This window comes from Sphingobacterium deserti, assembly GCF_000757725.1.
In the GTDB taxonomy this organism is placed as follows: Bacteria; Bacteroidota; Bacteroidia; order Sphingobacteriales; family Sphingobacteriaceae; genus Sphingobacterium; species Sphingobacterium deserti.
Map to the genome: position 1 here is coordinate 57,672 of NZ_JJMU01000026.1, position 41,328 is coordinate 98,999.

Consider the following 41,328-nt stretch of genomic DNA (forward strand, 5'->3'; position numbering starts at 1 on the left):
GTTGGCCACGGTACAGATATCGCCGTCCTACTCGGACTTAGTGGCGATGATCCTGTAACCTTCGATGTGTCGCAAGTGACACCCAAAGTGCAGGAGATAAAAACTTCTGGGAAGATAAATTTGGGTGCTGAACAGGAAGTTACATTTTCCTACACCTCCGATCTTATGTTCTTGTATACGGAGAGTTTGCCTTACCACCCGAATGCCGTAACTTTTCAGGCTTTCCTTCACGATGGAAAAGCGGTTTCTGAAACCTATTATTCTATTGGCGGAGGATTTGTCGTACAGGAAGGCGATGCCGAAAGCGTATTAAGCGAAGTGGAGTTGCCGTTCCCGGTGGATACGGCACAGGAACTCATGGTTTGGTGTATGCGTACTGGTTTAAAGATTTCAGAGCTGGTGATGGAGAATGAACTATCTTGGCGAAGCGAGGAGCAAACGAAGGAAGGTATCTTACATATTTTTCGCACGCTAAGAGATTGCATCTATAAAGGTTGTCACACGGCGGGCGTGCTTCCGGGAGGATTGCACGTGGAACGTCGAGCAGCCAAGATGAATAAACGTCTTTTAAGTGGACGCGCTTACGAAGATTATGACAGCTGGTTAAGCGCTATTCGTGGAGGGGGCAAAGATTTCGGTTATATCCTTGATTGGGTAAGTTGTTTTGCCCTAGCAGTGAACGAAGAGAATGCCTCATTCGGTCGTGTGGTTACAGCGCCTACGAATGGTGCATCAGGCGTTATTCCTGCGGTGCTGCAATACTATATTACCTTTCATGATGGTTATTGGGAAGAAAAGATCATGCAGTTTATTGCTACAGCTTCCGAAATAGGCTCCATATTTAAAAAGGGAGCAACGATCTCTGCGGCGATGGGCGGATGCCAAGCGGAAATAGGTGTCTCATCGGCTATGGCTGCTGCTGCGCTGACGGAATGCTTAGGTGGATCGCAAAGACAGGTGCTGATGGCTGCCGAAATAGCGATGGAGCATCACCTGGGTCTGACCTGCGATCCTATCGGCGGGCTAGTACAAATCCCCTGTATCGAGCGAAATACCATGGGCGCTGTAAAAGCGATAACAGCAGCACAGTTAGCGTTAAACTCAAATCCTGATAAAGCGAAGGTGAGTCTTGATGCGGTGGTAAGTACCATGTGGGATACCGCGCAAGATATGAACGCAAAATATAAGGAGACGGCCGATGGTGGCTTGGCAATTAAAGTACCGTTAAGCTTGCCGGAATGTTGATGTCAGTTGCAGGTCATGCATTGCTGTATGATTTGGAAGACAATAATAAAAGATATAAATTGGCCGCTGCTGCTCGCGCAACAGATATAGGAGATGGATGGGAACACGAAATGTGGATGTTTCTTAAAATACAAACACGCGGATGAAATATAGTGCTTTAGCTTCAGGAAGTAATGGGAATTGCTATTATCTAGCAAGTGGTGACGGGGATGCGATTCTTATCGATGCAGGGATCAATACGAAGCATATCGAGCTGCGTATGGCTAAACTAGGGATAGATCCAAGCAGTATTTCAGCCATATTTATAACGCATGAGCATAGTGATCATATCCGTGGTCTCTCCGTATTCTGCAAACGGTACCAGGTGCCGGTATATATTACAGCGGGCTCTTATAAAGGTTCTCGATTAAATCTTCCTCCCGAACTTGTTCATATTATTTTGCCAAATGAGAAAGTAGAGATTGGGACGTTATCCATATATGGGATTCCGAAGTACCACGATGCAAAAGAGCCTTGCAGCTTTCTGGTTAGTGACGGGAAAATCAATGTAGGTGTGCTCACAGACCTTGGAAGGGCGTGCGAAAATGTGAAGCACGTTATTAAACATGTCGATGTTTTGCTATTGGAAGCCAACTACGATGAGGAGATGCTTGAAAAAGGCCGATACTCTTTTTATTTGAAGAATAGGATAAGAAGCGGTTGGGGGCATATTTCAAACAAATTATCCCTGGAAGTATTTTTGGAGAATCGTACGCCACGACTGAGACATTTAATCTTGTCTCATCTTTCCGGCCAGAACAACACCGTGGAAATCGTAGAACAAACATTTGCCCCACACTGCACGGGGATAAAACTTTCCGTAGCCACCCGTTATGAAGAGACGGAGCTGTTCGATGTGTATAAACTCGAAAATACCAATGTGGTCACGATTTCGAGCCAACAGCCTATCTATATACAGCAAACCTTATTTCAGACGGCGAACGAAGCCTAATTGTCGCACCACACGTTTACAGACATTCCCTTTGTAAAACATAAAATAGCCTTAGGAAATCAGCGACGAGGCATCAAGGGTGGTTAGGTATCACCTATCTAGACAATCTCCATGGCAAAAAGCGTTGCGATATGCTTTTTCAAAATTTCCTTTACCTCAACTAAATCCAGTTCACGCCCCAGCTCACGCTGTAAGGATGTTACATCTTTATCATCTATTCCACAAGGGATGATATTCTTAAAGTAGTCGAGGTCAGCGTTCACGTTGAAAGCAAATCCGTGCATGGTCACCCAGCGCGACGCTCTAACGCCCATAGCGCATATTTTCCGGGCCTTCGCATTGTCAGCATCTATCCACACGCCAGTGAATCCTTCATATCTTCCCGCCATTATTCCATAATCTGCACAGGTAAGGATAACCGCTTCCTCCAGCGTGCGGAGGTATAAATGGATATCAGTAAAAAAATTGTCGAGATCCAAAATAGGGTAGCCTACAATCTGTCCGGGACCGTGATAGGTTATATCGCCACCCCGGTTTATCTTGTAGAAGGTCGCATTTTTTGCTTTTAACCCATCTTCGTCCAAAAGAAGGTACTCAGGATGGCCACTTTTCCCCAACGTGTATACATGAGAATGCTCTGTAAAAATCAGATGATTCGGCGTGGGAAGCTGCAGATTTTCATTACGGTTTGCGTTCTTTATAGCCAGTGTATTTGCAAAAACCTCTTCCTGCCGATTCCACGCATCCTGATAGTCTGTTAAACCCCAATCAACGAAATGTACTTTTTTGTTTTGCATGTGAACTATCTATAAACTCTATTATTCATTAAGAGAATGAATGCCGAGCACAAATTTACGGATTTACAACCGAAAATTGTTTTGTGGATTATAGGCGCGATGTCAAGAATGGATAAAAACAGCTATCTTTGTATCCCTATTATAAATCGAATATGAAATTAGGGGCACGAATTTTGAAAATTCAAAAGTTTTTAATTTTATAGCTATTAGCTCATATCATACATGGCAAGAACAAAAATTTACGATACAGCGATAAAGCCAGAAACGGCGGTTTTGGTTTCGGTAATTACACCGGATACTACCGAAGCGAAGGCGCACGAATATTTGGAGGAGCTCGCATTTTTGGTGGAAACTGCAGGCGGTGTCAACAAAGGCATCTTTACGCAAAAATTGGCCTATCCAGATCGTGCAACCTTCGTGGGCAGTGGGAAATTGGAAGAGATAAAAGCGGATATCATTGCGGAAGAGGTGGACATGGTTGTTTTTGATGACGAGTTATCGCCTTCGCAGTTACGAAACATAGAAAAGGAATTCCAGATCAAAGTATTGGATCGCTCCAATTTAATTTTGGACATTTTTGCTCGCCACGCTCAGACGGCGCAAGCGAAAACACAGGTAGAATTGGCGCAGCTACAATATGTGCTTCCGCGATTGACGCGTATGTGGACTCACTTGGAAAGGCAACGTGGGGGGATCGGGATGCGTGGTCCCGGTGAGAGTCAGATCGAATCCGATAGACGGATGATCTTAAACAAGATCTCGCTGTTAAAAGAGCGTCTAAAGCAGATTGACAAACAAAATGAAACGCAACGGAAAAATCGGGGCGAATTGATTCGGGCAGCGCTGGTGGGATACACAAATGTTGGTAAATCGACCATTATGAATATGGTTTCAAAATCTGATGTATTGATCGAAAATAAGCTTTTCGCAACGCTGGATACCACGGTACGTAAAGTCGTCATTGATAACTTGCCCTTTTTGTTATCCGATACCGTTGGTTTTATCCGCAAGCTGCCCCATCATTTGGTAGAATGTTTCAAATCGACCTTGGACGAAGTTCGCGAAGCGGATATCCTCATTCACGTCGTGGATATCTCCCACCCAAACTTTGAAGATCACATTCAGGCGGTAAATGAAACGCTGAAAGAGCTTGGCGCATTAGATAAACCTGTTGTTACGGTGTTCAATAAAATTGATGCGTACAAAGCGCCAGTTTCGGAGACCGAAGAGGGCGAGGAAGTAAAAGTTACGCTTGATGATTTTCGAAACTCGTGGATGGCAAGAAATTCTGATCCAGCTATATTTATATCAGCAACCGATAAAACCAATGTGGAGGAATTTAAAGAGCGCCTTTACAGTATCGTTGTTGACCTGCATAACCAGCGTTATCCCTACAACAATTTATTGTATTAATACTATACTTTCGCTGCAAAGTCGGTTTGTAGGATTTTGCAGCGTCTGCTCCCTTCGATTACGAAATTTTATCCCAAGATATGTTTGGTCCGCGTTGCGCAAGATAGGAAACGAGTAGGTTGTTTTCCGCCTGGCTGAGGGTTGGATCGGTTTGAAAAATTTCGATCACGCTGGCGCGAGCTTCCGTGAGTATCGCTTTGTCAGAAGCCAAGTTTGCAATTTTCATTTCTATGATACCCGACTGTTGGGTTCCCGAAATGTCACCCGGACCGCGTAATTGAAGATCAACTTCTGCTATTTCAAATCCATCCGATGTACGCACCATCGTTTCCAATCGCTTTCTACCTTCTTTACTCAGTTTATTGCCCGACATTAAAATGCAGTATGATTGTTCCGCACCGCGGCCCACGCGTCCGCGAAGCTGATGCAGCTGTGACAAGCCAAACCGTTCTGAATTTTCAATAATCATAACCGATGCATTTGGGACATTCACCCCCACTTCGATCACTGTGGTGGCAACCATAATTTGCGTTTCGCCTTTTACAAAACGCTGCATCTCGAAATCCTTGTCTCTCACGGGCATCTTGCCATGAACGATACTGATTTTGTAGGTAGGCAGAGGAAACTCGCGCTGCAGATTTTCTAAACCAGCTTCGAGAAAAATCAAATCCAGTTTTTCACTCTCTTTAATTAACGGATATACGACATACACCTGTCTTCCTTTTGCTATTTCATCACGCATAAACCCAAATACACGCAACCGTTGGTTTTCAAAAAAATGAACGGTTTTTATCGGTTTTCTACCGGCAGGGAGCTCATCAATAACGGAGATATCCAAATCGCCATACATGGTCATCGCTAAGGTTCGTGGTATCGGTGTAGCGGTCATCACGAGCATATGCGGCGGAATGCTGTTTTTACGCCAAAGCTTTGCCCGTTGCTCTACACCAAAACGATGCTGCTCATCAATCACGACGAAGCCTATATTTTTAAATTTAACTTTGTCTTCAATCAAAGCGTGTGTGCCTATCAGGATATCCAAGCTACCGTCTTCCAGGTCTTGATGAATGCGCCTGCGTTCTTTAGCTGGCGTTGATCCGGTTAGTAGTTTAATACTGCATAGGTCGTCACCTAACAAGCTACTTAGACCCGCGTAATGCTGCTGTGCTAAAATCTCCGTCGGAGCCATCATGCAGGCTTGGTAGCCGTTGTCGATTGCTAGCAGCATAGCCATCAAAGCAACCACAGTTTTTCCGGAGCCAACATCGCCCTGCACGAGTCGATTCATTTGTGCGCCCGTGTTGGTATCTAGACGGATCTCTTTCACCACACGTTTCTGCGCATTGGTGAGCGGAAAGGGCAGGCGTTCATTAAAAAATGTGTTAAACTTCTCGCCAACTTGATCAAATCGATGTCCACGATATTTCTGCGTATTTAGTTGCTTGTTGCGCAGGAGCCGCAGTTGTATAAAAAATAGCTCTTCAAACTTGAGGCGACGTATGGCAGCATTAAGGTCATCGACCTGCTGCGGGAAGTGAATGGCCAATAATGCCTGCGGATAGCTCATTAGTCGATGCTTCTCTAGCAGATAACCCGGCATAGTTTCCTGTAAACCCCGAAACACAATTTCCAGCGCAGCTTGTTGCAGTTTTTGAATGCCTTTGCTATCCAGGTTGAACTTTTTTAGCTTTTCCGTGGAGGAGTAAACGGGCTGCATAGTTAAGTTCCCAATTTTTTTCTCCTGCGCCGTGTACAGCTCCATTTCGGGATGCGTAATGGATACTTGTCCGTTAAATTCCGTTGGCTTACCATAACAAATGTATGCCGCGCCCACCTTCAAACTTTTCTGTAGCCATGTGATACTTTGAAACCAAACGAGCTCTATACTTCCCGTGTCATCACGAAATTGACCAACAAGTCGCCGGGCTCGCTTTTCACCTACCTCTTGCAAAGCAGTGAGGCGGCCAAGAATTTGCGCCCCAACCATATCCGGATGGATCTCCCGAAGTTTATGAAACTTGGTGCGATCTACGTAGCGGAAAGGATAATGTTCCAGTAAATTGCCAATGGTAAAAATTTGCAGCTCTTTTTTGAGCACATCAGCTTTTTGAGGACCCACACCCTTCAGGTATTCTATCGGAGTTATTACAGATAAATCAGCCATTTTAGAACCGACTAATTTACTAAAATAATTTTAGTGCTCGATAGATTTCACGCATAAGAGTCCGGCGCTTTGCCAAAACAGACTACAGCGGAGATGTATTAACTTAAGAATCGATGGTTTAATACGTCAGTATGGGTTTTTCATCTCTGCAGGCTATCCCTTTAGGTTTTTGGTAGGCCATGCAGTTGATACGTGGCGCGATAAGCGGTGCGTAGATAGCGACAATTGCATTGTAGTCTCTTACCATAACGCGGAGTTTTGACTCATCCGTATCTCGGTTATAAATAAGGTGGTAGCGGCCGCAAACGGTCTGAATATCCATCATTTTCCATTGTTTAGCATCCGTGCACGGTACATTTTGAGCAAGCGCGATGATTGCGCCATATTTTTCGTTTGCCAGTTTTTCCAGCTCAGGTTCGGGGAGGTCTGCATAAGGATTGGGTTGTTGCTCCGCCTTGCTACAGGAAGAAAATGCGACGGAAAGGCAGCAAAGCAGTAATAAAGTTAGTTTGCTGATGATGTTCATTGTTAAAAATGCTTTCATATCTCTTTAAGGTATTTGGTTTGATATATATTATACGCAAATGATTGAAATATCGCGACAGGGAGGGTATAATTTAGCTATGTTGATAAAAGCGGTTGTTTTGTCCTGATGGGGACATATGGAATGTTACAGAATGGCACTACATGATATCCGCTAAATCCAACACCGTTTTTTATAAAAAGCTTTTCCGATCGATCGATAATATTCAGGACAGAGTGTTACCTTTAAACCAATATGGAAAATTCAAAAGATCCGTTACACGGGAAGCGGCTGGATGCGATTTTAGAAGAGTTATTGGAATACTTCGGGAGTTTCGATAAGCTCGGTGAACAAATCAAAATAAAATGCTTTACAGACAACCCAAGCATAAACTCATCACTAAAATTTTTACGAAAAACACCTTGGGCTAGGACAAAGGTCGAGAGTTTGTATCTGTATGTTTTACGGCAAAAAAAGAAGAATGGTTTATAAGATATTCATCGTTTTAATAGTTTCCGCAACGTTGACGAATTAAACAGCACGATCGCAACGATTAGAATGCCATAAGCAATGTATTTATGTGGGTCAATCTCTTCTTTAAAGTAAAATATAGCGAGTAGGAATGCAATAATGGGGTTGACGTAGAGCAACACGCCCGTGGTGCTTGAAGAAATTTTCGAAAGCGCGTACATGCTTAGAAACAAGGGAATGATTGTGAAAACAACTGCAATCAGAATGATAGACGTCCAAAAAGTGGTTCCTTGGGGCAGTGCATGTCCTTGAATAAATAGTATCGGAATGATAAACAATGAGCAGATCGCGAGCTGGACGGCAAGTACATTCAGTTTATCGAATCCCTGTAATACACGTTGACTGATCAAGTAGAAGGCGTATAACGACGCGATACCTAAAGACCACAGACCATCAATCAATGAGCCGGTTGCCAGCAAACAGACACTCAGCAGCGCTAGCGCTAAAGCGATCCATTTGATGACGGACAACTGTTCCTTTAATAGGATAAACGCCGCAAAAGTCGTGATCAACGGACAAATCATATAACCAAAAGCGGCGGATTGTACGCTGATATTGTTAATGGCGTAAATGTAGGTATACCAATTCCCAAATATGCATATGGATGCAAATATTGTCAATCCGATGGCATTTCGTTTACCCTGGATGGCTAAGGCTCGAAAATGTCGAATATCTTTGCTAAGTGCTGTACGTCTGAATAAGACGATATAACTCCACAAGATCAGCAGGCCTGTTAAAATGCGGTAATTAAGAATATCATCCGCAGGCCAGCCTTTCACCCATCGGACGGGAATAGACATAAACCCCCAGATAAAAGGTGCTAAAAAAGCCGCAAGAAAATATGTCCTGCGGCTTTCGGTATTCTCAATGCTCTTAGCCACGATTAATCTTTCCAAGCGATAACGGAAATTTCCACGTTAACATTTTTTGGTAATGTTTTCACGGCAACACACTCGCGAGCCGGCTGATTATCTGAGAAGTATTGCGCATAGACTTCATTGATAGTAGCAAAATCTCCCATATCACTTATGAAGATACTGGCCTTAACCACGTCGTTAAAACCATAGCCTGCATTTTTCAAAATTGCATCTACATTTTTTAAGACCTGATGCGTCTCGTCAGCGACACCAGAAGTGATAAGTTCCATACTTTCCGGTATCAATGGAATTTGCCCAGAAACATACAATGTTTTGCCAGCTTTCACCGCTTGATTGTATGGGCCAATAGCTGCTGGAGCCTTCTCTGTATTTAAGATTTGTTTTTCTGCCATATTCAAATAATTTTCATTGTAAAAAAGAAGTTGTCAAAACAGGTTTCATCCGCTACGGTTCAAGCGTCTCGGTTACGCTCAGCAAATTTCAGATATTGAACTTATTTGTCAAAAAATACCTTATAAATAATCGCTAAAATAAAAACCGATATGGCGATGATATTCATCGTCCGCATCGCCTTCATGTTAAATCGGGAAGATTCAGAAAGTTCGGGTTGATGTTGCTTCGACTTCATCAGGCTAATTTACAATCCATATTCTGAAATAGCAATGGTGAATTTGATAAATCGAAAGACTCTTATTTTCCCGTTCGTGCAAAATTCATTAATTTGTCGGTATCGATAGGAAGAGGCGATTATACCTTGTACTTAAAAACAGAACCCTCTATTATGCAAAATCAAAAAACGGCGCTCGTGAACGGGCAAATCTTCAATGGCGATGATATCTTTTTGGGACATGCCTTACTTATGGAGGGTAGAGAGATTCGCGGGATATTTCCTAAACATGCCATTCCCGAAGATTATTTACAAGTGGATGTCGATGGGGCTAATATCTGTGCAGGTCTCATCGACTTGCAGATTTATGGCACAGGAGAAGATCTTTTCTCGGCACAGTTGAGTGCCGAATCTTTATACAGAATAGAACAGAATTTGTTAGCGCAAGGCTGTACTTCCTTCATGCTGACCTTAGCCACTAATACTGTCGCTGCCTTCAAGGAAGCCATCCAAATTTTCCAACAAGCGCGACCGGAAGTTGCTTTGGGTTTGCACTTGGAGGGGCCATTTCTAAATGTAAAGAAAAGAGGTGCACATCCAGCAGAACATATTTTGCCAGCAACACAAGGAAGTATAGATGAGCTTTTGAAGGAAGATCAGGGGGCAGTGAAAATGATGACTGTGGCCCCTGAGCTTATTGATGAACAATGTGTGCGTTCGCTACTGCAACGCGGTATTCTATTAAGTGCCGGCCACAGCGCAGCCACTTTTGCAGAAGCTACTGCGGGTTTTGAATCTGGCATCATTACCACGACACACTTGTGGAACGCCATGTCTCCCTTTCATCATCGTGAGTCAGGGCTTCCTGGCGCTACTTTCCAGCATCATACAGCAATGGCTTCCATCATTGTGGATGGCATACATGTTGACTATGAAGCAGTAAAAATTAGTAAACGGCTCATGCACGATCGTTTGTTTCTTATCACCGATGCGGTTGGAGCGAGTAAAACCGGAATATACCAACATATACTGAAGAATGATCACTTCACCTTGCCAGACGGTACACTGAGCGGTTCGGCCTTAACCATGCTGGGAGCTATTAGAAATTGTGTGGAGCACGTTGGTATTCCGCTGGAGGAAGCGATCCGTATGGCAACCACCTATCCCGCGAAATTGATAAATAGACACGATCTAGGAAATTTAAATAGGGATTCAGTAGCCAATGTTTTGGTCTTTGATGCTGATTTTAACGTACAATCTGTTTTTTTTGAAGGCGTTAAGCAGGTGTGATTGATTGCTTTCCGGAGATGATTATTCCCCATCTTTCGTTAGGTAGTCTTAAAAAGTGTAGTTTTGCAATCTATGAATTTAAAACCGATAAAAAGTGCGGTCGCAATGGCGCTCGTGATGTCTGTTGTATTCTTTTCTTGCGCATCTCGTAAGAATAAAAAAGCCGCTAAAGAGTTAAAGTCTCCTGCGGTAGAGGTGGTAAAGACCGACAGTGTGAAAGTTGATACATCCTTACCGGTGGCTGTCCATACACCCACGGTGAAAAAGCCGGAAAAGGAAGCCGTAGAGGCACCATTACGGGTGACGCTACCCGTTCTCAATAGGGAATTTCGCGGTGCTTGGGTTGCAACCGTGGCAAATATCAATTGGCCCACAAGAGGAAACTATAATACGGAATCGCAGAAACGCGAAGCCATCCAACTGCTAGATCTTTTAAAGGAAAATAATTTCAATGCTGTCATATTCCAAGTAAGGCCATCCGGTGATGCGTTGTATGATAGTCCCTATGAACCTTGGTCCTCATTCCTGACGGGTACCACAGGCAAACAACCAACACCGTACTATGATCCGCTGAGCTTTTGGGTAGAAGAGGCACATAAGCGCGGGTTAGAACTGCATGTTTGGATTAATCCATATCGTGCTCACCACGCCAGCGGAGGGACGGTCACGAGTGAGTCGATCGTAAAGAAATCGCCCGAATTGGTGTTGCGCTTACGCAATGGTATGTACTGGTTTGATCCGGCAAATCCTAAAACACAAGATCACGCAGCTAAAGTCGTGTTGGATATCGTGAAACGGTATGATATCGATGCGGTTCATTTTGATGATTATTTTTATCCCTATGCAGAATACAATGGTGGGGCAGATTTTCCAGACGATGTGTCATGGAATGCCTATCGCAAATCTGGTGGATCTCTGTCGCGCGCAGATTGGCGCCGCGACAATGTGAACAAATTTATCGAACGTATTTACAAAGGTATCAAGGCAGAAAAAAACTATGTCAAATTTGGGATCAGCCCTTTCGGGATATGGAAACCAGGATATCCTTCAGGAGTTACCGGATCTTCACAATATGATGAGTTGTATGCAGATGCGAAGTTGTGGCTTAATAAAGGTTGGATAGATTATTTTACTCCCCAGCTTTATTGGCCGATCCAGCCTGCGCGACAGAGTTTTACGGCACTTTTAAGCTGGTGGGAGTCTGAAAACACGCAGAAACGCCACCTATGGCCAGGTCTAAACACGGTTGAGGTTCGCTCCTCAAATAGACCAGAGGAAATTGTTAAGCAGATTGAAGCTACGCGACAAATTGTGCCAAATAGCGCAGGCGTAGCTCACTGGAGCATTGCTGGGTTAACCAAAAGCCCTTCTATGTTGCAGGCGATTAAAAATGGACCTTATCAACAAAAAGCGCTTATTCCGAAAACGCCTTGGCTCCATGCAAATCCGTTGTTGGCACCATCTTTATTGTTGACTAAAGAGACAAGCAGTGTATTTGCAAAATGGCTACACAAACAGCCTGACCAGGTATTTCAGTGGGTGGCCTACGCACAGTATGGGGATACATGGGAATATGAAATTTTGGACGGGCAGCAGAGCGAGAAAAGTTTTCCAAAGGTTAAAAATGGAAAAAATTTGAAAGCAATAGCGGTAAAAGCTATAGATCGGCTGAGTAATGAAAGTGACTATATTGCTAAAAAAGCGATATAAAATGTATAACTGATAATTTACAGAACTGCCTGATTTTTTTGGGTAGTTTTGTTTTTAGGGGAATGAGGAAATTCGGATTGTTTGTGTTTTTTTTGCTTTGTAATGCTTCCCTAAGTGTCTTTGCACAGGAGCGGCCATATATCGTTCAAAAGCCGATAATTTGGGATGCCGAGCGGGAATTATTGTCATTAGAGTACATCAAAAACAGGCATGGTATTGAAAACCCATCCGTTGAAATTGTCCCCAAAATGGTGGTGGTGCATTGGACAGATTTATTGTCTGTGAATAAGACTATTCGCACGTTCAATCCCGTTTATCTTCCTGGCCGGCCAGCGCTTCGCAAGGCTAGTTCCCTCAATGTATCCGCACATTTTGTTATAGGAAGGGATGGAACGATATTTCAGTTGCTTCCCGAAACGACATTTGCTAGGCATACCATCGGCTTAAACTACTGTGCGATAGGTATTGAAAATATAGGTTCTGCCCGGTATCCACTTACAGATGCACAGCTTAAAGCGAACACCGATTTGGTAAAGTATTTGATGGCAAAGTATGATATCCAATATGTCATCGGGCATCATGAATACCAAATATTTAAGAACACCGAATGGTGGAAAGAGACAGATCCGGACTATATCACGAAGAAATCCGATCCCGGCGACGAATTTATGGGGCAACTGCGTATAAATTTAGGATTGCAAGGGGATGTATTTGTTGGGCAATAACATAATCCTCGAATTGTACTAGCAATCCATTATTAAGTGAAATCAATGACAGGCCAACTTATGCGGTTTTGTCTTCGTTATTTTGTTTTTAATCTTCATAATTGAGCCTAATTTCACGATTGGTATTTTTTTTTGTGTCGTTTTGTTAAAAACACGGCGTAATGTTGCAACTTTAGTTAAAAAGACTTACTATTGTTGAACACAAAATCCGGTACGCCTTTTACCAGATCTAAACTAACTCAATCAATATGAATAAAGCTCTTCTACTGACAGTAGCTTTAGGATGTGCAGGCCATGGTTCGTATGCGAGTACTGCCGCCGCAATTTCGAAACCAACACTTGGTGTATTTCCTAAAACCAGCATTGTCAATCAAAATCAGATTTCCGGAACGGTAAGTGATGCTTCCGGTCCATTAGCCGGGGTCACTGTTGCAGTGGTTGGAACGACTATCACTGGCCAGACCGATGCAGATGGGAGGTTTACTGTCAACGCAACGGCTGGGAGTACGCTGCGTTTTTCTGCTATCGGTTTTAAAACTAAGGATGTTTTAGCGTCACAGAATCAACTAACAGTTGTTCTGGAAAACGATGATACCTCATTGGACGAAGTCATCGTGACAGCATTAGGGATTAAACGTGAAAAAAGAGCCTTGGGATATGCAGCGCAGGATATCAAAGCCGACGAATTGATGAAAAATAAAAACCCCAATGTCATAAATTCCTTAAATGGTAAAATTGCGGGCGTTAATGTGACCAATTCTGGTGGTGCGCCCGGTGCATCCGCAAACATCATTATCCGGGGCGGTACATCGTTAGAACGTGATAATCAACCGCTGTTTGTCATTGATGGTGTGCCGATGGACAATTCTACCGGGCAGGGCGATAACTCCGCTTTCGATGGTAGTACCAACGCATCCACCACCAATAGCAATCGCGCAATGGATATTAACCCGGAAGACATCGAATCCATCTCTGTTTTAAAAGGGCCTTCGGCCGCAGCCTTGTATGGTTTGCGTGCAGCTGCCGGCGCCGTTATTATCACAACGAAAAAAGGAAAAGATGGAGCCACGCAAGCGAGCATAAGTTCTCGCTTTGGCATGAATTGGGTCAATAAGCTGCCCGAACAGCAATCGATGTTTAAGCAAGGCTCGTACTATAACGGCGCCTTAGTAACGCAGACATTTGAGTCCTGGGGAGATCCTTTTGGCGCGAACGAACAACGGTATGATAACATGCACGATTTCTATGAGCTGGCCAGTTCCTATGACAATTCCTTTAATATCTCCGGAGGGTCTCCAAATGGGAACTTTTACCTGTCAGGATCGAATATCTATCAAACAGGCGTCGTGCCAACAACAGATTTTAACCGCTCAACGGTTCGCTTTAATGGCGAACAAAAGCTGGGAAGGGTGACCATGGGCGCCAATGTGTCTTACTCAATGAGTGATACGCGGAAAACCTTAACGGGCTCTGGGTTATGGGGCGCGGGCGGCAGTGGCTATATGGAGGGCGTATTGGTTTGGCCAGGGAATGATAATATGAAGGATTACCTAAATCCGGACGGTTCAAACAAATTATTACTGCCTGAAATTGCACTGGAGGATAATATGGACAACCCGTATTGGCTCATCCATAAAAACCCGCAAAACGACAAAACCGATCGTATTATCGGAAATGTGTATACCCATATTGACGTGGCTGATTGGTTTGATATCACCTATAGATTGGGGATTGACAATTACACGACGCAGTTTAGCTCGTTAACTTCTGCGGGGTCGAGCGTTAAATTACAATGGCAGGAGGGGATGATGTCCAATACGGACAGAAAATACCAGTACCTGAATAGCAATCTAATGCTAAACTTCAAGAAGCAGATCAATGATTGGGATTTGGGCTTATTGCTCGGAACGACAGCCGAAGATACCAAAGTAAAATCAACTTCTGTACGCGGGGAGAGATTCGAGATCAAAGGTTTTGAAAGTATAGAGAATTTTGCCCAAGCTAATAAGTATTATACCCAAATACATAACGACAATAGACTTGTAGGGGTATATGGAGATTTGCGCGTTGGCTATAAAAATTTAGCATTTGTGAATTTTACGGGACGTAACGATTGGTCATCCACGTTACCCTTAGCGAATCGTTCCTTTTTCTACCCATCCGTTTCGACCTCGTTGATTTTTACCGAACTCTTTGAGAAAAATTCCATCTTGTCTTATGGTAAACTCCGTGCCTCTTGGGCTTCCGTAGGTAAAGATACCCGCCCATACGTCACCAATACCTATTTATTCGGACCAGAACAGACTATCGGCGGTGGTTTTCGAAATCATTGGACCCGCGGTAACGACATCCTTTTGCCTGAAAAAACAAATGCTTTTGAGGTAGGAACCGACTTACGCTTTTTAAACGACCGCATAGGGCTAGAGTTTACCTATTATCAGACCAATTCGATCAACCAGATTTTGCAGCCACGCGTCTCCAATGCGACCGGTTATATTTTAACATATTACAATATCGGCGAGTTGAACAATAAAGGCGTAGAGTTCACACTTAATGCTACCCCGATAAAACGTGAAAATTTCACATGGAACACTATGCTCAATATCTCTCACAATACGGGACGTGTAGCCGAACTGATCGGGGGCTTGGATATTTTATATGTTACCGATGTACAAGTTGGGAACGGAAAGGCAGCTTCCTACAACAATGGTGATTTTATGGCCATCAGCGGTTCGGTATGGCAAACGGATGATGCCGGAAATTTATTGCTAGACTACAATACAGGCAGGCCTTTGGTAAAGACGACGACTACGGATTATGTAGGGAATAGAGAGCCTGATTTTATTGGCGGATGGAACAACTCCTTCACCTATAAAAATTGGGATCTATCTTTTCTATTTGACTTCAGAAAAGGGGGAGATATCTATAACGCCTCTGATTATCTGATGACGGTTTACGGCACGAGCCAAAGGACGGCTTCCCGGGGTGAGACAATAAGTTTTACTGGCAGTGCACTAAATCCTGCCACAAACGCTTATGAAATGATTACGCGTGATGTAGTGGCTGATGAAGCCTTTTACAAAGATGTCTATAGCCGGCACACACCAAACTTTATTGAAAACGTAAACTGGTGGAGACTCCGTGCTGTTTCCTTAAGCTATTCGCTGCCTCGAGATTTGTTCGCTCGGACGAAATTTATTAAAGGCGCAACCTTCAATGCTACTGGAAATAATTTGTGGCTGTTAACGAATTATTCGGGCGTCGATCCGGAGACAAGTGCGGCTGGAGCCGGTGTTGTTGGGTCAGGGTCATCTGGTATTGATTACGCTGGCGTGCCGGCAACAGCGGGCTTCACGGTGGGTGTTAATTTAAGATTTTAAAAACCATGAGAAAGATACTTTATATCGTAGCTGCTTCTGCAACACTTATGTTGGGAGCATGTAATAAATGGCTGGATATCAACGATAATCCTAATAGCGCCAATTCTTCTGTCCCGTTGCCAGAACAACGCCTACCGCCCATATTAGCACAATTTGCCGATGGTTATGAAAGTGCAGGCACGCGTGCCGTTCATGTAACGCATCAGCTGGCCAATGTATACAGTGCCACCGCGCGCAATTACCTATTGACGCGCTGGTATTCCGATGCTGCGGCAGCAAACTGGCCTTGGCAGGCCTGGTATGTAAATACTGCCGTTAATATACAACCCATGATCGATAAAGCGGAAGAATTAGGTGCCTACCACTACATTGGCGTAGGCAAGATTATGAAGGCTTGGGGCTTCGGTTACCTAGCGGACTTCTATGGCCTTTTGCCCTATCAGGAATTTGATAACCCCGATATTATTACCCCTGCCTTTGATGACGCCGAATATATTTACGGGCAGATTATACCCTTATTAGATGAGGCAATTGTTGATCTGCAAAAGAACCAAGAGCCGGCAGCTCCTGCTCTTGCTCTGGGCGATACCTACAATGCTGGAAAGGTCGAAAACTGGATCAAGCTTGCTTACGGACTGAAAGCACGTTTTCTATCCCATCTAAATAAGAAATCCATTTACAACGAAGACGCCATTTTGGCTGCACTGGCCAACGCTCCGCAAACTGTGGAAGAGTCTACTATATTTCAATATGTGGACCAAACTGAAACAACGGCGTCCACCGTGCAATCTGCATTGCAATATGTGAATACCTCTGCATCAACGCGCGTGTCCAAATTGTACATCGATTACATTTTAAATCGCTATACCGGTGCTCCTACAGGTTCTCAAAATATGCAAGATCCACGATTTACATTGCTTGTGCCCCATTCGCAAGAGCCCGACGGCAGCATGCGTCCGTCTATTGGGGTAGATTTTTCGTCAGACGTGGTGCTTAATGGGCCGCGGGCATATAGTTACTCCGCGGCGACCAATTCATTTATCAATGGAGATACGGCGTATGTGCAACTTCGTGAGGCCGTAGCAAACAACGGAAGGATCCTTTCTACAGGCACATGGTATAACCACAAAGATTCCAAAGGCCTTTTGCTTACTGCTGCTGAGATGAAATTTATAGAGGCGGAGATCCGGTTGCGTAAAGGAGAATCAGGTCTAGCCTTAGCTGCATATAAAGGTGGAATTCGTGTGCACATGCAGATCATGGAAATTGCCCCAGCTGCCATCGAAAACTTTCTAAATAGTACATCCGTCGTACAAATAGCCAGTGCGCTTACACTGAGTCATGTTATGATTCAGAAATATATCGCTTTGTCCTATTCGCCGGAACAATGGGTAGATATGCGGCGATTAGACTATTGTTTGGATGCATCGGGGAATTACAATGAGGCAACGGGCGTTTACAAAGGTTATCAAAGACCACGACATGTCTATGCGGACTCGTATCCATCTGCAACAAGTTGGCCGCGCCGTTTTGCGATGGCCAGCTACGAAGTCAACTTTAATAGCGGACAGCTACGCCTAGCGGCACCAACGTATGATTTGCCGACCTACATAAGCGAACCTATTTGGTGGGATATCGCCAATTAAATAGCCATTCAAAATCCCGAAAGCTAACTTTCGGGATTTCTTTTGTTCGATAGTTGCTGTCAATTTAAAAACAACAGAAATTTACGGGTTCCTATTCCATCGGAATCCGCTAACATATACTATGTTTATATTCTTCTTAATGCTGTTTAATCAACCTATATGTGACGAGGGGCAGAAAGCGTAGCAATACTAAATATGGAAAGATAATGCGCTGTATGGGTTATTGTATGCATCTAATTCGTATTTGTGCGGTTTGATGAACACTTGTGTCGAGGTCGACGGTGATCTCTCCCTCATCATTTTCCAACTCCAATAGCTCATTCTCGCATAGGTTTTATCGGAGAGCAGCGCGAGCTGCCAATATGGGCTGTGTTTTTTTCGTTGGGTCAAATAGTCCAAATTCCGTCCTCAATTTTGCATATTCAAGAATAAACCTTCTTAAACAAAGATTTTCATAACAAAAAAACGGTTTAGCTACAATAATTTTGCGTGTTTATTTCGGTTGATATAAAATATCGTTAAAAAAATGCATAATTATTTTTTATTCCGTCTTTCTTAACTACCTTAGTGCAGGTTTTAGCGTGTAATGTCTTCTTGTAATGTATAAAGACGCAAGTGTTTAGCCTACTACTTTCTAATTAATGAACTATTGACCGATGAGAAAATCAATCTTATTTTGTGCGGCTATGGGTTTAGTTGTTTCCACGGATGTTTTGGCTGATGTGGAGTACAATGTTAGCAATCCAAAGGCTACGACGAGCTTTCTGCGTGCTCGAACGGTTCAGCAAACCGTGACCGGCAAGGTAACCGGAATCGATGGTGCGATCGAGGGTGCAACAATTGCCGTGGTCGGCTCAACCACCTCAGCAACGACAGATGCTAATGGAAATTACGCTATTGTCGCTCCATCTGGTGCGGTGTTGCGTTTTACCTATGTCGGCTATCAGCCTCAGGATATTGCTGTTTCGAGCAATACCATCAATGTGACGCTAAAAGCAGACAACAACTCGCTTGATGAAGTTGTCGTTGTAGGTTATGGTACCCAGCGTAAAGGAAATTTAACAGGAGCTGTCTCTTCAATCAACGTCAAGGAAAATCTAGAAGGTCGTCCTATTGCTGACGTTGGGCGCGCCATTCAAGGGACTACGCCAGGCTTATCCGTTACGATTCCAAGTGGAGAAGTTGGGTCAGACCCGGTCATGAAAATTCGTGGTGCCATCGCATCTGTCCAAGGTAATGGAAACCCACTAATCCTTTTAGACAACGTGGAAATTCCGAGTATTCAGTATGTAAACCCCGACGATGTCGAGTCAATTACCGTACTTAAAGACGCGGCATCTTCTTCTATTTATGGTGCGAAAGCAGCGTTTGGTGTTATCCTCATCACCACGAAAACCGGGGGTACTTCGGAAAAAATCAATGTGAATTATTCGAATAACCTATCCTTCCAGAATCCATCCAAAAAATTTGAAATGGGCCGCGTCAATGCATTAAAGTATACGGTAGACGCGATGGAACGCGTGGGCTTAGACGAAATTGGCGCTTTCTATCGTGTAACGCGAGAGAGTTATGAAAGATCCGTGGAGTGGGAGAATACGTATGGCGGTACCATCGGATCAAATGACCCTACTGTTTACGGACGGGACTGGTACGTCAATCCGGCTTTTCCTACCCGTAAATATGGTGTGCGAACCTATGACCCTTACGACTATATGATTCGGGAATGGGCGCCTTCCCAAAACCACAATATTTCCTTAAATGGCAATATGGGTAAAACAAGGTTTACGACATCATTTGGCTTGGTTGACCAAAGTGGGATGTTAAAACCCGGTAATTCGGATAATTTCCGTCGGTACAATGGTGCGGTTCGCGTAACGAGCGACCTTAGTAAAGTCATTACCTTGCGGGGTGGAGCAATGTTCTCCCAACGCAACAAAACATATCCATACAGCACAAACTCCACCACCGCAGATCCTTGGCTCTATATGTATCGATGGAGCTCTCTATACCCCATGGGATACAATGAGGATGGAAATCCGATAAGAAGCCCATGGAGTGAAAATGAGTTTGCAAATGACGCGATTATGCGTCGGAACTACATCAATTTGAATGCCGGAGCGACCATTAACATCAAATCGAACTGGAAGGTGGACGTGGATTACAACTTCACAAACGAGGATTATAACTGGCGACGTAACGGTACCCGTTTTACGGCAGCCAATTCTTGGGTCGCTGCAAAGCAACGCTTTGACGCAGAAGGAAACCCAGTGTATGTAAATACAAACGGCGATGTGGTAGGTTCTAACGAGCCTGGCGCTATCTTAGCCTATGATTTATCAAACGATCCATATACAGCGAATGGTGCAAACCCAGATCATATCTATATGCGTTCTGCCAATGAAAATAAGAGTACCTTAAATGCCTTTACAACCTATAATTTAAATCTAGACGAGGCACATGATTTCAAGTTTATTTTAGGGACCAATATCATTGCCGACCATAGTGACTATCACTGGTCACAAAAGACCAATTTGTTGGATATCACTAACCCACAATTTGATTTAGCCACGGGTACGCAAACGTCCAGTGGTGGCGAATTCTGGGGTGCCCAATTGGGATACTTTGGTAGGGTGAACTATGCATACAAAAACAAATATTTGTTTGAGGGGAACCTCCGCTATGATGGCTCGTCAGTCTTCGGTAAGGATCTCCGCTGGCGCTGGTTCCCATCGGTATCAGCAGGTTGGGTGGCTTCAGAAGAAAGCTTTATGGAATGGACCAAGCCGGTATTGAGCCATTTGAAGTTTAGGGGATCTTGGGGGTATATCGGAAACCAAGCTGTTGATAATGGACTTTATCGCAGCTATATGGGGGTAACGGAACAAACCTGGATTGCCAATGGAGTTAAATTGTTCGGTGTAGGAAGTCCGGCTCTAAGTGTGCCTGATGTAACCTGGGAAGATCTGGAAACATTAGACGTTGGTATAGATGCTCGTTTTTTCAATAATAAGCTTGGTGTGGTATTCGATTGGTACCAGCGAAATACCAACAACTTATTTAGCCCATTAGAAGGTACAACGTATACGCTCGGTGGAACAGCGCCTTTAGGTAATTATGGTACATTGAAAACCAAAGGCTTTGAGATCGCCGTTGATTTTAACCATCGGTTTGCCAATGGTTTAGGAATTAATTTGCGGGCCAATCTCGACGATGCTAAATCAAGGTTTTATAACTACACCTCTTCCAGGCTGACGGGTTCAAACTATGACGGGAAGACATTTGGCGAAATATGGGGCTATGAAACCGATCGTCTTTACCAGTATAGTGATTTTGTGCTGGACGGAAATGGTGCACCGCAGTTGGTCAACTTAACGCCAGAGATGACCAAGTATAATACCAATGGTGGTGGAAAGGCCTATCTACTACAAGGGGAAGATGCGGTGTACCAACCGCGCTTTCAAAACTCTTCCAATTTCTTTTTTGGTCCAGGTGATGTGAAATTTAAAGATCTCAACGGCGATGGTGAAATAGATAACGGTAATGGTACCATTGACAACCCAGGGGATATGCGAATAATTGGTAATTCTACACCACGCTACTCCTACGGTTTCCGTGTGGGCGCAGATTACAAGGGTTTTGACTTCTCTGTATTCTTCCAAGGTGTGGGACAGCGGGAAGTTTGGGGTGCAGGCTTTTTGGCTATTCCCGGATTTAACGTAGCTGATGGCGCCATGCCTGCAGCCTTTGTCGATGACTATTGGACGGTAGAAAATCAAGATGCATTTTACCCAGCAGCTTTCAACAATGCCGGTACGGCAAACGTAAATAATATGCAGGTTCAATCGCGTTACTTGTTAGATATGTCTTACCTGCGTATGAAAAATATTACGCTGGGTTACTCCTTGCCTCAATCTATCCTGAATCCAATCAAGATAAACAGCCTACGTGTATATGTGGCGTTGGAAAACTTTGTGACCTGGGATAAATTGAATGGCTTGCCTATAGATCCCGAAGCCGTTGCTGGGTTCTCAATCTTTGATGAGACGAATTATAACGGTGGACGTATTGGTGTAGGTACGCCGACCTTCAAAAGTGCTTCTTTTGGCCTACAGTTAAATTTTTAATAAGAAAAGGATGAAAAATATAGCATATATGTTTCTGGGTACAGCGCTCTTATTTACAGGCTGCAGTGATCTGCTGGATCGACCAGAACTCAATAGAATTGAAGATTCAGAATCTTCGTACTGGAGAAATGAAAATGATTTGCGCCTTTTTGCTAATGATTTTTATTCAAATTATTTCGTTGGCTACAATACGGGGTTTGGTACAGCTTATGCGCCGCTTGTTGGATTTAATTTCTCCGATGACCTCACTTCGCAAGGCGCGCAAGTCAACTTACTTGGCTCCGTGCCTACAGGGGTGGGCGGGAGTACTGCAGTAGCAACCAGCACATTGCGTTTAGAACATCCAGGTCCTAACTGGAACTTCTATTGGGTTCGTAAATCCAATATAATGATTGATCGCTTGGAAAATGTCGCGAAGCCTCAGCTGTCTGAAAGCGAGTTTAATCATTGGATGGCGGTAGGACGCTTCTTTCGAGGTTTTGAATACAGTAGGTTAGTAAGCAATTTCGGTGATGTGCCTTATTTTGATAAAGAGGTTGTGGCTACCGATTTTGATCAGATGTATAGGGCACGTGATAATCGCGGCGAAGTGATGGATCGGGTGTATGCCGACTTTCAGTTTGTTTTGGCTAACATGCGTGAAAATGATGGCGTAGGTTTCGTGAATCGTTATGCAGCCGCGGCCTTGATTTCTAACATGATGCTCTTTGAAGGATCGTGGCAGCATTATCATGGGTTGGATCAGGATCGCGCGAAGAAGTACCTCGAGATGGCGCGTGATGCAGCGCAGTATGTGATGGATAGTGGGCGATGGTCATTTACATCCGACTTTAAAAGCCTATTTGCCTCGGACAACCTTGCGGGTAATCCGGAAGTTATCTTCTATCGCACGTATGACGATGCACTCGCTGTTCGGCATTCTGTTGCATCTTACAGTAACGGAACGGAAGGACAGGGGCGTTCAGCCAATTTAAATCTTCTGAAGGCCTTTATATGTAACGATGGGAATGTGTGGCAAAACTCTTCCGTGGCAGATGCCAGCAACTTCCGCTTGCAAAGTTTAGCAAAAACAAGAGATCCACGCTTTGAAGCCACCTTTATGGATACCATTAATACGCCAGCTACGGGGACATTTGTCTATGCCCATAAATTTGCAGGGCGCGATGCATTAGATTTTATTGGAAGAACTTATCCCGCAAAATGGGCCAGCAATACCAATATCAACGATGCGCCGGTTGCGCGTTTAGCAGAAGTTGCGTTAAACTGGATCGAAGCGAAGCAAATCCTTGCGGAGGCATTCGGTGCGGCTGCGGTCTCACAAACAGATTTGGATAGGTCTATCAACGCCATCCGCAATAGACCGTTAGATGCTGTAGCTACAGCGAAAGGCGTGAAGAAGACGGCACCGCTACTGCTATCTGCCATTCCGAACGACCCGGACAAGGACGCCAATGTTTCTTCTTTAATGTGGGAAATCCGCAGGGAGCGGAGAATGGAGTTTGTTTTCGAATATGCACGCATTCAGGATATCCGCCGCTGGAAAAAGCTGAATTACTTAAACTACGATAAAAATGAGTACCGTCTTGGATCGTGGGTAAACGGACCTGTTGATTTTCGGGATAGAAACAACCCTGGGAAGATTGTCTCGACATTCCGGAACGTACTGCAAGTCATGAAGCCGAATGGATCGATTGTAACATACAACGGCTCGAATGATGCTGAAATGGTTGGTTACTACGTGGTGCGTAATTTCTCAAATCGATTGGTGGTGCAGGAACGAAATTATTTAGCTCCGGTAAGTATTGCGCTTATTCAAGAATACCAAGATCGCGGCTATACATTAACGCAAACCCCAGGTTGGGAATAAGATAAACACACAGAAAAATATCCGATTTGCTTGTTGATAGTCAATCGGATATTTTATATGCGATTCAAAATTTATATGAGTAAAATTCTTCTAATTTTTGCGATTTGTCTTGTACATGCTGTTTACGCCCAGCAACCGTTCAAGTTTGCGCAAGTGACTGATACGCATGTAGGCGGAGCGACAGGCGCTGATGATTTGCGACGTACCGTAAAAGATCTGAATAAGCAGACAGACATTGACTTCGTCATACTTTCCGGCGACGTCACAGAATTCGGTTCAGACGAGGAATTGCGCCTAGCTAAACAAATTTTGGATAGTCTTCACCTACCGCTGTATGTTATTCCGGGCAACCATGATAGTAACTGGTCTGAAAGTGGGGCTAATTCGTTCCGTAAGATCTTTGGGAGCGAAACATTCTTCTTTCGGCACAAGGGCTATATGTTTATGGGCACCACATCGGGCCCCAACATGCGTATGGGGCCAGGGCAGATTCCACGTGAAAATCTCGTTTGGATGGACTCTGTCTTTGCTGCCAATCCAGATGTGGAGACGCCGCTCATTTATATAAACCACTATCCGCAAGACTCATCGCTAAACAACTGGTATGAGGCAATCGATCGATTGAAGTCAAGAAATACACAGCTCATGATGTGTGGGCACGGACATATCAATAAGGTTTACGATTGGGAAGGAATTCCAGGAGTCATGGGACGATCCAATTTACGTGCAAAAGATACGGTTGGCGGATACAACGTCATCCAAATAGCAAATGGAAGAGCGCGTTATGAGGTTCGCAAACCGTCAGCACTAGAAGGGAAGGTTTGGGCAACAATACATTTAAAAAATCATGCTTTTGCCAAGCAGACCCAGCAATATAAACGACCTAGCTACACGGTAAATACGTCCTACGCGAATCAAGTAGAGGAGGTTTGGCGATATCAGGATGATGCTGATTTAGGAGCTGGTTTTGCAAGTTACAAGAGGCTAGTGATTACAGGTAATACGGCGGGAGCAGTTTTTGCTTTGCATGCTGATAACGGAAAAAAAGTGTGGTCTTTTCAAACTGCTGGTAAGATTTACTCCACAGCAGCTGTATGGAAAAACATAGTTGTTGTTGGCTCCTCAGACGGGCAGGTGTATGGTCTTGATGCGGGGAGTGGTCAAGAAAAGTGGCGGCTTAAAACAGAAAAAGCAGTGCTTGGAAGTCCGATTATCGCAAATGGCGTTGCATTTATTGGCGCTTCAGATGGGGTGTTTCGCGCCGTCGACGTTGCGTCTGGGCGCGTGAAATGGACGTTTGACAAAGTTAGTGGATATGTATCTGCTCGTCCAACGTTGTATAAAGGTTTTGTAATCTTTGGATCTTGGGAAAATGGCTTTTATGCATTAAACCAAAAATCAGGAGCGCTGGAATGGAGCTGGAATAACGGACATAGCAACCGCATGTTTTCTGCGGCGGCGTGCTATCCAGTGGCTGTTCATGATCGCATATTTGTGGTGGCGCCTGATCGCTACATGACTTGCCTCAATGCAAAAGATGGTCAGGTAATCTGGCGGGAAAAACGCGATAGCATTCGCGTTCGAGAATCTATGGGGCTGTCGCGAGATGCGCGTATGATCTACGTGAAGACAATGGATGGAAATTTGCTTGGGGTGGATTCAAAAAGTCCGGAAATGCGTGTTTGTTGGCGATCCACTTTGCAGCTTCCTTATGAACTAAATCCATCGGCGATAGCCAGCATGGGCAATCAAGTCCTAGTACCGAGCCACTCGGGGCTTATTTCAGGAGTTAGCAGTCGTACAGGAGATGTTTTATGGCAATACAAGCTATCTAATGCGTTGCTAAACCCCATATTGATTACTGGAAAGGAAGATGTGATAGTATCCGCGATGGATGGTGTGATTGTGAAATTAAAGATCCACTAAACCTGATTGACCTTTCTCAGTGACCCTTAACCTATGGAGTTAAGCCAAAGTGTTTTACGGAACGGTTAGCCTTTGATGAAAAAAAATAGTAACAGGAAAATTACTTTTTTTACAACCCTGATCTTTTATACATATAAAATATCTAAGTTTGACGTTTAGTAAATGCATGGTTAACGATATGAAGGGAAATTAAGGCGTCTCTGCTATTTTTTTCGTCGAATACGAAACAATAAGAAAAGAGGAAGCTAAAAAAGATGCGTTTTTATGCATGTTTCTGATTGAAATTTGCATATTTGTATAATCGAATAATTGTAGATTTTTGCTGTAACATATGATACGAATTACGGAAAAGGAGTCGAATCACCAAGACTTAGATAAAATGTCTGTTCATGATCTTTTAACAAATATGAACGACGAAGATAAAACAGTTCCACATGCGGTGGAGCAAGCTATTCCGCAATTGGAAGCATTAGTCACTGCTACAGTAGAAAACATGAAGCAGGGAGGACGTTTGTTTTACATCGGGGCAGGTACGAGCGGCCGGCTGGGAATCTTAGATGCTTCGGAATGTCCGCCCACATTCGGTGTGCCATTTGATTGGGTTATCGGATTGATCGCAGGCGGCGACAAGGCCATTCGTAAAGCTGTCGAATTTGCTGAAGATGATACCGAGCAGGCATGGAAAGATATGCAGGAATATGGTATGAGCAAGCATGATGTTGTAATTGGCATTGCGGCATCCGGCACGACTCCGTATGTGGTGGGTGGCTTGAAACGGGCAAATGAAGAGGGCTTGGTAACAGGTTGTATCGTTTGCAATAGTGGCTCGCCAATAGCAGAGGTAGCGCAATATCCTGTCGAAGTGGTTGTGGGCCCTGAGTTTGTAACGGGTTCCACACGCATGAAATCAGGCACAGCACAAAAGCTAATCCTAAACATGCTAAGCACCTCGGTTATGATCCAGATGGGGCGCGTGAAAGGGAACAAAATGGTTGATATGCAGTTGTCTAACATAAAGCTCGTGGCTCGTGGTGTACGTATGGTTATGGATGAAACAGGTGCTGATGAGGAAACTGCAACGGCCTTATTAGAGCGCTACGGAAACGTCCGCGAAGCGATAGAAAATAGTAAAGCATTCAAAGAGTAGTGGACAGCTACTACTCGCTAACCCCTTCTTATTTTTCAATTATTAACGATGTCACCACTTATACTCCTAGCCTTTTTATTTGTTTATTTTGGATTGCTGTTAAGTGTTTCTTATTTCACATCCAGAAACACATCTGATAATTCTACATTCTTCGTCGCAAACAGAAATTCCAAATGGTACATGGTCGCCTTTGGGATGATCGGAACCGCGCTATCTGGCGTTACTTTTATTTCCGTTCCGGGAGCCGTTGGGACTTCGAATTTTAGTTATTTTCAGTTTGTATTAGGTAATGCTCTTGGTTTTCTCGTTATAGCTTACGTCTTGTTGCCCTTGTATTATCGCATGAATCTAACCTCTATTTATACCTATTTAGAGGAACGTTTAGGGCATAAAAGTTACAAAACGGGAGCGATGATTTTTCTTGTGTCACGTACCATTGGATCTGCATTTCGACTTTATCTTGTTGCCATCATTCTCCAAAAATTTATTTTCGACGCCTGGAATGTACCGTTCGGCATTACCGTAGCAGGATGTTTGGGCCTCATTTGGCTGTACACCAATAAAGGCGGGCTAAAAACGATAATCATTACGGACACCTTGCAAACATTTTGTTTGCTATTAGCCGTGTTGTTGTCCATCTACTTCATGGCTGACGGACTAGGGATAAATGTTTTGGAAGCATTCGAGCGTGTGAAGGATAGTTCTTACGCACAGATCTTTGTCTGGGAAGATTTTCTGGGAAATAAAAGCCACTTTTGGAAACATGTGATAGGCGGCGCTTTCGTTACGATAGCCATGACAGGTTTGGATCAAGACCTGATGCAAAAGAATCTCAGCATGCGTACCATCGGCGAGGCGCAGAAAAATATGTTGACGTTTACGTCTGTATTTGTGGTCATCAATCTTTTTTTCCTAGCTGTCGGCGCTCTGCTTTACATTTATGTAGGCGAGAAAGGCATCGATATCACTATGTTGCGCACGCCTGATTATCTCTACCCCGAAATTGCATTGAATAATCTTTCGATTGCTGCAGGTATAGTATTTATGATGGGCCTTACGGCAGCAACCTTTGCAACGACAGACTCTGCATTGACCGCGTTGACCACCTCGTATTGTGTAGACTTTTTGAATTTCAACAAAAAAGAAAATCCAAATGATCCGGCTTTAGTGCGCCAACGGAATGTCGTGCATCTTGTCTTCAGTGTGGTGATGCTTATTGTGATCCTTCTTTTCCGGTTGATCAATGATGATTCGGTAGTTACGGCTATTTTCACCGCGGCAAGCTATACATATGGACCGCTATTAGGGTTGTTTGCTTTTGGTATCCTGACAAAGTACGCCGTGAATGATAAGCTAGTGCCATACTTTTGCTTGATTTCTCCAGCAATTTGGTTTGTGTTGAATACGTACTATATTATTCCGCATACGAGCTATCGTATAGGCTTTGAGCTTATTGTGTACAATGCATTCACCATTATCCTTATGCTTTTTGCCACGTCTCCAGGTAAGCTGGCGAAAGACGCACGTAAATTTTAAAATTATTTAATAAAGAATTTCGTCTAGACTGTTCAAAAAATTATCTTTGTGCATCTTAAAGAGATTCAAGCCGGGAAATTAGCTCAGCTGGTTTAGAGCACTACCTCGACAAGGTAGGGGTCACTGGTTCGAACCCAGTATTTCCCACTTCACAAAAGTCCGATCCGTTATAGGTCGGATTTTTTTATACCAAATCAATGGCCATTGACAGCTCTTCACGGCTCATGCCGAATTTATCAAGGGCATAATTCTATACTATAATTTCCTTACTTTATCAGGATGAATTCGTATCGCTCAACGTAATGAGGGAATGTGAAGCCGCCGATCTTATTAACGACTTCGATAAACTACCTAAAGCATTTTGCTTATTGGGATATTTTAAAGACTTAGGGATCTGTGAATTTATAAAAGTCCACCCGTCTCACAAACTTGTATAATATCGCAGGGTTTCATAAATTTACATAACATGATTGTTGTATAGCTATTCTAAGATACTCGATATACATATCAGTGAATAAACTAAGAATATGGATGCAAATAAATACTAATGTTGATATGAAAACACTTACAATTGAACTACCTGAGGAAGAAACTAAACTGTTTAAGCAACTTCTAAAAAAGTTAAATGGCCGCATTATCTCCCAGAATGATACTCCTAATAAAGAGACTGTTAATGCTATGGAAGAGTTGAAACAAGGTAAAGGCGTCAAATTTTCAAGTGTATCAGAACTTTTTAAAAGTGTGTAAATTATGTTTCAAATTGTAGCGTCAACAAAGTTTCTGAAAGATTTAAAACTTTTGAAAAAGCGTAGTAGGGCTGATTTTGATTTGTTAGAGGCATTTATTACGAAGTTATCAATTTCTGGACATGAGGGAGTTGATAAAAAGCATAGACCACACAAATTAAAAGGTGAATATAGCGGTTATTGGGAATGCCATGTTAAGCCAGATCTATTACTCATTTGGAATGAAAACTCAGAAATATTGCTCTTAGAACTTGTTAGAACGGGAACTCATTCTGATCTATTTTAGTATAGACCCTAATAAACAATGCTATCGAAATTGAACGTCGAAGGGTTGGTCTGGAGCTTTCCAAAAATGCCCAATAGGATCGACGGAACGATATTGAATAATCAAAAAAAATTACCTCCTAAACCCAGAATTTTCCGCATAGAGGAGTTTTATATCATCTATCAAAAGATATAAAGATAATTCGCGGGCAAGTAAGCTCCGAAAATATTCCTGTTAAACGTGAAATTCCATATGAAGTCTTACCCTTTTTTAATGTTTTATCCGGCACTACCTCTAGCTTGTAGGACAGAAAAAAATAAGTTATGTTTGAATAAACAGATTAACATCCCATGTATCACTTAATTATAGAAGCGGTTACCGCAATTCGCCGGAAAATTGGCGACTTCAACCCTGAGTTTGGCATTATACTGGGCACCGGCTTGGGTAAGTTAGTCGACGAAATCGATGTGGACTATCAGCTCATGTATTCCAATGTCCCCAACTTTCCAATTTCTACAGTGGAGTTTCACACCGGAAAGCTCATTTTCGGGAAGCTGAATGGGAGGAATGTCGTCGCCATGCAGGGTCGCTTACACTATTATGAAGGCTATAATATGCAAGAGATTACATTTCCGGTACGCGTAATGAAAGCTTTGGGAATACAAAAACTGTTCGTATCAAATGCGTCTGGATCGCTCAACCCAAGTATTCTGAAAGGCGATATAGGCATTATAGACGATCATATTAATTTGCTGCCGGATAATCCGTTGCGCGGACCAAATGATGAAGACTTTGGTCCGCGCTTTCCCGATATGAGCCAACCATATAATCAGGAAATGATTCATCATGCCCTCGACATAGCAGATAAATTAAAAATTAGAGCACATAAAGTCGTTTATGTTTCTGCGCCAGGACCAAATCTGGAAACGCGAGCAGAATACCGCTACATGCGCATTATTGGGGGAGATATCGTGGGGATGAGTACAGTGCCGGAAGTTATTGTAGCTAATCATATGGGAATTCCTGTATTTGCGATATCAGTAATAACAGATGAAGGATTTCATTCAGATTTGAAGCCCGTGTCCTTAAAAGAAATTATTGAAGTGGCAGCCGCTGCAGAGCCAAAAATGACAAAGATTTTAAAAGAATTAATAGCATTGCAATAAATGAAAATTTTAGCCTTATTTTTGGCAATATTTTAAGAACAAAGGCATTGATGAATAGGTATGTAAAGCAGCTTTTAATCTTTTTTGTACTCGTGCTTGCTGGTGCACCCCATAGTTCGGCGCAAACGGAAGAAGAGTTTAGTAGTGCGCTGGATTCGGCTCGGGCAAAGGAGGATAACAAAAAAGACTCGGTCGTTTTCACAGCCAAGTATGTGCGTTATACCACGTTGGACATGATGAAACAAGCCACACGAACGGTACAGCTTGACACCTCACATGTCAACTTTCAATATTATAATAAACAAAACATCCCTTGGAATCCGTCCATAAATCTTGGGTCGTATGGATTAGCCACGCGTGATTTGTTGTTCACTCCAAATAAGACAATTGGCTTTCAGCCCGGTTTTTACGCCTTGGATCGTTATCTATTGAAGCCAGACTCCGTACAATATTTCCGTGCAAGAGCACGCTTTTCTGAGCTTTACACGGTAGGATTCTTTTTCGACGACCAAGTTTTTAGAGCGCGTTTGGCACAAAATATCAATCCACAATGGAATATTGGGGCAGAGTACCACGCCACAAATACAGACGGTTACTATATGAATCAAGATTATAGCGATCGTAAGGCGGCTGTGTTTAGCTGGTACGAGTCGAAAGACAAGCGATATAATTTACTCGTGAATGGAACCTTTAATAACCTCAACGCGCCGGAAAATGGCTCTGTGGTGGATGAGGGTATCGTCGGTGGCGACGTCTTTCAAGATACTTCCAGCACAGCAAATATGGGCTATCTCACGCGCCTGAGCGGGATTAATGAAAATCGTCCGCATAATAGGTGGCGCGATAACGGAATGTTCATCCGGCAATCCTATTTTTTAGGGCGTTTGGATACAATTAATAAAGGATTGCCAGAAATGGAGATCCATCCGACGAATGCTGTTGCGCATAATTCCTCCATCAGACAAAGGAAATTTCTCTTCTTTAAGAATGAAGCCGATCTTTATGGTGCCTTCCCACTCGGCGATATTGAGCGCGTAGACGATACAACAAGCATCACCACGATATCTAACGAGTTTACCTACACCTTTTATCTACGGGGAAAGGGTGTGTTTAAAAATGAGGCTAAACTTGATTTGGCGTTTCAAAATGATTTGATTTGGTATAGCGATAGTCTGACGTCTAGCTTCTATCAAAATAGCACCCTTAAGGGAAATTTAGGCTACAAGTTTAGCGATAGAATCGACGTGCGCGCAGCGGTCAATCAAATTGTTGTTGGCCAACAAGCGGGCGACTTTTTGTATGAAGCTAATGCGGATATCTTTCTGAGTGAAAACGCGGGTAAGATTAGCCTTGGTGCATACTCGCAAAACAAATCTCCGGAAATGGTTTTTGACCGCATGAACTACACGTTCCATCAGTGGGAAAACAATTTTAATAAGACTACAACACAGAATCTCTCTTTCGCTTACCAAAATAAAAAGATTGGCTTTTCGGGAAAAGCGGAATATTTCCTGATGGATAACTACTTGTATTTTAGAGAAGTGGATAACCCGGGCAATGATGAGCTTTTATTAAGACGGATCACACCTGCGCAATCGGGGAATTTAAACCTATTGAAAATCTCCGTTTGGCAAAATTTTAGAGTAGGTCGTTTTCACCTGGATAATATGGTCGTTTATCAAAAAACGGATGCGGAAGCAATATTAGCCACGCCAGAACTGTATACCTGGCATAGCTTCTACTATACGAACAAACTTTATAATGTGATGGACTTCCGTCTGGGAATGGATGTGCGTTTCAACACGCCGTTCCGCTCGCCGTCGTATGCCATCAATGCCGGACAATTCTATAACGATAACGTCGGTATTAATTATTCAACCTATCCAATCGGGAACCTGTGGTTCACGGGAAATATCGATCGTGTCAATCTCTTTCTTTCGTACAATTTCTTTAATCAATTTGCATATCCGAAAGGATATTATACCGTTCGTCGTTACCCGATGAACGATGCAAATTTCCGCTTCGGCGTTTCATGGAAATTCTACGATTAGGAGATGTGAATTTATATGATTGACAATTAGCCTATTGCTGATAGACGAGATAAAAAGTATAAAAATAATTTTGCAAATCAGATTTTACACCTATATTTGCACACGCAATAAGCAAAAAAGCATGGAGAATTAGCTCAGCTGGTTCAGAGCATCTGCCTTACAAGCAGAGGGTCACTGGTTCGAACCCAGTATTCTCCACCATACCAAGAAGGAGGCTTAGCTCAGTTGGTTCAGAGCATCTGCCTTACAAGCAGAGGGTCACTGGTTCGAATCCAGTAGCCTCCACAAAAAGCATCGGATTTCCGATGCTTTTTATTTTAGAAGCTTTTATTATGTAGTTTTTCTACATTCTTTAAATGCCGTTTCAACTATTGTTTACCCTTTTATAGCCAACTTCGACCGATAAAATTGCCATTTTATCGAATAGTTTTCATTGGATATTACTTAAAGCTTAGGTTTGATCCACGTTAATACAATTAGCGTCTTTAACTAGCTGCAAACTATAATCTTTAAGTCCAATGAGAAAATTAGTAATGTTTCTGATCATCGCCCTGTTTGGGTCATGTGTCAAAAATTCATTAGTGGAAATCGAGCGGAATCAAGAAGGTGCTGAGATCCTGAGGCGAGATCTTAAAAACGAGACGAGAAAGCTTTCGTCGTTTATTGACAAGTATACCAAAACGTCCAATATGGTCAAGAGCTCTCACAACGGTGCTCAACTTTCTATGCAGGGAATAGTTTCTGGGTATATAAGGCAAGAGCTATCTCATGTTGAGGCTTTAGCAATCGATCAATATGTTGTTGAAGTTTCTCCATATTTCAATGCGTTTGCGACATCTAATCAAATGCTCCCTCTTCTTAGCGAAGCACCGACGCAGCAAGCCGCCACAACTTTGATCAAAACAAACCTTAGGCAATCAACCAATTTGACCGAAGTTGTTCCGTCCAATGATAACAAGTTAAAAGACGTGATCACTAGTTTGCACGGAGAAATTAACGATGAGATTGAAAATGATATAGTCAACGCTTACTTAATTGAAGATGAAAATATGTCAGTGGCGCAAATTGAGAGGTTGTACGAATCACATGTTGCTACTATCAAAGACAAAGTGTCTAGCAAAATTATCAATTTCAATAGCGCACTGCTCGTTAATTCCCGAGGGCTAACTCGACAGCAGGTCAGCATGGTCGGAGTTACGGGAATGGTAGCTTTGGAGGCAATTGATGATGCAGTCTTGATGGAAAATTTGGAAGAAATGGTCTCAGCAAGTTTAGTATTTGATGAATCAATTTCTATAGTAGTGTCGAAAGGCTTATTCAAGAAAATAGGTAAATTCTTTACGAAGGTCATAAAAACGGTAGCTGTTGTGGTAACATACGTTGCAGTTGCTGCGATAACAGTTTATAACGCTGCTCTTACTATAACAGAATCTGGTTATTCTTCAGGAAGTGCAGCCTTTAAAACTTTGCTCGGTGCAGGTGCAATGGCAAACTTAGCTACCTCTTGGAAAAAATCTTGGAAATGGGTTGGATGGGATAATTGGAGTAAATGGTAGTTCTTTATCGAATCTATAGCACCTTTTTTATGTCCCATAAAAATTATTTATTGCTGGCATGCCTTATTTGTACCTTAAGTTGCAAAAAGGCAGACGTTGCCTCGGATGACGAGGATAGAAATGCCATTTTTGTATATATAGCAGCAAACAACGACCTGAAATACTCCGCCATCCGTAGTGTAGATCAGATGGAAAAAGCTTATCGACGGGAAGATGGGGACCTTATTGTTTTCGTAAAAACGGACAGATTCAGTTCTTATATCTTAAAAATCAAACCAGATAACAATGAGGGGGTCATTGCAAGTGACACTTTAAAAACATACAAAAGCCAAAATTCCTCTTCGTTAGATTTTATGAGAGAAGCTTTCAAGGACATGAGTTCATTTACTTCAGCTAAAAGATACGGATTAATAATGTGGTCGCACGCTACGTCTTGGCTACCAGAGTCCAAAAGAGTTCCGACCACCAAATCTTTTGGCTACGATAGGGGCGAGGAGATGGATTTAAAGGATCTGAAAACTGCCCTGCCTAAAAATCTGAAATTCATTCTTTTTGATGCGTGTTATATGGCTAGTGTTGAAGTCGTGTATGAGTTACGAAAGAATGCGGATTATATAATCGCATCAAGCTCTGAGGTTTTAAACACTAGCTATCCGTATGATTTAATCTTAGGCGATTTGTTTTCCGGCAATCTAACAAAGGTCTGTCAAAAATTTTACGATTACTATAACAGTAAAACGGGAATTAAACAATCAGGCACGGTGTCTTTGATCGATACGGAATATCTCGAAGATTTAGCTTTTGAAACAAGAAGGGTTTTCAAAAAATCAGATCGGCGAGACATAAATAGCTTATCAGGAGTTGCGCAAGACTTTAATTTTGTAAAATCTATTGATTTGGGATTATACGATTTCTGGTCACTAATACGAAACAATTACGCTCAGATTGGGCTCGTTGAATTGGAAAGTGCCCTAAATAAGTGTGTGGTTTATAAAGCTCACACTGAATACTTCCTTAATTTTCCAATAATCGAATCTTCAGGACTTACATTATCACTTATTAACCAACCTTGGTTGCTGGATTATTACACAACTTTAGATTGGTATATTGATAGTGGAATGGATAACATATACTAGATATCACTGTAATAAGGTAACAAAAACTTAAAATAATATGTATGACGGCGACGAATAAAATCATAGTGGGGATGGTATTCCTTCTCATTTCCTTACAGAGTCACGCGCAAAGAGCATTAGAAAAAAGAAATGGGACATTCAACCTCAACTACCAATTCAATTTCACGGATGACAGTGAAACAAAGAATAATGCTTCAAGCGGACAATCAATTGTAGTAAATAGATCCTTTACGATTGATCGATTGCTTTCGCTAGCCCCTGCTGTGAACTACACCTTTTTACAAGATTATAAAAGAGCGCATAACTTTAGTCTTGGTGCTGATGCGTTACTTTATCCACTACATTTAATTTCAATTTTGAAAGAGGAAGATTACGATCCTGTTAAAGATAAATATTTTATGTCTTTAGGGTATTATAAAACACTTAATAATGGTGGTATCAATTCAATTTTCAATATGAATTTTTATGTGTTTACCTTTGCTATTGGTAATCAGCTAAAAATTTCGCCCACCATCGGTGCATCATTTTATAAACAAAAAGAAAGAGATATAGAAGATTTGAACTTTTACAATATAGGTTTAAATTTCCGCTTTTAAACGACTATTAGGATGTCGTCATCGCTCTAAAGTGATACGGAAGGTAGACTTTATCCTCTGAGTTTCGAGATGAATATGGTGAAGGTATATACCCGGTCAGCACACAAATCTAGATTTCTTGCTTTTATAATCTGTAAATTATATTATCCATATCGATAAATGTGCTATTAAGTCTAACCAATTTCAATCTTCATTTAGTTTGAGGTGTTTTTGTGTTCTTCGGTGATGTTATTTATATATGTAAATGATATTTATTAAATTTAGTGGGATTGGCTAATTAATATTCGATAATGGCTCACTTGACTTCCCTTTTTTTTAACTATACACCGACAGCACGTGTTATCACTCATGTTTTGTTTTGGGTTGCCATGTTTGCTGTATATTTAGCGTTCTATGACACATATGATAAGGATTATGCTTGGATACTAGCATCAAAAGATCTTATAGCAGTGACAGGTATTTTCTATACGACGTCCTATATAGTCATCCCAAAGTGGTTAATGAGAAACAAGCTATTTCTATGTTTAGCATGGTTACTAATAATCTATCTTTGGTGGGCTTTGCTATCATACATCTTCTTTTTGGGCTTCGACCTATACGTTGATCAGATGAGCCCAAGTCTTCAGCAATTTATTACCCTTGCCTTGAAGATGGGGATGTTTGGTCCTATAAAGGCAGAATCAATGTCCACGTATATTTTGGATTTTGTGTATTTAATTTCACTTCCTATGGGGATTAAATTGATAGAGGCAATGATCAGTGAACGACAACAGAGAACGGAGTTGGAAATGAAGAATGCAGAACTGGCATTAAACAATGTTCAGCTCGAATTGGATTTCCTAAAATCCCAGATTAATCCCCATTACCTTTTTAACGCCTTAAATAATATCTTGATATTAATGAGTAAAGATGTTGATAAGGCGATTGATTCGCAGAGGCATTTGACAGGCATATTGGAATACTTAGTTTATGATAGCAGTCGGTCAACTGTTTCTCTCGAGGAGGAATTTAAATTTCTAAGGAACTATATCGAATTAGAGAGGATACGCCTCAATCCAAATACACCGGTAGAAGTTTCCATAGAGGCCGATGCTATCAACTATACTGTAGTTCCATTGATCGTATTTCCTTTTCTTGAAAATGCTTTTAAACACGGACCATTAGCAAATGGCAAAGAAGCAAGTTTGAGGATCATTGTGCACGCCATTAACGGGCTGTTGTCGGTGAATATCTCAAACGGCTTTAAAAAAAAGCAAAAACCGATAGGTTACAAGGGGGGATTAGGTATCGCAAATGTCCGTAGAAGACTTGATCTCAATTATCCAAATAATCATACATTGGTGATAGATGATAGGCAAGGTCGTTATTTGGTGCTTTTAACTATGCGATTGGAAAGGTATGACTTTCGTTGAAAAAAACGAAACACAAAATTTTGATCTCCGATACTTTTTGATGTTATGGAAAAAATAAAGACTATAATAATAGAAGATGAGCCCCTAGCGAGAGATCATTTAAAAGATTTGGCCTCACGTAATGTCGCGCTGGATATTATTGGAGTATACGAGTCCCCTCAAGAATTGCAACGTAGCGCTATTTGTGAATCAATCAGTTTGATTTTATCTGATATCCAAATGCCGCATATGGACGGTGTGACATTTTTGAAATCCTTGGAGAACCCGCCATTTTTTATTTTTGTTACAGCTCACCCTGAGTTTGCTCTTGAAGGATTTGATTTGGACGTGATAGATTACATTCTAAAGCCGACTTTGACGGTGGAGAGATTGTCTAAGGCTATTGAAAGAGTTAAAACGGCTATAAAATACCAGAGGAGCGACTTTAGGCAAGATATTTTAAAATTTAAAGACGGTCCGACAACTGTCTTCCTATATCCCACAGATATTCTTTTTATCCAATCATGGGGTGATTATATTAAAATTACAACCCATGAAGAAACAGTAGTGGTAAAGTCTACCCTAAAGGCCTTGGAAGATATTTTGCCTGGAGATTCTTTCGTTAGGATACACAGGTCTCATATGGTTCATATTGCTCAAATTAGAGCCGTGGATGCAGTGAGTGTAAGACTCAAAACTGGTCAGAAATTTGATATTGGATTACAGTATCGAGATTTTTTATACAGTAAAATAGGTATGCCATTAAGGTAGCTGCAACATTTTATTTCAACAAGACTAACTGCCAACCCATCTTTAGTGGCATCGATTGTCTTGAACTACAGGGGCCTATGTCAGTGGTGCGAAAGGTAGTTGTCCTGTTGCTTTGAGCTGTCGTGCCGCGATGGCGAGGAGATCAAAACTGATCCATAGTTTTTTCTGAGAGAAAATCAGTTGATCCCAAAATGGGCGGAGCTATTTTGTATGAATCTTAAACAATTCATTGCTACGGAGCAAATTCCATAGTTCGCAGCATGGTGGTTCGCTTCTATATCGGATAAGCCGTCTCGTTCTTCGTTTCGGAAAGAACAAAGTATGTCTGTACCGTGTTTACTTGAGGAAGGACGGCCAGCTTGTGACGTAAGAAAATATGGTACGCCTCCATATCCTTTGTGGCGATGCGTAGCATAAAATCATAGGATCCCGCCATTTGGTAACATTCCATCACTTCCGGAAATTTCGCTACGTCACGTTCGAATTCGTTGAGCACTTCGGCAGTATGCGCTTTTAAGAATACCTGAGAGAAAGATATCAGATCAATGCCCACAAGTTTGCGGTCGAGTATGGCCACCGTTCGTTTGATGTAACCATTTGCTTTAAGCTTCTTGACGCGTTCGTGTACTGCCGCAATTGACTTATTTAAATGGTAGGAGAGCTCCTTATTGCCGAGCGAGGCGTCCTTTTGCAATAGCCGCAATAGTTTCATATCAACCAGATCCAACTCCATAAGATGTTTTTTTGATTAATATCAAAAATACGAATGAAAGCTGTAAAAACTTCAGTTGAAAATGTTTTTACGATAAAATTTCTTGAAGATATACCCCTGTATTGAATATTATATTGAATAGAATCAATTTTGTAAGATATTTTTATACAATGATTGCATCGGAAATTAGCGCTTGTCTTTCGCCAAAGCTCGACGATAAATTTAAACATCTTTGGTGTTTGGTTGGTAACACCCCTATGTTGGAATTGCACTACACCTTCCAGGGTAAAGCCCGGCAGATTTACGTAAAATGTGAGCATTACAACTTGACTGGTAGTATTAAGGATAGGATGGCGCTGTACATTCTTTATAAGGCTTATTTACATTGTGCAATCCGCCCAACGGATATGATTGTGGAGGCGACGAGTGGGAATACCGGTATTGCGTTTTCCGCCATTGGCAAAGCTTTGGGTCATCAAGTAAAAATCATCATGCCAAATTGGTTGAGCAAAGAACGCATCGATATTATCAAAAGTATGGGAGCTGATATCCAACTGGTCAGTAAAGAGGAAGGTGGTTTCCTAGGTAGCATTCGCTTAAGCGAAGAGCTTGCTGCAGAGGGTGGAGTGTTTTTGCCGAGACAGTTTGAAAATCAATACAATGCGGAAGCGCATGAGCTGACAACCGGACATGAAATTGTCGAACAATTGCGCGTCATAGGGAAATTGCCAGATGCCTTTGTGGCCGGAGTCGGAACTGGAGGAACGGTTATGGGGGTCGGAAATCACCTACGCAAGATAAATCCGTTTGTAAAAATTCACCCGCTAGAGCCAGCAGAGAGTCCAACCTTAACGACCGGATATAAAGTTGGTTCTCATCGCATACAAGGTATATCGGATGAGTTTATACCTGCTCTTGTGAAACTCGATCAATTAGATGACGTTATTCAGGCCTCTGACGGTGATTCGATATTGATGGCTCAAAAGCTGGCGAAGCAGCTAGGCTTGGCTGTGGGAATATCTTCTGGTGCTAACGTCATCGGAGCTATCAAACTGAAAGAGCGATTGGGGGAGGATGCAACAGTTGTTACGCTGCTGTGTGATGATAATAAAAAATACCTCAGCACTGATTTGGTGAAAGATGAGCCCAGCAAAGATGGCTTCGTTACTACAGTTGTTGATTTCCAGGAGTTTCATCCCATTAGCCGACTTACAAGGCCTTTTTGACAAGTCAAAAGTGATAAGTTAAAATTCAAAAGTGAGAAGTGATAAGTCAAAAGTGGCGATAAAAAGGATTCTTAGATGGAGGCTTGTGAGGTATATAGATTTGTTGTTTAGTGTTTAAAACAAAGAGCAGCCTGTGAAGGTTGCTCTTGCTGTTTCTTTCCCTGTGTCAAGTGTGGAATCTTCCGCTAGTAATACTAAAGGCGGCGGATCTTAATATTTCGGAACGCCACGCTGTCCGTGTGGTTCTGTAAAGCGATCCTTCCTGATGGGTATGTTGCAAAGGCAGGGTAAGCCTTCATGCCGCTAGTCTTTACCATTTGTTTGAACTCATCGTTCCTTGTCTCACGTTCAAAGGTCAATTTGTTGTTAAGCCAAAAACTTACTTTACCATTTTTTTGTACAATCCGGCTACTGTTCCAATTGCCATAAGCTTCGGGTGATGAGTTTTGTCCGATGCAATCCACGGCATAGAGGCATCCTGCCCAGTGTGTAGAGTCTGTTTGGTGACGGGCTTCGGCGTTGCTATTATCCAGCAGTTGCATTTCCAGTCCTGTAGCAAACGTTGCTGCATATATACTGTCCTCATTGACGTTAATAAATACACCGCTATTGCCTCCCTTGGTCACCTTCCATTCCAATTCCAGATCAAAATCTTCGTAAACACTATCCGTTACTAGATCACCAAATATGCCCTCCTTTTTGTGGGGATCACAAACCAGCTCGCCGTTGTTGGCCGTCCATTTTGAATCGATGTCGCCTTTGTTGTAAAGATGCCATCCATTTAGCGACTTTCCATCGAAAAGTAAGCTCCATCCAGCCTCCTGCTCGTCGGAAGTAAGTTGGTTTTGTTGGTTCTGAGATGGCGTGCATGCCATAAAAAACAGACTAATACATAACATGCTGCTCAATATTTCTTTCATAGTGCCGATGTTTAATGATTACGAATATAGGGTTTGTTATTGAGTATTGCGTAGTGAGTATAGCGTAGTGAGTACTGCGTACCGAGTAGTGCGTAGTGAGTATTGCGTGTAGCGTAGTGAGAAAGATGTCAGTATTTAGTACTTCGTATGTAGAACTGATACTGGATGCAAATTCTACTACTTTTCATTTTTACTTTTAAATTTTTACTTTTTACTTTTTACTTTTGAATCTGTAGTCATTTGCCTTCGCACTATCCAATAAGGATGCAACAAAAGTAAGCGACGGGGTTTT

33 protein-coding genes and 3 tRNA genes (1 of these 36 cut by a window edge) are annotated in these 41,328 nt (G+C 42.4%); 28 read left to right on the forward strand and 8 right to left on the reverse strand.

Going from position 1 to position 41,328, the window contains the following annotated elements:
- The 3 genes in view from DI53_RS08975 to DI53_RS08980 are tightly spaced (each overlapping or abutting the next) and all read left to right on the forward strand, a layout consistent with a single transcriptional unit that may run on beyond the window.
- Positions 1 to 1,245 carry the 3' portion of an L-serine ammonia-lyase gene (locus DI53_RS08975; protein WP_037497902.1) on the forward strand. It extends 183 nt beyond the left edge of the window, so 1,245 of the gene's 1,428 nt are visible here — the last part of the coding sequence; the start codon falls outside the window, past its left edge; its stop codon occupies positions 1,243 to 1,245.
- On the forward strand, positions 1,239 to 1,391 hold the full coding sequence (locus tag DI53_RS20315) for a hypothetical protein (RefSeq protein WP_157836764.1): 153 nt from the start codon (positions 1,239 to 1,241) through the stop codon (positions 1,389 to 1,391). The genes DI53_RS08975 and DI53_RS20315 overlap by 7 nt, the downstream gene beginning before the upstream one ends.
- The gene (locus DI53_RS08980; RefSeq protein WP_037497904.1) at positions 1,388 to 2,236 is read left to right on the forward strand and encodes an MBL fold metallo-hydrolase; all 849 of its coding nucleotides are present in this window, start codon (positions 1,388 to 1,390) and stop codon (positions 2,234 to 2,236) included. The genes DI53_RS20315 and DI53_RS08980 overlap by 4 nt, the downstream gene beginning before the upstream one ends.
- A 98-nt stretch (positions 2,237 to 2,334) precedes the next feature.
- Here DI53_RS08980 and lipB read toward each other — a convergent pair whose 3' ends face one another.
- A complete protein-coding gene (lipB, locus tag DI53_RS08985; protein ID WP_037497906.1) occupies positions 2,335 to 3,033 on the reverse strand; it encodes a lipoyl(octanoyl) transferase LipB in 699 nt (232 codons plus the stop codon).
- Positions 3,034 to 3,255: 222 nt separating this feature from the next.
- Here lipB and hflX point away from each other — a divergent pair, with 222 nt between their 5' ends.
- A complete protein-coding gene (gene hflX / locus DI53_RS08990) occupies positions 3,256 to 4,446 on the forward strand; it encodes a GTPase HflX (RefSeq protein WP_037497908.1) in 1,191 nt (396 codons plus the stop codon).
- 58 nt (positions 4,447 to 4,504) lie between these two features.
- Here the strand turns inward: hflX and recG are convergent, their stop codons facing one another.
- Both recG and DI53_RS09000 read right to left on the reverse strand, forming a co-directional pair.
- Complete coding sequence (gene recG / locus DI53_RS08995) at positions 4,505 to 6,610, reverse strand: ATP-dependent DNA helicase RecG (RefSeq protein WP_037497910.1); 2,106 nt, start codon at positions 6,608 to 6,610, stop codon at positions 4,505 to 4,507.
- Between the two features lie 118 nt (positions 6,611 to 6,728).
- Positions 6,729 to 7,154: a hypothetical protein gene (locus DI53_RS09000; protein WP_071790474.1), complete on the reverse strand. Its 426-nt coding sequence runs from the start codon at positions 7,152 to 7,154 to the stop codon at positions 6,729 to 6,731.
- Between the two features lie 234 nt (positions 7,155 to 7,388).
- Between DI53_RS09000 and DI53_RS09005 the strand changes: the two genes are divergently transcribed.
- A complete protein-coding gene (locus DI53_RS09005) occupies positions 7,389 to 7,625 on the forward strand; it encodes a VF530 family protein (protein WP_037497912.1) in 237 nt (78 codons plus the stop codon).
- Between the two features lie 5 nt (positions 7,626 to 7,630).
- Here DI53_RS09005 and DI53_RS09010 read toward each other — a convergent pair whose 3' ends face one another.
- From DI53_RS09010 to DI53_RS20675, 3 genes are all read right to left on the reverse strand, one after another.
- Positions 7,631 to 8,560 carry an EamA family transporter gene (locus DI53_RS09010; protein WP_241462399.1) on the reverse strand — a complete coding sequence of 310 codons (930 nt, stop codon included), beginning with the start codon at positions 8,558 to 8,560 and terminating at the stop codon, positions 7,631 to 7,633.
- Positions 8,548 to 8,934, reverse strand: a complete 387-nt coding sequence (locus DI53_RS09015; RefSeq protein ID WP_037497914.1) for a RidA family protein — start codon at positions 8,932 to 8,934, stop codon at positions 8,548 to 8,550. Before DI53_RS09015 ends, DI53_RS09010 begins: the two co-directional genes overlap by 13 nt.
- 101 nt (positions 8,935 to 9,035) lie before the next feature.
- Positions 9,036 to 9,170, reverse strand: a complete 135-nt coding sequence (locus DI53_RS20675) for a DUF6728 family protein (protein ID WP_275041039.1) — start codon at positions 9,168 to 9,170, stop codon at positions 9,036 to 9,038.
- Between the two features lie 153 nt (positions 9,171 to 9,323).
- Between DI53_RS20675 and nagA the strand changes: the two genes are divergently transcribed.
- From nagA to DI53_RS09125, 22 genes are all read left to right on the forward strand, one after another.
- Entirely contained in the window at positions 9,324 to 10,439 is a 1,116-nt protein-coding gene (nagA, locus tag DI53_RS09020; protein WP_037497917.1) for an N-acetylglucosamine-6-phosphate deacetylase, read from the forward strand.
- 72 nt (positions 10,440 to 10,511) lie between these two features.
- Positions 10,512 to 12,149: a glycoside hydrolase family 10-like protein gene (locus DI53_RS09025; RefSeq protein ID WP_037497920.1), complete on the forward strand. Its 1,638-nt coding sequence runs from the start codon at positions 10,512 to 10,514 to the stop codon at positions 12,147 to 12,149.
- Between the two features lie 62 nt (positions 12,150 to 12,211).
- Entirely contained in the window at positions 12,212 to 12,874 is a 663-nt protein-coding gene (locus tag DI53_RS09030; protein ID WP_037497923.1) for an N-acetylmuramoyl-L-alanine amidase, read from the forward strand.
- 248 nt (positions 12,875 to 13,122) lie between these two features.
- On the forward strand, positions 13,123 to 16,254 hold the full coding sequence (locus DI53_RS09035) for a SusC/RagA family TonB-linked outer membrane protein (protein WP_081939422.1): 3,132 nt from the start codon (positions 13,123 to 13,125) through the stop codon (positions 16,252 to 16,254).
- Positions 16,255 to 16,259: 5 nt separating this feature from the next.
- Positions 16,260 to 17,900 (forward strand): SusD/RagB family nutrient-binding outer membrane lipoprotein, encoded by a 1,641-nt coding sequence (locus DI53_RS09040; RefSeq protein WP_037497926.1) that lies wholly within the window; start codon positions 16,260 to 16,262, stop codon positions 17,898 to 17,900.
- Between the two features lie 656 nt (positions 17,901 to 18,556).
- A complete protein-coding gene (locus DI53_RS09045; protein ID WP_037497930.1) occupies positions 18,557 to 22,024 on the forward strand; it encodes a SusC/RagA family TonB-linked outer membrane protein in 3,468 nt (1,155 codons plus the stop codon).
- A gap of 10 nt (positions 22,025 to 22,034) precedes the next feature.
- Complete coding sequence (locus DI53_RS09050) at positions 22,035 to 23,891, forward strand: RagB/SusD family nutrient uptake outer membrane protein (protein ID WP_037497932.1); 1,857 nt, start codon at positions 22,035 to 22,037, stop codon at positions 23,889 to 23,891.
- Between the two features lie 75 nt (positions 23,892 to 23,966).
- Positions 23,967 to 25,817: an outer membrane protein assembly factor BamB family protein gene (locus DI53_RS09055; protein WP_037497986.1), complete on the forward strand. Its 1,851-nt coding sequence runs from the start codon at positions 23,967 to 23,969 to the stop codon at positions 25,815 to 25,817.
- A gap of 331 nt (positions 25,818 to 26,148) precedes the next feature.
- On the forward strand, positions 26,149 to 26,964 hold the full coding sequence (gene murQ, locus DI53_RS09060) for an N-acetylmuramic acid 6-phosphate etherase (RefSeq protein ID WP_037497934.1): 816 nt from the start codon (positions 26,149 to 26,151) through the stop codon (positions 26,962 to 26,964).
- 48 nt (positions 26,965 to 27,012) lie between these two features.
- Positions 27,013 to 28,500, forward strand: a complete 1,488-nt coding sequence (locus DI53_RS09065; protein ID WP_037497936.1) for a sodium:solute symporter — start codon at positions 27,013 to 27,015, stop codon at positions 28,498 to 28,500.
- A gap of 72 nt (positions 28,501 to 28,572) precedes the next feature.
- Positions 28,573 to 28,647: transfer RNA gene (locus DI53_RS09070), tRNA-Val, on the forward strand.
- Between the two features lie 408 nt (positions 28,648 to 29,055).
- Positions 29,056 to 29,247 carry a hypothetical protein gene (locus tag DI53_RS09075; protein WP_131555214.1) on the forward strand — a complete coding sequence of 64 codons (192 nt, stop codon included), beginning with the start codon at positions 29,056 to 29,058 and terminating at the stop codon, positions 29,245 to 29,247.
- Positions 29,248 to 29,250: 3 nt separating this feature from the next.
- Positions 29,251 to 29,532 carry a type II toxin-antitoxin system YafQ family toxin gene (locus DI53_RS09080; protein WP_052072245.1) on the forward strand — a complete coding sequence of 94 codons (282 nt, stop codon included), beginning with the start codon at positions 29,251 to 29,253 and terminating at the stop codon, positions 29,530 to 29,532.
- Positions 29,533 to 29,861: 329 nt separating this feature from the next.
- Entirely contained in the window at positions 29,862 to 30,677 is an 816-nt protein-coding gene (locus tag DI53_RS09085) for a purine-nucleoside phosphorylase (RefSeq protein ID WP_037497943.1), read from the forward strand.
- A 50-nt stretch (positions 30,678 to 30,727) separates the two neighbouring features.
- Positions 30,728 to 32,728 carry a putative porin gene (locus tag DI53_RS09090; RefSeq protein WP_037497947.1) on the forward strand — a complete coding sequence of 667 codons (2,001 nt, stop codon included), beginning with the start codon at positions 30,728 to 30,730 and terminating at the stop codon, positions 32,726 to 32,728.
- A gap of 123 nt (positions 32,729 to 32,851) precedes the next feature.
- A tRNA-Val gene (locus tag DI53_RS09095) sits at positions 32,852 to 32,929 on the forward strand.
- Between the two features lie 9 nt (positions 32,930 to 32,938).
- A tRNA-Val gene (locus DI53_RS09100) sits at positions 32,939 to 33,013 on the forward strand.
- Between the two features lie 233 nt (positions 33,014 to 33,246).
- A complete protein-coding gene (locus DI53_RS09105) occupies positions 33,247 to 34,284 on the forward strand; it encodes a hypothetical protein (protein ID WP_037497949.1) in 1,038 nt (345 codons plus the stop codon).
- Positions 34,285 to 34,313: 29 nt separating this feature from the next.
- Positions 34,314 to 35,420: a clostripain-related cysteine peptidase gene (locus DI53_RS09110; protein ID WP_052072247.1), complete on the forward strand. Its 1,107-nt coding sequence runs from the start codon at positions 34,314 to 34,316 to the stop codon at positions 35,418 to 35,420.
- A gap of 41 nt (positions 35,421 to 35,461) precedes the next feature.
- A complete protein-coding gene (locus tag DI53_RS09115; RefSeq protein ID WP_037497951.1) occupies positions 35,462 to 36,016 on the forward strand; it encodes a hypothetical protein in 555 nt (184 codons plus the stop codon).
- 290 nt (positions 36,017 to 36,306) lie between these two features.
- Positions 36,307 to 37,428, forward strand: coding sequence for a sensor histidine kinase (locus DI53_RS09120; RefSeq protein ID WP_037497953.1), 1,122 nt, complete (start codon positions 36,307 to 36,309; stop codon positions 37,426 to 37,428).
- Positions 37,429 to 37,473: 45 nt separating this feature from the next.
- Positions 37,474 to 38,178 (forward strand): LytR/AlgR family response regulator transcription factor, encoded by a 705-nt coding sequence (locus DI53_RS09125; protein WP_052072250.1) that lies wholly within the window; start codon positions 37,474 to 37,476, stop codon positions 38,176 to 38,178.
- Between the two features lie 274 nt (positions 38,179 to 38,452).
- On the opposite strand, the gene DI53_RS09130 is transcribed toward DI53_RS09125, so the two are convergent.
- Positions 38,453 to 38,911, reverse strand: coding sequence for an Lrp/AsnC family transcriptional regulator (locus tag DI53_RS09130; RefSeq protein ID WP_037497955.1), 459 nt, complete (start codon positions 38,909 to 38,911; stop codon positions 38,453 to 38,455).
- Positions 38,912 to 39,060: 149 nt separating this feature from the next.
- Here DI53_RS09130 and DI53_RS09135 point away from each other — a divergent pair, with 149 nt between their 5' ends.
- On the forward strand, positions 39,061 to 40,116 hold the full coding sequence (locus DI53_RS09135; RefSeq protein WP_037497958.1) for a PLP-dependent cysteine synthase family protein: 1,056 nt from the start codon (positions 39,061 to 39,063) through the stop codon (positions 40,114 to 40,116).
- Positions 40,117 to 40,310: 194 nt separating this feature from the next.
- Here DI53_RS09135 and DI53_RS09140 read toward each other — a convergent pair whose 3' ends face one another.
- Positions 40,311 to 41,036 (reverse strand): 3-keto-disaccharide hydrolase, encoded by a 726-nt coding sequence (locus DI53_RS09140; protein WP_037497960.1) that lies wholly within the window; start codon positions 41,034 to 41,036, stop codon positions 40,311 to 40,313.
- Positions 41,037 to 41,328: the final 292 nt, after the last annotated feature.

Bases quoted from the DNA above. Each gene is read 5' to 3' on its own strand.
- DI53_RS09025 (WP_037497920.1), top strand. From the start codon at position 10,512: ATGAATTTAAAACCGATAAAAAGTGCGGTCGCAATGGCGCTCGTGATG.
- DI53_RS09130 (WP_037497955.1), bottom strand. From the start codon at position 38,911: ATGGAGTTGGATCTGGTTGATATGAAACTATTGCGGCTATTGCAAAAG.
- recG (WP_037497910.1), bottom strand. From the start codon at position 6,610: ATGGCTGATTTATCTGTAATAACTCCGATAGAATACCTGAAGGGTGTG.
- DI53_RS09050 (WP_037497932.1), top strand. From the start codon at position 22,035: ATGAAAAATATAGCATATATGTTTCTGGGTACAGCGCTCTTATTTACA.
- DI53_RS09045 (WP_037497930.1), top strand. From the start codon at position 18,557: ATGAGAAAATCAATCTTATTTTGTGCGGCTATGGGTTTAGTTGTTTCC.
- lipB (WP_037497906.1), bottom strand. From the start codon at position 3,033: ATGCAAAACAAAAAAGTACATTTCGTTGATTGGGGTTTAACAGACTAT.
- DI53_RS09090 (WP_037497947.1), top strand. From the start codon at position 30,728: ATGAATAGGTATGTAAAGCAGCTTTTAATCTTTTTTGTACTCGTGCTT.
- DI53_RS09125 (WP_052072250.1), top strand. From the start codon at position 37,474: ATGGAAAAAATAAAGACTATAATAATAGAAGATGAGCCCCTAGCGAGA.
- nagA (WP_037497917.1), top strand. From the start codon at position 9,324: ATGCAAAATCAAAAAACGGCGCTCGTGAACGGGCAAATCTTCAATGGC.
- DI53_RS09115 (WP_037497951.1), top strand. From the start codon at position 35,462: ATGACGGCGACGAATAAAATCATAGTGGGGATGGTATTCCTTCTCATT.
- DI53_RS09105 (WP_037497949.1), top strand. From the start codon at position 33,247: ATGAGAAAATTAGTAATGTTTCTGATCATCGCCCTGTTTGGGTCATGT.
- DI53_RS09110 (WP_052072247.1), top strand. From the start codon at position 34,314: ATGTCCCATAAAAATTATTTATTGCTGGCATGCCTTATTTGTACCTTA.
- DI53_RS09055 (WP_037497986.1), top strand. From the start codon at position 23,967: ATGAGTAAAATTCTTCTAATTTTTGCGATTTGTCTTGTACATGCTGTT.
- DI53_RS09135 (WP_037497958.1), top strand. From the start codon at position 39,061: ATGATTGCATCGGAAATTAGCGCTTGTCTTTCGCCAAAGCTCGACGAT.
- hflX (WP_037497908.1), top strand. From the start codon at position 3,256: ATGGCAAGAACAAAAATTTACGATACAGCGATAAAGCCAGAAACGGCG.
- DI53_RS09080 (WP_052072245.1), top strand. From the start codon at position 29,251: ATGTTTCAAATTGTAGCGTCAACAAAGTTTCTGAAAGATTTAAAACTT.
- DI53_RS09035 (WP_081939422.1), top strand. From the start codon at position 13,123: ATGAATAAAGCTCTTCTACTGACAGTAGCTTTAGGATGTGCAGGCCAT.
- DI53_RS09005 (WP_037497912.1), top strand. From the start codon at position 7,389: ATGGAAAATTCAAAAGATCCGTTACACGGGAAGCGGCTGGATGCGATT.
- DI53_RS09065 (WP_037497936.1), top strand. From the start codon at position 27,013: ATGTCACCACTTATACTCCTAGCCTTTTTATTTGTTTATTTTGGATTG.
- DI53_RS09120 (WP_037497953.1), top strand. From the start codon at position 36,307: ATGGCTCACTTGACTTCCCTTTTTTTTAACTATACACCGACAGCACGT.
- DI53_RS09030 (WP_037497923.1), top strand. From the start codon at position 12,212: ATGAGGAAATTCGGATTGTTTGTGTTTTTTTTGCTTTGTAATGCTTCC.
- DI53_RS09040 (WP_037497926.1), top strand. From the start codon at position 16,260: ATGAGAAAGATACTTTATATCGTAGCTGCTTCTGCAACACTTATGTTG.
- DI53_RS09000 (WP_071790474.1), bottom strand. From the start codon at position 7,154: ATGAAAGCATTTTTAACAATGAACATCATCAGCAAACTAACTTTATTA.
- DI53_RS09075 (WP_131555214.1), top strand. From the start codon at position 29,056: ATGAAAACACTTACAATTGAACTACCTGAGGAAGAAACTAAACTGTTT.
- murQ (WP_037497934.1), top strand. From the start codon at position 26,149: ATGATACGAATTACGGAAAAGGAGTCGAATCACCAAGACTTAGATAAA.
- DI53_RS20675 (WP_275041039.1), bottom strand. From the start codon at position 9,170: ATGAAGTCGAAGCAACATCAACCCGAACTTTCTGAATCTTCCCGATTT.
- DI53_RS09015 (WP_037497914.1), bottom strand. From the start codon at position 8,934: ATGGCAGAAAAACAAATCTTAAATACAGAGAAGGCTCCAGCAGCTATT.
- DI53_RS08980 (WP_037497904.1), top strand. From the start codon at position 1,388: ATGAAATATAGTGCTTTAGCTTCAGGAAGTAATGGGAATTGCTATTAT.
- DI53_RS20315 (WP_157836764.1), top strand. From the start codon at position 1,239: ATGTTGATGTCAGTTGCAGGTCATGCATTGCTGTATGATTTGGAAGAC.
- DI53_RS09085 (WP_037497943.1), top strand. From the start codon at position 29,862: ATGTATCACTTAATTATAGAAGCGGTTACCGCAATTCGCCGGAAAATT.
- DI53_RS09140 (WP_037497960.1), bottom strand. From the start codon at position 41,036: ATGAAAGAAATATTGAGCAGCATGTTATGTATTAGTCTGTTTTTTATG.